55 protein-coding genes (1 of these 55 running past the window's edge) are annotated in these 57,671 nt (G+C 50.0%); 22 read left to right on the top strand and 33 right to left on the bottom strand.

All coding sequences use genetic code 11. From position 1 onward, the window contains the following. The 11 genes from holA to lipA all read left to right on the top strand — a co-directional run. On the top strand, positions 1-866 hold the 3' portion of the coding sequence (gene holA / locus P9J57_RS14780; protein ID WP_483279270.1) for a DNA polymerase III subunit delta. 166 nt of this gene lie to the left of the window's left edge; 866 of the gene's 1,032 nt are visible here — the last part of the coding sequence; its start codon lies beyond the left edge, outside the window; it ends in the stop codon at positions 864-866. Next, positions 859-1,500: a nicotinate-nucleotide adenylyltransferase gene (gene nadD, locus P9J57_RS14785; protein WP_014593165.1), complete on the top strand. Its 642-nt coding sequence runs from the start codon at positions 859-861 to the stop codon at positions 1,498-1,500. Before holA ends, nadD begins: the two co-directional genes overlap by 8 nt. An 89-nt stretch (positions 1,501-1,589) precedes the next feature. Then, positions 1,590-1,907 carry a ribosome silencing factor gene (gene rsfS, locus P9J57_RS14790; RefSeq protein WP_014606314.1) on the top strand — a complete coding sequence of 106 codons (318 nt, stop codon included), beginning with the start codon at positions 1,590-1,592 and terminating at the stop codon, positions 1,905-1,907. Positions 1,908-1,910: 3 nt separating this feature from the next. Further along, positions 1,911-2,381, top strand: coding sequence for a 23S rRNA (pseudouridine(1915)-N(3))-methyltransferase RlmH (rlmH, locus tag P9J57_RS14795; RefSeq protein WP_013025014.1), 471 nt, complete (start codon positions 1,911-1,913; stop codon positions 2,379-2,381). 34 nt (positions 2,382-2,415) lie between these two features. Then, positions 2,416-4,320, top strand: a complete 1,905-nt coding sequence (mrdA, locus tag P9J57_RS14800) for a peptidoglycan DD-transpeptidase MrdA (protein WP_013025013.1) — start codon at positions 2,416-2,418, stop codon at positions 4,318-4,320. An 8-nt stretch (positions 4,321-4,328) separates the two neighbouring features. Then, complete coding sequence (mrdB, locus tag P9J57_RS14805; RefSeq protein WP_024471157.1) at positions 4,329-5,441, top strand: peptidoglycan glycosyltransferase MrdB; 1,113 nt, start codon at positions 4,329-4,331, stop codon at positions 5,439-5,441. A 10-nt stretch (positions 5,442-5,451) separates the two neighbouring features. After that, positions 5,452-6,600: an endolytic peptidoglycan transglycosylase RlpA gene (gene rlpA / locus P9J57_RS14810; protein WP_105077363.1), complete on the top strand. Its 1,149-nt coding sequence runs from the start codon at positions 5,452-5,454 to the stop codon at positions 6,598-6,600. 132 nt (positions 6,601-6,732) lie between these two features. Continuing rightward, entirely contained in the window at positions 6,733-7,944 is a 1,212-nt protein-coding gene (gene dacA, locus P9J57_RS14815) for a D-alanyl-D-alanine carboxypeptidase DacA (RefSeq protein ID WP_019106261.1), read from the top strand. A gap of 100 nt (positions 7,945-8,044) precedes the next feature. After that, a complete protein-coding gene (gene ybeD, locus P9J57_RS14820; RefSeq protein ID WP_006118404.1) occupies positions 8,045-8,308 on the top strand; it encodes a DUF493 family protein YbeD in 264 nt (87 codons plus the stop codon). Positions 8,309-8,476: 168 nt separating this feature from the next. Next, a complete protein-coding gene (gene lipB, locus P9J57_RS14825) occupies positions 8,477-9,130 on the top strand; it encodes a lipoyl(octanoyl) transferase LipB (RefSeq protein WP_128392274.1) in 654 nt (217 codons plus the stop codon). Positions 9,131-9,304: 174 nt separating this feature from the next. Continuing rightward, positions 9,305-10,270, top strand: coding sequence for a lipoyl synthase (gene lipA, locus P9J57_RS14830; protein ID WP_013025007.1), 966 nt, complete (start codon positions 9,305-9,307; stop codon positions 10,268-10,270). A 110-nt stretch (positions 10,271-10,380) separates the two neighbouring features. Here the strand turns inward: lipA and tatE are convergent, their stop codons facing one another. From tatE to P9J57_RS14860, 6 genes are all read right to left on the bottom strand, one after another. Then, the gene (gene tatE, locus P9J57_RS14835; RefSeq protein WP_013025006.1) at positions 10,381-10,584 is read right to left on the bottom strand and encodes a twin-arginine translocase subunit TatE; all 204 of its coding nucleotides are present in this window, start codon (positions 10,582-10,584) and stop codon (positions 10,381-10,383) included. A gap of 150 nt (positions 10,585-10,734) precedes the next feature. Next, positions 10,735-11,532, bottom strand: a complete 798-nt coding sequence (locus P9J57_RS14840) for a deaminated glutathione amidase (RefSeq protein ID WP_105088492.1) — start codon at positions 11,530-11,532, stop codon at positions 10,735-10,737. 63 nt (positions 11,533-11,595) lie between these two features. Beyond that, on the bottom strand, positions 11,596-12,027 hold the full coding sequence (locus tag P9J57_RS14845; RefSeq protein ID WP_013025004.1) for a GNAT family N-acetyltransferase: 432 nt from the start codon (positions 12,025-12,027) through the stop codon (positions 11,596-11,598). Positions 12,028-12,369: 342 nt separating this feature from the next. Continuing rightward, on the bottom strand, positions 12,370-12,579 hold the full coding sequence (gene cspE / locus P9J57_RS14850; RefSeq protein ID WP_006118399.1) for a transcription antiterminator/RNA stability regulator CspE: 210 nt from the start codon (positions 12,577-12,579) through the stop codon (positions 12,370-12,372). A 150-nt stretch (positions 12,580-12,729) separates the two neighbouring features. Then, positions 12,730-13,302 carry a lipid IV(A) palmitoyltransferase PagP gene (pagP, locus tag P9J57_RS14855; RefSeq protein WP_483279271.1) on the bottom strand — a complete coding sequence of 191 codons (573 nt, stop codon included), beginning with the start codon at positions 13,300-13,302 and terminating at the stop codon, positions 12,730-12,732. Between the two features lie 771 nt (positions 13,303-14,073). Beyond that, positions 14,074-14,190 carry a small membrane protein YohP gene (locus tag P9J57_RS14860; RefSeq protein WP_441338923.1) on the bottom strand — a complete coding sequence of 39 codons (117 nt, stop codon included), beginning with the start codon at positions 14,188-14,190 and terminating at the stop codon, positions 14,074-14,076. A 223-nt stretch (positions 14,191-14,413) separates the two neighbouring features. On the opposite strand from P9J57_RS14860, the gene P9J57_RS14865 reads away from it, so the two are divergent. Next, complete coding sequence (locus P9J57_RS14865) at positions 14,414-14,659, top strand: hypothetical protein (protein ID WP_014606320.1); 246 nt, start codon at positions 14,414-14,416, stop codon at positions 14,657-14,659. A 50-nt stretch (positions 14,660-14,709) separates the two neighbouring features. Here the strand turns inward: P9J57_RS14865 and gntT are convergent, their stop codons facing one another. Continuing rightward, on the bottom strand, positions 14,710-16,026 hold the full coding sequence (gene gntT, locus P9J57_RS14870) for a gluconate transporter (RefSeq protein WP_014593160.1): 1,317 nt from the start codon (positions 16,024-16,026) through the stop codon (positions 14,710-14,712). Positions 16,027-16,315: 289 nt separating this feature from the next. Between gntT and P9J57_RS14875 the strand changes: the two genes are divergently transcribed. After that, complete coding sequence (locus P9J57_RS14875) at positions 16,316-17,464, top strand: iron-containing alcohol dehydrogenase (protein ID WP_022623701.1); 1,149 nt, start codon at positions 16,316-16,318, stop codon at positions 17,462-17,464. Between the two features lie 19 nt (positions 17,465-17,483). Here the strand turns inward: P9J57_RS14875 and P9J57_RS14880 are convergent, their stop codons facing one another. The 4 genes from P9J57_RS14880 to P9J57_RS14895 form a co-directional block, all read right to left on the bottom strand. Next, positions 17,484-18,335, bottom strand: a complete 852-nt coding sequence (locus P9J57_RS14880) for a Cof-type HAD-IIB family hydrolase (RefSeq protein WP_019105990.1) — start codon at positions 18,333-18,335, stop codon at positions 17,484-17,486. 103 nt (positions 18,336-18,438) lie between these two features. Beyond that, the gene (locus tag P9J57_RS14885) at positions 18,439-18,873 is read right to left on the bottom strand and encodes an RcnB family protein (protein ID WP_013024997.1); all 435 of its coding nucleotides are present in this window, start codon (positions 18,871-18,873) and stop codon (positions 18,439-18,441) included. 492 nt (positions 18,874-19,365) lie between these two features. Next, complete coding sequence (locus P9J57_RS14890) at positions 19,366-20,460, bottom strand: ABC transporter substrate-binding protein (RefSeq protein WP_483279272.1); 1,095 nt, start codon at positions 20,458-20,460, stop codon at positions 19,366-19,368. 160 nt (positions 20,461-20,620) lie between these two features. Next, on the bottom strand, positions 20,621-21,907 hold the full coding sequence (locus P9J57_RS14895; RefSeq protein ID WP_210453154.1) for an HAAAP family serine/threonine permease: 1,287 nt from the start codon (positions 21,905-21,907) through the stop codon (positions 20,621-20,623). A gap of 402 nt (positions 21,908-22,309) precedes the next feature. Here P9J57_RS14895 and P9J57_RS14900 point away from each other — a divergent pair, with 402 nt between their 5' ends. Then, positions 22,310-23,503 carry a zinc-dependent alcohol dehydrogenase gene (locus tag P9J57_RS14900; protein WP_014606326.1) on the top strand — a complete coding sequence of 398 codons (1,194 nt, stop codon included), beginning with the start codon at positions 22,310-22,312 and terminating at the stop codon, positions 23,501-23,503. 32 nt (positions 23,504-23,535) lie between these two features. On the opposite strand, the gene P9J57_RS14905 is transcribed toward P9J57_RS14900, so the two are convergent. Next, a complete protein-coding gene (locus P9J57_RS14905; RefSeq protein ID WP_072138629.1) occupies positions 23,536-24,801 on the bottom strand; it encodes an acid phosphatase in 1,266 nt (421 codons plus the stop codon). Positions 24,802-25,210: 409 nt separating this feature from the next. Between P9J57_RS14905 and P9J57_RS14910 the strand changes: the two genes are divergently transcribed. Next, complete coding sequence (locus P9J57_RS14910; protein WP_013024992.1) at positions 25,211-26,404, top strand: AI-2E family transporter; 1,194 nt, start codon at positions 25,211-25,213, stop codon at positions 26,402-26,404. A 47-nt stretch (positions 26,405-26,451) separates the two neighbouring features. On the opposite strand, the gene P9J57_RS14915 is transcribed toward P9J57_RS14910, so the two are convergent. The 3 genes from P9J57_RS14915 to P9J57_RS14925 form a co-directional block, all read right to left on the bottom strand. Beyond that, positions 26,452-26,769: a hypothetical protein gene (locus tag P9J57_RS14915; RefSeq protein WP_013024991.1), complete on the bottom strand. Its 318-nt coding sequence runs from the start codon at positions 26,767-26,769 to the stop codon at positions 26,452-26,454. A gap of 139 nt (positions 26,770-26,908) precedes the next feature. Then, a complete protein-coding gene (locus P9J57_RS14920) occupies positions 26,909-27,346 on the bottom strand; it encodes a DUF4186 domain-containing protein (RefSeq protein ID WP_288491056.1) in 438 nt (145 codons plus the stop codon). 18 nt (positions 27,347-27,364) lie between these two features. After that, the gene (locus P9J57_RS14925; protein WP_288490893.1) at positions 27,365-27,634 is read right to left on the bottom strand and encodes a cupin domain-containing protein; all 270 of its coding nucleotides are present in this window, start codon (positions 27,632-27,634) and stop codon (positions 27,365-27,367) included. A gap of 179 nt (positions 27,635-27,813) precedes the next feature. On the opposite strand from P9J57_RS14925, the gene P9J57_RS14930 reads away from it, so the two are divergent. Further along, positions 27,814-28,707, top strand: coding sequence for a lipid kinase (locus tag P9J57_RS14930; RefSeq protein ID WP_015700765.1), 894 nt, complete (start codon positions 27,814-27,816; stop codon positions 28,705-28,707). Here P9J57_RS14930 and P9J57_RS14935 read toward each other — a convergent pair. Further along, positions 28,704-29,429 (bottom strand): YoaK family protein, encoded by a 726-nt coding sequence (locus P9J57_RS14935; protein ID WP_014606331.1) that lies wholly within the window; start codon positions 29,427-29,429, stop codon positions 28,704-28,706. The genes P9J57_RS14930 and P9J57_RS14935 overlap by 4 nt on opposite strands. Before the next feature lie 593 nt (positions 29,430-30,022). On the opposite strand from P9J57_RS14935, the gene P9J57_RS14940 reads away from it, so the two are divergent. Further along, a complete protein-coding gene (locus P9J57_RS14940; protein WP_227008655.1) occupies positions 30,023-30,505 on the top strand; it encodes a hypothetical protein in 483 nt (160 codons plus the stop codon). A 56-nt stretch (positions 30,506-30,561) separates the two neighbouring features. On the opposite strand, the gene P9J57_RS14945 is transcribed toward P9J57_RS14940, so the two are convergent. Further along, positions 30,562-31,794 carry a glycoside hydrolase family 28 protein gene (locus tag P9J57_RS14945; protein WP_210448253.1) on the bottom strand — a complete coding sequence of 411 codons (1,233 nt, stop codon included), beginning with the start codon at positions 31,792-31,794 and terminating at the stop codon, positions 30,562-30,564. A gap of 275 nt (positions 31,795-32,069) precedes the next feature. Between P9J57_RS14945 and P9J57_RS14950 the strand changes: the two genes are divergently transcribed. Beyond that, positions 32,070-32,768 carry a class I SAM-dependent methyltransferase gene (locus P9J57_RS14950; RefSeq protein WP_072138627.1) on the top strand — a complete coding sequence of 233 codons (699 nt, stop codon included), beginning with the start codon at positions 32,070-32,072 and terminating at the stop codon, positions 32,766-32,768. Positions 32,769-32,914: 146 nt separating this feature from the next. On the opposite strand, the gene P9J57_RS14955 is transcribed toward P9J57_RS14950, so the two are convergent. From P9J57_RS14955 to P9J57_RS15010, 12 genes are all read right to left on the bottom strand, one after another. Beyond that, a complete protein-coding gene (locus P9J57_RS14955; protein ID WP_014606334.1) occupies positions 32,915-33,250 on the bottom strand; it encodes a DUF6694 family lipoprotein in 336 nt (111 codons plus the stop codon). A gap of 201 nt (positions 33,251-33,451) precedes the next feature. Beyond that, entirely contained in the window at positions 33,452-34,114 is a 663-nt protein-coding gene (locus P9J57_RS14960; protein WP_126843086.1) for an EAL domain-containing protein, read from the bottom strand. Between the two features lie 1,275 nt (positions 34,115-35,389). Continuing rightward, positions 35,390-36,379 (bottom strand): hypothetical protein, encoded by a 990-nt coding sequence (locus P9J57_RS14965; protein WP_014593145.1) that lies wholly within the window; start codon positions 36,377-36,379, stop codon positions 35,390-35,392. Further along, the gene (locus P9J57_RS14970; RefSeq protein ID WP_019105981.1) at positions 36,372-36,950 is read right to left on the bottom strand and encodes a fimbrial protein; all 579 of its coding nucleotides are present in this window, start codon (positions 36,948-36,950) and stop codon (positions 36,372-36,374) included. The genes P9J57_RS14965 and P9J57_RS14970 overlap by 8 nt, the downstream gene beginning before the upstream one ends. A gap of 9 nt (positions 36,951-36,959) precedes the next feature. Further along, positions 36,960-37,586, bottom strand: coding sequence for a hypothetical protein (locus tag P9J57_RS14975; protein WP_028714931.1), 627 nt, complete (start codon positions 37,584-37,586; stop codon positions 36,960-36,962). Further along, positions 37,586-38,146, bottom strand: a complete 561-nt coding sequence (locus P9J57_RS14980) for a fimbrial protein (protein ID WP_105088481.1) — start codon at positions 38,144-38,146, stop codon at positions 37,586-37,588. Before P9J57_RS14980 ends, P9J57_RS14975 begins: the two co-directional genes overlap by 1 nt. Continuing rightward, complete coding sequence (locus P9J57_RS14985) at positions 38,139-38,759, bottom strand: fimbrial protein (RefSeq protein ID WP_227008656.1); 621 nt, start codon at positions 38,757-38,759, stop codon at positions 38,139-38,141. Before P9J57_RS14985 ends, P9J57_RS14980 begins: the two co-directional genes overlap by 8 nt. Positions 38,760-38,764: 5 nt before the next feature. Continuing rightward, positions 38,765-39,505 (bottom strand): fimbria/pilus periplasmic chaperone, encoded by a 741-nt coding sequence (locus tag P9J57_RS14990; protein WP_210511905.1) that lies wholly within the window; start codon positions 39,503-39,505, stop codon positions 38,765-38,767. A 106-nt stretch (positions 39,506-39,611) separates the two neighbouring features. After that, positions 39,612-42,137 carry an outer membrane usher protein gene (locus P9J57_RS14995; RefSeq protein ID WP_483279273.1) on the bottom strand — a complete coding sequence of 842 codons (2,526 nt, stop codon included), beginning with the start codon at positions 42,135-42,137 and terminating at the stop codon, positions 39,612-39,614. Between the two features lie 11 nt (positions 42,138-42,148). Next, on the bottom strand, positions 42,149-42,694 hold the full coding sequence (locus P9J57_RS15000; RefSeq protein WP_155644226.1) for a fimbrial protein: 546 nt from the start codon (positions 42,692-42,694) through the stop codon (positions 42,149-42,151). Between the two features lie 91 nt (positions 42,695-42,785). Next, positions 42,786-43,328, bottom strand: coding sequence for a fimbrial protein (locus P9J57_RS15005; protein ID WP_014593138.1), 543 nt, complete (start codon positions 43,326-43,328; stop codon positions 42,786-42,788). 723 nt (positions 43,329-44,051) lie between these two features. Further along, complete coding sequence (locus P9J57_RS15010; protein WP_105078715.1) at positions 44,052-45,470, bottom strand: sugar porter family MFS transporter; 1,419 nt, start codon at positions 45,468-45,470, stop codon at positions 44,052-44,054. 657 nt (positions 45,471-46,127) lie between these two features. On the opposite strand from P9J57_RS15010, the gene P9J57_RS15015 reads away from it, so the two are divergent. Then, the gene (locus P9J57_RS15015; protein ID WP_015700783.1) at positions 46,128-46,253 is read left to right on the top strand and encodes a hypothetical protein; all 126 of its coding nucleotides are present in this window, start codon (positions 46,128-46,130) and stop codon (positions 46,251-46,253) included. 68 nt (positions 46,254-46,321) lie between these two features. On the opposite strand, the gene P9J57_RS15020 is transcribed toward P9J57_RS15015, so the two are convergent. Then, positions 46,322-47,014, bottom strand: a complete 693-nt coding sequence (locus P9J57_RS15020; RefSeq protein ID WP_483279274.1) for a hypothetical protein — start codon at positions 47,012-47,014, stop codon at positions 46,322-46,324. A gap of 449 nt (positions 47,015-47,463) precedes the next feature. Between P9J57_RS15020 and P9J57_RS15025 the strand changes: the two genes are divergently transcribed. The 3 genes from P9J57_RS15025 (at position 47,464) to P9J57_RS15035 (ending at position 53,495) form a co-directional block, all read left to right on the top strand. After that, entirely contained in the window at positions 47,464-47,634 is a 171-nt protein-coding gene (locus P9J57_RS15025) for a hypothetical protein (RefSeq protein ID WP_028714925.1), read from the top strand. A 992-nt stretch (positions 47,635-48,626) separates the two neighbouring features. Beyond that, on the top strand, positions 48,627-51,584 hold the full coding sequence (locus tag P9J57_RS15030; RefSeq protein ID WP_483279275.1) for an autotransporter outer membrane beta-barrel domain-containing protein: 2,958 nt from the start codon (positions 48,627-48,629) through the stop codon (positions 51,582-51,584). Between the two features lie 300 nt (positions 51,585-51,884). Continuing rightward, positions 51,885-53,495, top strand: a complete 1,611-nt coding sequence (locus tag P9J57_RS15035) for an FAD-NAD(P)-binding protein (RefSeq protein WP_483279276.1) — start codon at positions 51,885-51,887, stop codon at positions 53,493-53,495. A gap of 99 nt (positions 53,496-53,594) precedes the next feature. Here P9J57_RS15035 and P9J57_RS15040 read toward each other — a convergent pair whose 3' ends face one another. Genes P9J57_RS15040 through P9J57_RS15050 form a run of 3 tightly spaced genes read right to left on the bottom strand, consistent with a single transcriptional unit; the run spans position 53,595 to position 57,367 of the window. Then, positions 53,595-54,614, bottom strand: coding sequence for a hypothetical protein (locus P9J57_RS15040; protein ID WP_024471169.1), 1,020 nt, complete (start codon positions 54,612-54,614; stop codon positions 53,595-53,597). Positions 54,615-54,670: 56 nt separating this feature from the next. After that, positions 54,671-56,002 carry a glycoside hydrolase family 140 protein gene (locus P9J57_RS15045; protein WP_104933253.1) on the bottom strand — a complete coding sequence of 444 codons (1,332 nt, stop codon included), beginning with the start codon at positions 56,000-56,002 and terminating at the stop codon, positions 54,671-54,673. 15 nt (positions 56,003-56,017) lie between these two features. After that, positions 56,018-57,367 carry an MFS transporter gene (locus tag P9J57_RS15050; RefSeq protein ID WP_483279510.1) on the bottom strand — a complete coding sequence of 450 codons (1,350 nt, stop codon included), beginning with the start codon at positions 57,365-57,367 and terminating at the stop codon, positions 56,018-56,020. Positions 57,368-57,671: the final 304 nt, after the last annotated feature.

Genomic DNA, 57,671 nt, shown 5'->3' on the forward strand with positions numbered 1-57,671 from the left:
ATGCGCAGACCGACTGGGACAGCCTGTTTATGAGCTGCCAGTCGCTGAGCCTGTTTGCCCAGCGTCAAACGTTAACGTTGCAGTTCCCGGAAAATGGCCCTAACGCGGCGATTGCCGAGCAGTTGATCAAGCTGGCCCCGCTGCTTCACGCCGATATTTTGCTGATTTGCCGAATGGCGAAGCTCAGTAAAGCCCAGGAAAACAGTGCCTGGTTTAAAGCGCTTTCCGCTCATGCCGTGCTGGTCCCCTGCCAGACACCCGAACAGGCTCAGCTCCCCCGCTGGGTTGTCAGCCGAGCAAAAACCCTCAAGCTCGATATCGATGATGCGGCCGTCCAGCTGTTGTGTTACTGCTATGAAGGTAATCTGCTGGCTCTGGCCCAGGCGCTTGAACGGCTGTCACTGCAATGGCCCGATGGCAAACTGACCCTGCCGCGCGTTGAAGCCGCCGTCAGCGATGCCGCTCACTTCACGCCCTACCACTGGGTGGATGCGCTACTCGGCGGCAAAAGCCGCCGCGCCTTGCACATCCTGCAGCAGTTAGAAAGAGAAGAGAGCGAAGTGGCGATATTGCTCCGCACCCTGCAGCGCGATTTGATGACCCTGCTGCATCTGCAACGGCATCAGTCGCAACAGCCGCTGCGTACGCTAATGGATCAGCAGCGTATCTGGCAAAACCGTCGCAACCTGTTTACGGAAGCACTTCAGCGCCTTGACGCCTCCAGGCTACAGCAGGCCATTCATCTGTTGATGCAAACCGAACTTACTCTAAAGCAGGATTATGGTCAGTCGGTCTGGCCGCAGTTGCAGACGCTGTCGATGTTGATTGCCAATCGCGCTTTCCCTGCGAGCCTCGCCCATGTCTGATTTACACGCGCTGTTTGGCGGTACCTTCGATCCTGTGCATTTTGGTCATCTGCGCCCGGTGGAAACGCTGGCCGGGCAAATTGGCCTGTCGAGGATCACACTGCTGCCCAATAATGTGCCGCCGCACCGGCCCCAACCAGAGGCCAGTCCGCAGCAGCGGGTTGAAATGCTCGAGTGCGCTATTCGCGATTTGCCGCTTTTTGACATCGACACGCGGGAATTACAGCGTGATACGCCCTCGTGGACGGTCGATACCTTAGAAGCGCTGCGTGCCGAACGGGGTGAACAACCTCTGGGCTTTATTATTGGTCAGGATTCTCTGCTGTCGCTGGAAAAATGGCATCGCTGGCAGGAGCTGCTTAGCCTGTGCCATCTTTTGGTCTGCAAGCGACCGGGCTATCCGACGGAAATGGCGTCTCCAGCAATGCAACGCTGGCTGGACAGCCATGTAACACAAGACAGCCAGCAGCTTCACCAACGTCCTGCAGGGGCGATCTGGCTGGCGGAAACCCCGCTTTATGCAATATCGGCCACCGAGATCAGACAGCGCCGCCATCAGCACCTCGCCTGCGACGATTTATTGCCCGCCTCTGTGATAACCTACATCGACCGCGCCGGCTTATATCGCGACTGATATGGGCGTGATATACTGCGCCGCTAAATTTTTTGGCTGTCTTCCGGGTTTCAGCCAGCCCGCTATCACCAGTTTTGAAGGGGAACCTTTTGCAAGGTAAAGCACTCCAAGAGTTCGTTGTTGATAAGATTGATGATTTGAAAGGCCAGAACATCGTGACTCTCGACGTTCAGGGCAAATCGAGCATCACTGATTTCATGATCATTTGTACCGGTACCTCAACGCGCCACGTGACCTCTATCGCGGAACACGTCGAGCAGGAATCCCGTGCCGCTGGCCTGATGCCGCTGGGCGTGGAAGGTAAAGCCGCCGCTGACTGGGTCGTTGTGGATTTGGGCGAAGTGATCGTGCACGTCATGCAGGAAGAGAGCCGTCAGTTGTATGAACTGGAAAAGCTCTGGGGTTAAGCGGTGAAATTGCAGCTTGTTGCCGTCGGCACCAAAATGCCTGACTGGGTTCAGACCGGTTTTATGGAATACCTGCGTCGGTTTCCCAAAGACATGCCGTTTGAGTTAACGGAAGTCCCTGCGGGGAAACGGGGGAAAAATGCCGACATCAAACGCATTCTGGAAAAAGAAGGCGAAGCGATGCTGGCAGCGACAGGTAAAGGCAACCGCATTGTGACGCTGGATATCCCCGGACAACCCTGGGAAACCCCACAGCTGGCGCAGCAGCTGGAACGCTGGAAGCAGGATGGCCGTGACGTCAGCCTGTTGATTGGCGGGCCTGAAGGATTAGCGCCGGCCTGTAAAGCGGCGGCAGAACAAAGCTGGTCTCTCTCAACGTTAACGTTGCCTCATCCGCTGGTGCGCGTGCTGGTTGCAGAGAGCCTCTATCGTGCATGGAGCATTACGACAAATCATCCTTATCATCGTGAATAACCGATAAGCTCACTCCAGACATTACAAGTAGCGGATGAAATTACAAAGCAACGCCTTTCGCGATTACAGCGCCGAACAAAAAGTCTTTGTCCGCAGGGCTTTTATCGCTTTTGTCGGCATCTTACTGCTCTCCTCCGTGCTGGTGGTTAATCTCTATCACCTGCAGATTTTACGTTTCGACGACTACAGTACCCGGTCAAATGAAAACCGCATTAAGCTGGTGCCGGTCGCGCCCAGCCGCGGCATTATTTATGACCGTACCGGCACGCCGCTGGCCCTGAACCGTACGATTTATCAGGCAGAACTGGTGCCGGAAAAGGTCGACGATTTAAAACAAACGCTGCAAAACTTACGCCCGGTGCTCGAACTCACCGATGACGATATTGAGGCGTTTGAAAAAGAGCGTAAGCGCTCACGTCGCTTTACCTCTATCCCGGTAAAAACCGGCCTTAATGAGGTGCAGGTTGCACGCTTTGCCGTGAACCAGTACCGCTTTCCCGGCGTGGAAGTCAAAGGCTACCAGCGCCGCTACTATCCCTTTGGGCAAACCCTGACCCACGTTGTGGGCTACGTATCGAAAATCAACGATCGGGATGTGGCGCGTCTGGACAAAGAAGGTAAATGGCCAAACTATGCGGCTACGCACGATATCGGTAAACTCGGTATCGAAGCCTATTACGAAGACCTGCTTCACGGTAAAACCGGTTATGAAGAGGTTGAGGTAAACAACCGTGGCCGGGTTATTCGTCAGTTGCACGAGCAATCCCCGCAGGCCGGGCGCGATATCTATCTGACCATTGATCTGAAACTGCAGCAGTACATCGAAACGCTGTTAGCCGGCAGTCGTGCCGCAGTGGTGGTCAGCGATCCCCGCACCGGAGAAATTCTGGCCATGGTGTCCACGCCCAGTTACGATCCGAACCTGTTTGTTGACGGAATTTCCAGCAAAGACTATCGCGGATTACTGAGCGATGAAAACCGTCCACTGTATAACCGCGCTATTCAGGCCGCCTATCCGCCAGCCTCAACGGTCAAACCCTATGTCGCCGTTTCCGCGCTCAGCGCAGGCGTTATCAACCGAAATACCAGCCTGTTCGATCCCGGCTGGTGGCAACTGCCCGGCTCTGAAAAACGCTATCGCGACTGGAAAAAGTGGGGCCACGGTCGTCTGAACGTCACCAGGTCGCTGGAAGAGTCTGCGGACACCTTCTTTTATCAGGTCGCCTATGACATGGGCATCGATCGCCTGTCGGAGTGGATGACCAAATTCGGCTACGGTGAACGTACGGGCATTGATTTACCCCAGGAGAGCGCGGGTAACATGCCGACGCGTGACTGGAAAATGCGCCGCTTTAAAAAGCCCTGGTATCAGGGTGATACCATTCCTGTTGGTATCGGTCAGGGCTACTGGACGGCAACACCATTGCAGATGAACAAAGCGATGATGATCCTCATCAACGACGGGGTTATCAAAGTGCCGCATATGCTGCGCGCCACGCGCGAAGGCCGCACCCTGGTGCCTTATCGTCAACCGCCTTCCCAGCCGATAGGCGATATCCACTCGGGCTACTGGGAAATTGCCAAAGACGGGATGTATGGCGTGGCCAATCGCCCCAATGGTACGGCTCACAAGAGCTTTGCCGATGCGCCATACAAAATTGCCGCGAAATCGGGTACGGCTCAGGTCTTCGGTCTGAAAGAGAACGAAACCTATAACGCACACAAAATCGCAGAACGCCTGCGTGACCACAAGCTGATGACCGCGTTTGCCCCTTACGATAAACCGCGTGTCGCCGTGACCATGATTCTGGAAAACGGCGGAGCCGGACCCGCCGTAGGCACGGTAATGCGTCAGATACTGGATCACATCATGTTAGGTGACAATAATACTGTCCTGCCGGATGCGGCCCCCACACCGCCAGGCTACGAAGGTGAATAATCATGTCGATGAATGACAGCCCGCAGAAGCGGTCAATATGGATGCGCATGCATATTGATCCGCTATTTATGCTGATTATCCTCGCGCTACTGACCTTTAGCGCCATTGTTATCTGGAGCGCCAGCGGGCAGGATCCCGGCATGATGGAGCGTAAGCTCGGCCAGATCGCCATGGGGCTGATCATTATGCTGGTGCTGGCCCAGGTTCCGCCCCGGGTATACGAAGGCTGGGCGCCTTACCTGTATATTGTCAGTGTCATCCTGCTCGTCGCCGTGGATGCCTTTGGCCAAATCAGTAAAGGGGCGCAGCGTTGGCTGGACCTGGGTTTTATCCGCTTCCAGCCCTCTGAGATCGCTAAAATCGCCGTTCCTTTAATGGTCGCGCGCTTTATCAACCGCGACGTGTGCCCACCGACCCTGAAAAACACCGCCATCGCTCTGGTGCTGATTTTCCTTCCTACGCTGTTAGTGGCCGCGCAGCCTGACCTCGGAACCTCGATTCTGGTCGCGGCCTCGGGATTATTTGTGCTGTTCCTCTCTGGCATGAGCTGGAAGCTGATTGGTATCGCCGTCCTGTTAGTTGCGGCCTTTATCCCCATATTGTGGTTCTTCCTGATGCATGACTATCAGCGAGACCGCGTGATGATGCTGCTCGATCCCGAAAGCGATCCGCTTGGCGCGGGTTACCACATTATTCAGTCTAAAATCGCTATTGGCTCTGGCGGACTGCGCGGTAAAGGCTGGCTGCATGGTACGCAATCACAGCTGGAGTTCTTACCGGAGCGTCACACCGACTTCATTTTCGCCGTGCTGGCAGAAGAGCTGGGACTGGTGGGCGTACTGTTGCTGCTGGTGCTGTACCTGCTGTTGATTATGCGTGGACTCATCGTGGCTGCCCGTGCGCAAACCACCTTTGGCCGGGTGATGGCCGGGGGTTTAATGTTGATTTTATTCGTCTATGTTTTCGTTAACATTGGCATGGTTAGTGGTATCTTACCGGTGGTTGGCGTTCCGTTGCCGCTGGTCAGTTACGGCGGCTCGGCGCTTATTGTGCTTATGGCGGGATTTGGCATCGTAATGTCGATCCACACACACCGAAAAATGTTATCTAAAAGTGTTTAAGAGGTCGCAGATGCGTAAGGACTGGCTTGGCGTTGTATTGGCTTCAATGGTTTTAGCTGCATGTTCTACCCAGGAACCGCAACAACAAAGTGCGCCACCCCAGCCTGCCTATAACGGCCCGGTGGTAGAGATTCCTGGCGTTGAGCCTCGTTATGAGCCGGTCAATCCGTCGACCAATCAGGACTACAGCGTCAACGGTAAAAACTACCGTATCATCAAAAATCCGGCCAACTACAGTGAAGTGGGGCTGGCCGCCTGGTACGGTGAGGAAGCCCAGGGTAATCGTACTGCGACGGGCGAGACCTTTGATCCCGATGCCCTGACGGCTGCCCATCCAACGCTGCCCCTGCCCAGCTACGTTCGCGTGACAAACCTGGCAAACGGCCGCCAGATTGTGGTGCGGGTTAACGATCGCGGCCCGTATACGCCGGGACGCATTATCGATCTGTCCCGTGCGGCAGGTGACCGCCTGAATATCTCCAACAATTCCCGCGTGCGGGTTGATTACATCAGTGTCGCACCGGATGGCACGCTTTCCGGGCCCGGCACCATCGGCACCGTGGTCGCGAAACAGAGCTATGCCCTGCCTGCGCGTCCGGACCTGAACGGTCCGGTCATGAGCAGCCCACAAGGCATGAGCGGTGGCAGTCAACCCATCATGAACGGTAGCAGCCAGCCGCAGACCGCCCCGGCGGCTGAACCCGAGGCTCAGGATATTTCACCCGTCAGCAATGCGACACTGCAAAGCAATAATGCTATGGGCGCACCGGTGCAAAGTAGCGGCTTCCTGGGCGCGCCGCAGCCGTTACCCAGCGGCGTGCTGGAAAGCAGTGAGCCCGCTGCCAGCCCCCCTGTCGCAGCCGCGCCGGTTGCGGCCAGTGCCGCCGCATCACCCCGCCAGCCCGCCGCCAGCCAGAGTGCCTCATCCCTTTCAGGCTATGTCGTTCAGGTGAGTGCCATTAATGATGCAGCACGTGCCCGGCAGTTAGTTAACAGTTTACGCCAGCGCTTTGGCGTTCCTGGCGCTGTGGAAAACGCAGGCAATGTGTACCGCGTGCAGCTTGGTGGTTATAAAACCCGTGCAGAAGCCGTGGCCTTACAGCAACGGCTGAGCAGCGAAGGCCAGAGTGCGGCCTTCGTTACCACCGCAGGTCGTTAATCGAAAGAGGTTACCGTGACAGGTAACCTCTGCTAACAACTCATTCACTAAGCCGGATGTCTGAAAATCAGGCATTTGTTATGATGAGTGACTTTTTTAAACCTTAAACCCATGGATGCTGTCGTCCCACACATGAACACGCTGAAACCTTCTCGTTTGTTAAAACGCCTGACAGTGGGATCACTGATCGCCTTCTCCCTCAGCCATGCTGCCATCGCTGATGATGTTAATCTCAAGACCATGATTCCCGGCGTACCGGACATTGATGCCGAAGCTTATGTCCTCATCGACTACAATTCAGGCAAAGTGCTGGCAGAGAAAAACGCGGACGCACGCCGCGACCCGGCGAGCCTGACGAAGATGATGACCAGCTACGTCATCGGTCAGGCAGTTAAAGCAGGAAAAATCCACCAGGACGATATCGTTACCGTCGGGCAGGATGCGTGGGCGACCGGTAATCCGGTATTCAAAGGTTCATCCTTAATGTTCCTGAAGCCTGGCGACCGCGTTCCGGTTTCCCAGTTAACGCGCGGTATCGTTCTGCAGTCCGGTAATGATGCCTGTGTGGCGATGGCCGATTATGTCGCCGGGAGTCAGGATGCCTTTGTTGGCCTGATGAACAACTACGTGAAAGCGCTGGGTCTGCAAAACACGCATTTCCAGACCGTTCATGGCCTGGATGCGGAAGGTCAATACAGCTCAGCACGCGACATGGCACTGATTGGCCAGGCGCTGATCCGTGATGTTCCTGAAGAGTACGCGGTTTATAAAGAGAAAGAGTTCACCTTTAACAATATTCGTCAGATGAACCGCAATGGTCTGTTATGGGATACCAGCCTGACCGTTGACGGCATCAAAACCGGTCACACCGCGTCAGCAGGCTATAACCTGGTGGCCTCTGCGACAGAAGGACAGATGCGTTTGATCTCTGCCGTGATGGGCGGTCATACCTTCAAAGGCCGCGAAACGGAAAGTAAAAAGCTGCTGACCTGGGGTTTCCGCTTCTTTGAAACCGTCGCACCGCTGAAAGCCGGAAAAGAGTTTGCCTCTGAGCCCGTGTGGTTTGGTAACAGCGATCGCGTCCAACTGGGCGTCGAAAAGGATGCTTATCTGACCATTCCACGCGGCCGGATGAAAGATCTGAAAGCCAGCTATGTCCTCACCAATACCGAGCTGCATGCGCCACTGAAGAAAAACCAGGTGGTTGGCAGTATCAATTTCCAGCTCGATGGCAAAACTATCGATCAGCGTCCTCTGGTGGTGTTAAATGAAGTCTCTGAAGGCGGCTTCTTCAGTCGTATCGTTGACTATATCAAACTGATGTTCCACCACTGGTTCGGTTAATGGTGCCTGGCGGTTGAAAAACCGCCACTCTGCCCCCATTACAGGTTAATATGATGCTCCCGCTTCGGCGGGAGCCTGTTTTTTATGTACCGGAGTGATTATGAAAACCAAACTGAATGAACTGCTCGAATTCCCTACCCCATTTACCTACAAAGTAATGGGGCTGGCACAGCCGGAGCTGGTTGATTTGGTGCTTGAGGTCGTGCAACGCCATGCACCCGGCGATTACAGCCCAGAAGTGAAACCCAGCAGCAAAGGTAACTATCACTCGGTAAACGTCACGATCAATGCCACCCACATCGAGCAGGTTGAAACCCTGTACGAAGAGCTGGGCAAAATTGAAATCGTGCGGATGGTGCTGTAACGCTGTCAACACCGGTCAGCGGGTCAGGCTGCGCAGACAACGCGCTGACCCGTATTTTCTGCCCTACCGACCCAGCCGCTCTGTACTCATCCTCTCATCCAGAAGGCGTTTAACTTCATCGCCGCCAGCGTTATACTCAGCGTCTCCCCTCTTTAACGGATACTCGTTTTGTCTGCAGACACGCTTCTTATTCGCCAGTTTGGGTTATGTGACTGGCAATCGACCTCAGACGCCATGCACCACTATACCGATCAGCGCGATAGCGAAAGCCGGGATGAAGTCTGGCTGGTGGAACATTATCCGGTCTTTACACAGGGCCAGGCGGGAAAAGCCGAGCACCTGCTGATGCCCGGCGATATTCCTGTGGTACAAAGCGATCGTGGGGGGCAGGTGACCTATCACGGGCCAGGACAACAGATCATGTATGTTCTGATTGATGTGAAACGCCGTAAAACCGGCGTGCGTCAGCTGGTGACCGCCTTAGAAGAAACGGTCATTGCCGTACTGGACCACTTTGGCGTGGCGGCCCGGGCCCGACCCGATGCGCCAGGCGTCTATGTTGGGGATGAAAAAATTTGCTCGCTGGGGCTGCGCATTCGTAAGGGCTGCTCGTTTCACGGGCTGGCATTAAATGTGGCGATGGACCTGTCGCCATTTTTACGGATTAACCCGTGCGGCTATGCCGGAATGCACATGACGCAGCTGCAACACTTCCGGCCTGAAGTCACGTTAGGCGATGTTCAGCCGTTGCTGGCCGAAACCTTTGCCCGCCAGTTGGGTTATCAGCAGGTTGAATGGCATCAGGATGAAAACCCACGCTGAGTTAACGGTGAATGTGTATTTACAAATATGTAACTTATCGGTGGTGTCTTTGGCTGCTTCCTGGCCGTTGAGATGATATAATTTTTGCACTTTTTTCAAATAAAGTTGAAAGCCGCCTTCTCTGATTGAGTGAGACAGCTTTCAAATCGCAATCCGACCGGAACCTGCTGATTTATGAGTAAACCAATTCAGATGGAACGCGGCGTCAAATATCGTGACGCAGACAAAATGGCGCTGATCCCGGTGAAGACCGTGGCCGTCGACCGGCAAGAGATTCTACGCAAGCCGGAGTGGATGAAAATCAAACTGCCGGCGGACTCCAGTCGTATTCAGGGCATTAAAGCCGCAATGCGTAAAAACGGGCTCCACTCCGTTTGTGAAGAAGCCTCCTGCCCTAACCTTGCTGAATGTTTTAATCACGGCACGGCGACCTTTATGATCCTGGGCGCGATCTGTACCCGCCGTTGCCCGTTCTGCGACGTGGCCCACGGTCGTCCTAACGCACCCGATGCAAACGAACCGGGTAAACTCGCCCAGACCATCGCCGACATGGCACTGCGTTATGTGGTTATTACCTCGGTGGATCGCGACGATTTACGTGACGGCGGCGCTCAGCATTTTGCCGACTGTATTACGGCTATCCGCGAAAAAAGCCCCAGCATCAAAATTGAAACGCTGGTGCCTGACTTCCGTGGCCGCATGGATCGTGCGCTTGAAATTCTGACTGCCACACCGCCGGATGTGTTTAACCACAACCTCGAGAACGTGCCACGCGTGTATCGCCAGGTGCGGCCGGGTGCAAACTATGAATGGTCGCTGAAGCTGCTGGAACGCTTTAAAGAAGCCCATCCCGAGGTACCGACAAAATCCGGTTTAATGGTAGGCCTGGGAGAAACTAACGCTGAAATCGTCGAGGTCATGCGTGACCTGCGTCGTCATGGCGTGACAATGTTAACTCTGGGTCAGTATCTGCAGCCCAGCCGCCACCATTTGCCTGTTCAGCGCTATGTCAGCCCGGCGGAATTTGATGAAATGAAAGAAGAGGCACTGGCGATGGGCTTTACCCATGCTGCCTGCGGTCCTTTTGTCCGCTCGTCTTACCATGCCGACATGCAGGCAAAAGGCCTGGAAGTGAAATAACCGTTCGCCTGCTGGCTGCCTTAAAAAACAAAAAACCAGATTGCCCGCAATCTGGTTTTTTTATGGCTGTCAGAAATAAAAATTAACACTTTTCTAAAACTGACGCCGCGTTAATCTTTATGAGAAACGCGTTCCGCAGGGGTTTCTTCTGCCGTGGTGCGCGCTGCACTGGTGTCTTCGTCTTTCATGGCCTTTTTAAAGCCTTTGATTGCGGAGCCCAGATCGCCACCCAGAGAACGTAACTTGTTGGTGCCGAAAAGCAGTACGATAAGCGCACCGATAATCAGCAGCTTGGCAATACTGATACCTTCCATATATAACCTTTATAATCTGGCGAATAACGGTAACGCTTATTTAGGCGCAGTTTAGCGCTAACCTCAAGCGTAATCTGTAACAGATTAAGATCGCGCAGCGGCGCCGTCAGGTTTCAGGCCCAATCGGGTAGCGATGATCCCTGCCCCCGGTTAGCGCGTTCCATCCAGTTCGGGCCGGCTAAAACGGCGGTTATCCAGCACCGGCAGCATTGCGCGCGCTGTTGCGATTCTTTGTGGATCGAGCTCGGCAAAAATAAGTGCCCGGGACTCGGCCGCCCGGCTTATCGGTACGCCAAGGGGATCGACCACCATGCTATTGCCAATATTACGCATACCGCACTCGCCTACAGCCACCACATAACAGGTATTTTCCAGCGCGCGCGTGCGGGTAAGTAAATCCCAATGCATCTCTTTTAGCGGCCCTTTGACCCATGCGGAGGGTAAGACCAACACCTCGGCCCCCTCCAGCGCCAGACGCCGCGACAGCTCGGGAAAACGCACATCGTAGCAGGTCATCAGCCCGACTTTCATGCCCGCAACGTCCACCAGCGGCGGAATCTCTTGTCCGGCTTCAACCCGCTTTGATTCCTGCATCGCGAACGCATCGTACAGATGCAGCTTGCGGTATTCTGCCACGATCTTGCCATCGCGAATGACCACCAGCACGTTAAACACTTTGCGCTCACTGCCCGGCATATGCATTCCCAGCACGGTAGTCAGCCCATGGCCTTTGCTGGCGCTAAGCAGTTGCGACAGAAACGGCCCGTCAGGCGGTTGAGCGGCTTCCAGTATGAAATCGGGATTAGTGATATCAGTGGCCAGCACCGCTTCTGGCAGAACCAGCAGATCGGCCCCGGCACGGCTGGCCTGGTCCATCATGTCCTGGCAGGTTATGACGTTTTCCTGCCAGTCACGCTGAACCGCAAATTGCCCTAATGCGACTTTCATCGTGGGTTCTCCCTGAAAGCAGTACTGCCGTGATACAGGCCCTTTGGTAACCTTTCAATGCTCTTACAAAGGCTGAAGGGCTTTCACATGGTAGCGTGGTGATTCAACATAGCCTTCACGGCCATAAAACTGGTTAGCTTTAAGACGTGAAGCATGACAGTGAACTTCCATGCGGTCGCAGCCGTGCTGCGCTGCCAGGGCTTCTGCATGCTGGAGCAGTTTCTGGCCCACACCTTTGCTGCGCTCACCGTCCGCGATGCAAAAATAGCTGATACGGGCAAAATCCCCTGCCAGCGCCAACTGAGGGATAAAATGCAGGGAAAGGAATCCCAGTACATGATTACCCTGTTCTGCGATCAGCAGCTTTTCATTGGGATCCGTCATAAGCTGGGCCAGACGTTGTTCAATAAAATGCTCTGTACCGCCATAACCGAGTTCACTTAACAACGCGCTCAGTACGAAGCTGTCCTTCGCCTGAGCCGGACGAATATCCATCCTGGCACCTCTTTATCTGTTATGCGGAGAGTCAGTTATAACCTGAGACGCGCTAAAATGCTCCCCCTGCGAGTTGTTATGATTATGTTACAAGGATTATCTGTGACTCGCGCCGCAGTTTGCTGGCGGTTATCGTGCTGCAGTAGCCTGTCTGGCGCAGTGTGCCAGCGTGATATCGAAAAGCGCGGGAGGGCGTGATGTGCAGGAAATGATACGGGGACGAGGCAGCGGCAGCACTGCAATTACGCCTTAAAGCCGTTTCATCCTTCAGCCAGAAATGTGACGCATACCGGCATAAAAAAACCCGCCAGAAGGCGGGTTTTTAGAATTCTGACTGTTAACTTACAGACTGATAACGTTAGCAGCAGATGGGCCTTTTGCGCCGTCAGTGATTTCAAACTCTACACGCTGACCTTCAGCCAGAGTTTTGAAGCCATTGCTCTGGATCGCAGAGAAGTGTACGAATACATCTTTGCTGCCATCTTCAGGAGTAATGAAACCGAATCCTTTAGATTCATTAAACCACTTAACGTTACCTTTAATCTTAGACATCTATATTACCTTTACATGAAAAATGGACACTAAACTGTGTCGCCATCTAGTACAGCAATTGCTGAGGGTTTTGTCCAGCCTGATTTGATGAAAAAGTGATAAATATCGCTATTATTTACCCTTTGGTTACTTTTTCACTGGCTCCAGAGCTTAAAACTGCCAGCGCAGCCAGGCAAAATACACGTTACCGTTGTTGTAAGTGCCTGGAATATAAGTCATTTGAAAGTTCAGCGAACCATAACCTATTGACGCCAACGGTAATATGGCCGGAACGGGATAGTATCCCCAGTTATGCCGTGCCGTTACCCCTGCGGTATAGCCCAGACCATAGTGAAAATTTTGATCCTGCAAAGGTCGCCAGGTGGCCTCCCAGCCATAACCGCCAAACGGTTCCCACTTGTTGAAAGAATCTTTGAACGCCATCAGGTAAAGGCCGTGCCAGTTCCCTTTCTCATCGTAACGCGAAACGCCACCACCGGCGCCCCAGGGACGTTCGTTATATCTGTGAATATGCTCTTCATCATACGTCCAGCGGTTGTGCCAGGTGATGGCGGGCACATAAACATCAATTGCATCAGGCTGTTGCCAGGTTTGCTGGACGTTGCCGGTAAAGGTATCCCAGCCTGATTTAATCTCTTGGGAGAGCATAGCGGCCTGGAGGGAAAAAGAAAAAAACAGCGCCAGTAATGAAGCTGATAACGTTGTTAAAAGGTACCTGTTCACTTCGGTATTACCTGTCTCTTATTGATTGAACGCAGTGTTCCATGCTGAAAATCAGCAACGGGAAGACCCGCCTGACCCGAAATTTAAAAAAAAATGCTCAGGGTATTCAGCATGTAATTATCATTGACGTAATAAAGCACGAGCAATTTTAGCGCAAAAAAGATGAACCAAGCCCAAACAGCAAGAACTTTCAACATTTCCACTAAGTTCTGTAGTTTTCACAACCAAACTCAACACTTACGCAACATCACGTCGCGCCTTCATACAGGCGCCGAACGGGGCGAGCAGTGATAAACAGCGACTTTTACCATCACACCACCTCAGATAAACCACATAAAGAATGATTAAGGATCAGGGTAATGCCAGTAAAAATGCGCTCGCTTAACCAGGTAGCAGGTAGCAGGTAGCAGGTAGCAGGTAGCAGGTAGCAGGTAGCAGGTAGCAGGTAGCAGGTAGCAGGTAGCAGGTAGCAGGTAGCAGGTAGCAGGTAGCAGGTAGCAGGTAGCAGGTAGCAGGTAGCAGGTAGCAGGTAGCAGGTAGCAGGTAGCAGGTAGCAGGTAGCAGGTAGCAGGTAGCAGGTAGCAGGTAGCAGGTAGCAGGTAGCAGGTAGCAGGTAGCAGGTAGCAGGTAGCAGGTAGCAGGTAGCAGGTAGCAGGTAGCAGGTAGCAGGTAGCAGGTAGCAGGTAGCAGGATGAAAATCTTACCGGCTCGCGGTGTCAAGAGAAACGCTCACTGGTCGGGCTGCGGGCACCCGTCAAGATGCCCGTCGAATCAGAAAATCAGTTTGAATACCCCTGTCAGGGTCAACAGTCCCACGATAAAAATAATGGCGATAATCCACAGAATTATTTTCATTTCCTCTCCCTTACCATTAAAAAACATTCCCATAACAGTATAGGCAAAATTCAGCGATGTGCTTTTTGCTTATTGCCTTCTCAACTATGAAAGCAACATTCAGCTTTAATTGTGATTTTCTGTGAGAAGCATCGCATAGCGGCCTTTTTGTCATTCCTGTCGCTTCGTTTTAAGAATCATCTCTGGCTAAAATTTAGGCGGACAGGACAGCTCGACGGTTTTGACACTAAAAATGCAAAGCAGGGAGAGAGACCTTATGAGTAGCATTAATACCAGCATGGGCCGCTACAGCCTGAAGGCAAAAGACAGCGGTGAACAAATCAAAGGTTTTTTCGCCATTAATGATGAAGGCGGCACGCAACTTACCCGACAGGAATTTGCGGAGCATTACCTTGATGATGTGGTGAATAACGTGATTTATCCGGTTACCGGAGGTAACCGGGAGATCGCCCGCGCACTGCGAGAACAGATGGTAAAAGCGGGCTTTGAAGCGTCAGATTAACGGCAGGGGCCGCCATGTTTGCGCGGCCCTTTTGTCACGTGCAGGCGCCCTTACACCACGTAAGAAAGTAGCAAGCATCCCACTAAACCACACACTGATATAATCGTTTCCAGTGCTGACCAGGAGCGGATGGTTTCGCCTATCGTCAGGTTGAAATACTCTTTAAACAGCCAGAATCCTGGATCGTTAACGTGTGAAAAAATCACACTGCCCGACCCCACGGCTATCACCATTAATTCAGGACTGGCACCGCTGGTTACAATTAACGGCGCGACAATGCCTCCGGCGGTAATCGCCGCCACGGTTGCCGAGCCAAGCGCGATACGCAGCACAGCAGCAATAGACCAGGCCATAAACAACGGCGACAAATTGGTGGCATGCATCATATTGGCAATGTATTTATCCACGCCGCTGTCCACCAGAACCTGCTTGAAGGCCCCACCGCCGCCGATAATCAGCAGCATCATGGCAATAATTTTGATGGAATCGCTTAACGTGTCCATCACCTGTTCCATGCTGCGCCCGCGGTTCAGACCAAAGGTGAAGATCGCAATCAGCACGGCAATTAGCGTCGCCATAACAGGATCGCCAAAGAACTCGGCATAAGGCAACAGCGCGTGTCCCTTGGGCAGCACCATCTCCGCTACCGCACGCAGTGCCATCAGGATGACCGGAACAAGCGATGTCCAGACGCTGACGCCAAAGCCTGGCATTTCGGCTTCACTAAAGGTTTTGGGGTTGTAGAGCCCTTCAGGGATAGGCTTATCAATGCCTTTGAGGAAACGCGCGTAAACCGGACCCGCCAGGATAACGGTCGGAATGCCCAGTAAGGTACCAAAAAGCAGGGTTTTTCCCATATCGGCGTTAAACAGCGTCGCTATTGCCGTGGGGCCAGGATGAGGCGGTAAAAACCCATGGGTGACAGACAACGCCGCCGCCATAGGAACGCCAACAAACAGCAGCGGTACCCGTGCAGAAGCCGCAACGCTAAACACCAGCGGCAGCATCAGCACAAAGCCCACTTCGTAGAACAAGGCAAAACCAACGATAAAACCGGTCAGCACCAGCGCCCACTGGATGTGCCTTGTGCCAAATTTATCGATCAACGTGGTGGCGATACGTTGTGCACCGCCACAGTCGGCCAGTAATTTACCGAGCATGGCACCAAATCCCATGATCAGCGCCAGTCCGCCCAGCGTCCCGCCGACGCCGTTTTTAATCGAAAGAATGACTTTGTTGACCGGCATGCCCTGCATGATCCCCACCGCCAGGGCGACTAAAATCAGTGCGATAAAGCCGTTGAGTTTAAAGCGAATCATCAGCAGTAACAGTAATGCCACGCCAATCGCCACATAGAGTAATGGCATAATTTTTCTCCACCTGATGCGCTGAATCTTCTCAGTGCCGCTTTGTTATCGTCGTCCCGGAGGACGCGCAAAATTGGGGCGCTGCCATGGTCGTAACATTTTGACAGCCCCTGTTACCGATAACATGTTAAGGGTAACATCCGTGTTAAAGCATCACTCCACGTTGTTGAATTTGCGTTTTGCGAAGACGATCAACTTTTGCTCCCCTCGCTATAAGAAAGTTTCCCGGGGCCGATCGCCCGCTTTTCGTTACACTCAGATTTTAGCGAAGATATAAAAGGATGCGCTGGTGAGTGACAATCTGAGTGAGTTGTACAGCAATCAACAAACCCTTTTCGGCCAGGGAAGCCTTAACAAACTGATTCCCCTGTTGGCCGCCCAACCCCAGGCTACCCTGCTCTTTTGCGGCCGTTCGTTCTTACAGGGCGACGCCTATGCCCGAATTAAAACCACGCTGAACGATCACATTGTGGGTTATGAAATTGTGAGCAACGAGGCCTCGCCTGCCGATATTGATGGCTGGGTGGCGCGCTGGCGCGGCCATGTCGATCGGGTTATCGCCGTAGGAGGCGGCAGTGTTCTGGATGCCGCCAAGGCCTTCAGCGCCATGATTCAGCACCCGCTTCCCACCGCCCGCTACCTGGAAAAAGTCGGAGACACGGCAGTCAGCGCCGTTACCTTGCCGCTCATCGCGATTCCCACCACGGCGGGCACCGGCAGTGAGGTCACGCAGAACGCCGTCGTGACTGACCAGCGGGATATCCAGATAAAAGCATCGTTGCGCCATCCGGTGTTCGTGCCACAGGTCGCGATTCTCGATCCCGACTTGCTTAAGGGCGCCCCCGATAAGGTGCTGGCCACCTGTGGAATCGACGCGTTTACCCATTTATTTGAAGCCTATCTTTCCAGCAAGGGCAACCTCTTTACGCGCCAGTTAGCCCTTACCGGACTGCGTCAGTTTATTCAGGGATGGCCTCGGCAAAACCAGCAAGACGAAACCGGCGATCGCGCGCGTGAGGCGATGATGATGGCGTCCTGGTTGGGCGGTGTCAGCCTGAGCAGCGCGGGGCTGGGCGTAATACACGGCATCGCCGGAGAGCTGGGCGCGATTAAACCCTTCCATCATGGTGAAGTCTGCGGCAGGCTGCTGTTCACGTTTCTGGATCATCTTGCAGACAGCCAGCATGCGCGCCAGCGTCAGCTCATGGATGACATGCATGCGCAGCTTTTTGACGAGGAGACCGATTCACCCGCGCGCTATCTCAAAGCCTGGCTACAACGCTCAGCCATTATGACGTTCTGGCAGGAGGGGCCAACGTTAAGCCCGTCGGATATCGACTGGATCCTGGCCCGGGCCAACAGTAAAAACAGCCTCGTCAGCTACAGCAAAGATGAGATGCGCGACATGATTACGCGCGCCTGGCCGGTCAGCGCCTAAGCGTAGTGCGGGCGGTGTTTTAGCCCGCACATTCCCCCTGTTCCGCCCCGCTAAAGGGCGTTTCACCTGCAAGCATTTGCTCGATCACCTGTAGCACACCTTCATCATTATTCGCGGGTGCCAGGAAGCGCGCGGCGTCTTTAACCCGCTGCGGCGCATTGCTCATCGCGAAACTGAAACCCGACTGCTGCAGCATCTCGAGATCGTTACCGCCGTCGCCAAAGGCCAGTACCCGATCGTGAGAAATGCCCCAGCGCTGCGCCAGCAGGTTCAGGCCGTTAGCTTTATGCTGACCAGGAACGATTAAGTCAACCGAACCGTGCCCGCTCGACGTCGCCGCCGCCGAACCTTCGTGCAGGCGCTGGATATCCGCCATTAAAGGCTCGACATACTCATCCGACAGATTAAGGGCAAACTTAAGTATCCTGTCGTCGGCAACCTCATCAAGAGAACGAATGGGCCTGAGCCGGTGGCAATAATGCCGCATCTTGACCAGCCACTTCTCATCCATCCCTTCGAAGTAGTAGGCGCTCTCACGTCCGCAAAGCAGATAGCGCAGATCAGGATAGTGGCCATTTTCAAGCGTATCGAGTACCGCATCGATGTCATTGCGGCTAAAAGCACCGCAGAACAGTTCTTCATCACGATCGATAATTAACGCGCCGTTTTCTGCGACAAACGCAATCTCACTGGCGATCTCAGGGAAAAATGAGCGGAGTTGATGGTATTGATTGCCGCTGGCCACGACAAATTTGATATGTCGCTGAGTGAGCTGGTGGTAACAGGCGAGGAACCGCGCGCGGTTATACTGCTTTTTGTCATCCAGAAAGGTGCCATCCATATCAACAGCAACCATCTTAACCGTGGTCATCAGAACTCCTTAGCCAGTAAACGTTCAGGATTAACTGTCAGAATAGCCTGGTAACGGGCGTTCGGTGCATAAAAAAGGGATGGCATCGGCCATCCCTGTGTCGCTATTGAAACGCGTTATTCAGGATTAACGAGGTAATAATGCCGGTGGCGGCGGCAATCAATACATAGTTACCGTCGATGTCGGCCCAGTGCTGACCCGGCGGCGGTTCTCTCAGACCACGCTCACGCCAGTCATCAACCCGATAATCTTCACCGCAGTACTCTCGCGGTACAGGACCACCACGGCGAAACTCATGACCGCGCCAGGCAAAGCGATCGTGATGATAATCGCGCCGCACATCTGGCGGTGGCGGGCCAGGCCGGTGGCCGGGAGGTCCATCGCGATCCAGGCCTGGCGGGCCATCGCCGTCGGGACCGCGGCCAGGATGATGCCACGGACCGTCTGGGCCGCCTGGCCCCTGTGCCAGCCCAGGGCTGCTGTACATCGTGCTGTATGCTAAAAGGGCGATAATCAAACCTGATTTTATTTTTTTCATGGTACTGCCTCCAGTGGTAACGGCGACTCAGCGCCGTTGCCATTACTATTGTCGTAACTGGAAGAAATAAGAATGACCAAAACTCTTAAAAGTCAGCGCGCTAAACAGGCGCGGACGGCGTCTCTCTCTCGTCAGGCACGCTGCATCAGGCGTGAAACACAGATACCTTGCGGAAAATCGTTTGGGGACTCAAACCTGGCGAGGCATCAAAATAAAACCCCGATCCTGAGATCGGGAAGTTATCGTCAAAGCCAGTAAACTGGAAAATGCCCCTTAAGAGAAAAAGGGAGAAGCAAAGCAGACAACACCACATCACAAGTGTCGGGATGAAATAATAACCTCTGGTTAATGACAGTTGGATGAAAAACGGCTCGGATATATTTTACATGCCGGTTTGATCCAATAAGAAATACACCGCTGCACATCGCAAACCTGAAAACGGATGTTCAGTTTTATCCGTTCAGGCGCGCTTTACGCCTGAACGGATGACCATCAGGGGTAACTCAGCAGCACAGGCGCATCCGGTAATTTTGTAAACCTGCGGATGATTTGATGGTAATCCGCCACCGGATCGAGCTGACTGAACTGCTTTGGATACAAATCTTTTGCCAGAATCTCCATCCCGATAATGTTGTAAGGATGGTTGTAGAAGTGGTGATAGATCCCGTAGGTGCGCCCCTGTTTTACCGGCTCAATCTGCGCTAATCCTGTACGCTTCAACAACGTCGTAAAGGTTGCCGCCACCGCTTTCCTGTCCGATCCGTAACCGAACGGCAGTACATTACTGTTGGAACGTTTTGACCCCGTCATGATGTAAACGTCCGGCTTCATAGCAATGATTTTCTCAAGGGAAACAAAACCTGCGTTACCCGGCAGCAAAGTCGATCCGATATTTTTGCCGCCGACCGCTTCCACCAGTCCACCCCAGCCGCTGTGGCTATGCGTAAAGCAGCAGCTGTCGCTGTTACCGGCTATCGGTTCAATAAAGACGGTGGGTTTGGTTTTAACCTGGTCAATGCCCTTCTGCAGATTCTGCCAGTGCTGCTGGTAAAAATCGGTGTAGGCCTTCGCCTCGGCTTCACGGTTCAGCACTTTACCCAGCAGCGTAATACCCGGCACGGTGTTTTCTTTAGGATGCAGTTCATAGTCAACAAACACGACCGGGATGTTCAGGCTTTTGAGCGTGGTCAGCACTCCCGACTGCATCAGCGCAGGTTTGGCACGCAACTGCGCAATCATGATATCCGGTTTCTTTGCCAACACGCTTTCGAGGTTCACCTGCCCCTGATCGTTGAAGCCCATATCCACAATCTTCTCAGCCTGCGGCCAGGTTTTCTTCAGCAGCGCCCAGGTTTGCGTATCCTGTTTCTTTGGCAGGTTATTCCATGCCACAACCCGTTTAAAAGGGTTATCCCGGTCCAGCAGCGCCAGCGTCATGATGTCTCGCCCGTCCTGGAGAATGACGTGCTGAGGCTCTTTCTGCAGCGTAATCGTCTGTCCATCCACATCCGTTACGGTCAGAGGATAGGTGGTGGCCAAACAGACCGTTGAGGCCAGCAACGTGGCTGCAAAAATACCGAATTTCATGTTTATTAACCCTGTTGAGAAATAAGAATTATTCTCGTTAACTTTACCATGCTAATTCGTAACAAATATAAACCTTTGTTTAATGAATACGTCTGAACGCTGTCCCAGGTTGGCGCCGTCCCGGCATAACGATCGGACGGCGCCTTGATATCAATGAGAATTACGCCTTAAGCAGCGAATAAAAAATGGCCGAAATGGCGATCAGACCGGCGAGCATCACAAACAAATTACTGAGTTTGCCACTGTATTGACGCATAGCGGGCACCCGCTGGATAGCGTACATCGGCATCAAAAACAGAATTACGGCAATGATCGGGCCGCCCAGCGTTTCAATCATTTTGAGGATATTGGGATCGAGCGTTGCCACCAGCCAGGTTGTCAGCAGCATAAACACGGCCGTCAGACGATTCAGCCTGTCAGGGGCTATCGCTTTGCCCCGGCTATGGAGCGCTTTATTCACCATGCCGTTGAACCCTTCACGTGCGCCCAGATAGTGGCCAAGGAATGACTTGGTGATCGCCACCACGGCTATCAACGGCCCAATCCAGGCGATAAGCGGCGCATTAAAATGGTTGGCAAGGTAGGACAAGATCGAAATGTTTTGCGCTTTAGCGGACTGTAAGTCTTGCGGCGAGAGGCTGAGTACGCAGCTGAAGACAAAGAACATCACGGTAAGCACCATCAAAAGGTGCGCGCAGGCCAGAATCCGGGAGCATTTTCGCTCGGCCTGCTCGCCGTACTCCTGCCGCTTCGCCAGGGCGAACGAGGAGATGATTGGCGAATGATTAAACGAGAATACCATGACCGGCAGGGCAAGCCACAGCGTCATCCACAGATTGCGCCCACTGCCCGTATTGAGGGTTTCCAGTGCGGCCCCGTGCCAGTAAGGAATCAGACAACACGCCATCAGCATCAACACGGCGACAAACGGATAAACCAGGACGCTCATCGCTTTCACAATCATGCTTTTGCCAAAGCGCACCACCGTCATCATGCCGATAATCAATATCAACGACAGGAGCGCACGCGGCGGCGGCACCAGGCCCAGCTGATTCACCATCAGGCTTTCAACGGTATTAGTCATGGCTACGCTGTACATCAGCAAAATAGGGTAAATGGCAAAAAAATAGAGCAGCGTAATCAGTTTGCCCGCCCCTGCGCCAAAATGCTCTTCAACCACGTCGGTGATATCCCCTGCCGGATTGCTGCCAGAGAGGACAAAACGCGTTAAGGCCCGATGGGCAAAGAAGGTCAAGGGAAACGCCAGCACCGCCATAACGATCAAGGGTAACAGTCCCCCCATGCCCGCATTGATCGGCAGAAACAACACGCCCGCACCGATAGCGGTGCCATATAAACCCAGCATCCAGACGGTATCCGTTTTTCGCCAGCCAGTTTCATCATTAACGTGAGGGGTTTCCAGCGTGCGGGTTTGCGAGGTTTTCATCAGATCTTCCAGAATATGCATCAGCCTGCATCAAGGCTTGCAGCGGGTAAAGGGTTGGCGTTTTTCGCCATCAACGCATGTGTGCAACCTGCCAGATTCAGCCCGCCCCGTCAGGACGTAATCGATTGCGCCCCATTTTTTACACTATCTGACGGTAAAAATTCAAGTTAAGCGCCATATCGTGCACCTTTCCGGCAAAAACAGGGGAAAACGTGTGATGACGGCGTTACGGCCTGCCCCGTCCGCCATAGTTTGCGGATACCGCTCTGCTTACCCATTTTTTCCTCACTACACTTCAATCACCTTTAACGTTTTGGACAGGACAGTGCGCTCAACCGCGCTGTTAATGCAGCCGCCGCCCGATCGGCGGTTGCCGTCCAGTGATTTACAGGAGTCGACTCTATGAAAGCGTTAACCTATCACGGCCCTCATAAAGTCAGCGTTGATAACGTTGCCGATCCCGGACTGGAAGCCGCCGATGATATTATTCTGCGCGTAACGGCCACGGCGATCTGTGGCTCTGACCTGCACCTTTATCGAGGAAAAATTCCCGGTACCGATCATGGCGATATTTTCGGCCACGAGTTCATGGGTGAAGTGGTGGAAGCCGGCAGTGCGGTAACGGCCGTGGCAAAAGGCGACCGCGTGGTGATCCCGTTTGTTATCGCCTGCGGTGACTGCTTTTTTTGTCATCTGCATCAGTATGCCGCGTGTGAAAACACCAACAGCGGCAAAGGCGCGGCGCTAAACCGCAAAAGCATTACGCCGCCGGCGGCCCTGTTTGGCTACAGTAAACTCTATGGCGGAGTGCCCGGTGGTCAGGCAGAATACGTGCGCGTGCCTAAGGCCAACGCCGGCCCTTTTAAAGTGCCGAACACCCTTTCAGACGAAAAGGTTCTGTTCCTGTCCGACATTTTGCCTACGGCCTGGCAGGCGGTGAAAAATGCCGAGATTAAACAGGGATCGAGCGTCGCTATTTTTGGCGCAGGTCCTGTGGGCCTGCTCAGTGCCGCCTGTGCCCGACTGGAAGGTGCAGAGCAGATCTACATGATCGATCACAATGACTACCGGCTGAATTTTGCCAGAGAGCGCTACGGCGTGATCCCCATCAACTTTGATAACAACGACGATCCCGCCGCCTGGATTATTGAGCACAGCGCGGGACACCGCGGTGTGGACGCCGTGATTGACGCGGTGGGTTTTGAAGCCAAAGGCAGCATGACCGAAACAGTGCTAACCAACCTGAAGCTAGAAGGCAGCAGCGGCAAAGCGTTACGTCAATGTATCGCTGCGGTTCGCCGTGGCGGCATTGTCAGCGTGCCCGGCGTGTATGCGGGATTTATTCATGGTTTCCTGTTTGGCGATGCGTTTGACAAGGGCCTGACCTTTAAAATGGGCCAGACGCATGTGCATGCTTACCTGCCCGATCTGTTGAATCTGATTGAAAAAGGGCATTTAAAACCGGAAGAAATCGTGACGCATCATATGCCGCTGGAAGATGCCGCTCGCGGTTATGAGATTTTTGAAAAGCGTGAAGAAGCGTGCCGCAAGGTTATTCTGGTGCCTGGCATGATGCCAACCCAGGCCACGCTGTAAAAACATGGGCGGGAGATTCCCGCCCATGTTTTTTATCTGTGGGATTTGGCCTGTGCGTATGCGGCGTCCAGATCCAGCCGCTGCCAGAATGCCTGATCGGCGCCCGGTCCACCCAGCGGATAACCGGCAGATAAGGCACTTTTCACCATCAGTTCACGGCGCTGTTTTGCGGACAGCTGTGGTAAGGCCGTTTCCAGCAGCACCTCGGCCCCGTCCGGTACCCGCAGTTTGGCCGTGTTCCCGGCGACCTTGGGCAGGTTATAGCTCATCGTAAAGCGATAAAACGGCTTCATGCTGCCATTGCCGTAAGGATCGTCGCTACCGGCAGGTTTGGCGCACGCCGCCAGGGTTGTTCCACACTCTTTTTCCAGCGCGCTACGCAGTTGTTGACGGGCATCGTTGAATAACGTCCGATAAGCGGCATCGTTCAGATAATGGGCAACGTTGTATTGCGCCACCATGCGCGAGCCCATCACGTCGAGCGGATAGTGCACGCCCAGAACCAGCCGCGAATAGCCGTAGCGTGCGCCGCGTTGCAGTAAGGCTTCAAACCGCTCCGGCACCATCTCGGCTAGCAGCAGCGCATCGGTATAGCCCGTGTTGGTGTGCCCGCTGGGGAACGAGCCGCCATCGGCTGTGTAGGGATGATTGTCTTTGATCACCGTATCATCCGGCACCAGATGAATCGTATTCCCTTTGTGCAGGAAAGGACGTGGATAGTTAAAATGTTTTTTTGCTTCACCGGTACTGACTTCACTGGCTTTGATCAGGGCTGCCGCCTTATTGATTTCGCCTTTGTCATAGGCAGCCAGGAAGGCTTTACCTAAACGCGGCCCAAGGGCATCGGCGAGAAAATAGAGATAGCTGATCCCCTCTGCGTCCGCCAGCGCCTGATGTCGCTCGCCCTGAGTGGCATTGAGATTAATTGATGTCACCGTGGCACGATTGGCGTCCAGTACCGCTTTCGGCAGCGTGCTGAACCCTGATAACAGGGCAATACCTGCCTTTTGCAACGCATTCCCCTGGAAATCATAACCGCTGGCTTTCAGCCACTGGTAGTCAGCGAGTTTATCACTCTGCTTCGCCTGCTTGAGTTGGGCACGGCTGAGCGCAGGCGCGCCATGTTGTATGGCCGCCCGCTCTGCCGCCAGCGCCTGTAATTCAAGTGCGTTAAAAGCCGGGCTGGGCGATCCCTGCGAGGTGTTGTTTGCCAGCATGCTGGCCTCGGACAACGAAATTGCCTGTGCCTGCTGCGCCACCAGCAGTGCCGCCGCAATCAGCGTGAATTTCATTTTCATTATTATTCCTTTGATGTCTGATTATCTCTGACCTTGCCGGTTGTCACGCTAGCATTGCCCTATGACATTTTTATTTCAGCTGCTATGCCAGAGGTTTACCCCCAAAGCGCGTTGCGTGCTGAATAAACCACCGCGAACGGGCAGCAAAAACGGCCGAACCCGCTACGCTAATGTAGGATTGACCGATGTTATTCACAGATAACGAGGTGTTGCCCAATGGCGATGTCAAGACTACGCCCCGCCACCTCTTTACGACGTTGTGAGGGCGTTACCGCACGAATGCCGTCTGACATTGATTAAAAAACAGAATTGATCGTTGATTACCGTTGCCACATTCATACACTCTCGGGTTGCGAATGGCCGCATCGGCGTGCGTGCTTATTAAGGGATGTTTACATGAGGTTATCCAATGCGCTTTAAAGGACTTACTGTCGGGTTTTTCCTTCTGATTTTAGCAATGGCCACCATTGCCTTTTTTGAAGTATTAGCGCCCTACTTTTCGGCCATTTTGTGGGCAGCGGTGCTGGCCGTCATCTTCCACCCGCTCAAAAGGTATCTGCGCGGCAAACTGGGCGATCGTAACGGTCTTGCCTCACTGCTGACGCTGGTTTGCATCTGCCTGATCGTTTTCACCCCGTTAGCGATCATCGCCTCATCCATGGTGGTGGAGGTGAACACGGTTTATCACAAGCTGCAAACCAACTCCGCCCAGTTTCCGGTGGTCTTCGCCGATTTGTTACAGCACCTACCGGGCTGGGCTAAACATTATCTGGCTGAAAATAATCTGGACAATGCCACGCAGATTCAGCAGAAGCTGTCGGCATTTGCCCTTAAGGGCGGTCAGTATCTGGCGGGCAGCGCCTTTATCATCGGTAAAGGTACGTTCAGTTTTACCGTTGGCTTCGGCATCATGCTTTACCTGCTGTTCTTCCTGCTGAAAGATGGTTCCTATCTGGTGCATCTCATTCTGGAAGCACTTCCGCTGTCTACCTACGTTAAACATCATCTGTTTATGAAATTTGCTGCGGTGTCACGCGCAACGGTGAAAGGCACGGTCGTCGTTGGCGTCGTGCAGGGGATTCTGGGCGGGCTGGCTTTCTGGTTTACCGGCATCGATGGCAGCCTGCTATGGGGCGCATTGATGGGCTTCCTGTCACTGGTTCCTGCGGTCGGTTCCGCCATCATCTGGGTTCCGGCGACCATTTTCTTCTTCGCCACCGGTGCGCTGTGGAAAGGGTTGTTCCTCGTTGGCTTCTTTGTCGTGGTTGTCGGCCTGGTAGATAACATTCTGCGCCCGCTGCTGGTGGGCAAAGACACCAAAATGCCTGACTACCTGATTCTGATTACGACGCTGGGTGGGATGGAAATCTACGGCATTAACGGCTTCGTGATTGGCCCGGTGATCGCCGCGCTGTTCATTGCCTGCTGGAATCTGCTGTCCGGACGCGATAACCGTGAAAACATCGAAGAGATCGATGAAGAGTTTATTGAAGAAGGAAAAAAACAGTCTGATACAGCACAACAGGATGCGGCAGAAGCAGAGGCCGCAAAGGCCGAGGCCTTAGAGGCGAAAACGGTTCCGGCCGAGCCGGCTCGAAAATAAGCCATAAAAAAACCCACCATCGGTGGGTTTCTTCACACTAAAGCGGCTTAGTTAGTCGCTTTATTTTTCAGGTCTTCAGCACCCTGCTTGGTTTTATCCCAGCCTTTCTCGGTGCCTTCTTTGGTTTTGTGCCAGCCTTTCTGCGTGCTTTCAGAAATTTTACTGGAGGTCGAATTGCTCTTGCCTTCCGCGGCATGCTCAGACTTCAGCTTCAGCTCTTCGCCTTTATGCTCGGTCTGATGCAGTTTTTCTTTAGCGGTATCTGCGCCTTTGTGCGCTTCAGCGACAGTTTCATCCGTTGTGGTAGCAGCGAAAACTGGCGAGGCCAGTAAAACAGCAGACAGTGCAATAATTGCTTTCTTCATCGTAATTCCCTCTTGTGTGAAATTTGTCGTCTTGCGTGATTATCCTGGCACAGGAGACCAAAGAACGATTTAAGAATAGACCTGAAATGAAATATGGCGAACCTGACTGGTTAAAAGTCCATCAGCCGCATAATCTTTTCTACCACAAATCCAGCTGCTGGCTGCCCGGCGAAGGTGATTTGGCGGCGGCTCTGGCCTTACGTACGCGCGGCACAGGCGCGGGTTGCGCCATCGCCTGATGGATCCAGTGCATAATCACCGCGACCACATAAGCCTGATGTTTATCATCCAGCGCCTGATGCTGAGCAATCCCGTGCCATTTCGCCAGACAGCCACGACAACAGGTCGCGGTGGCGTGCTGCGCGATGAAAACCGGATGGCCGCGCATTGGCGTCTGTTTACCGTCATTAGGCGGTGCGCTGGCAGCCAGCCGCTGCTGGATAAACGTGGCCGCATGGGCTGCCACATCGGCCTCTCCCTTCGTCAGACAATAGTCATATTCCGCCCGCCCCAGATGGAAACGCTGACGAAAAGGCGATTGGGCTAAGCGCTGAAACAGCGCGTCAAAGGTGTTCATCACTGGCGCATCACCGGATTAACTTTTTCTGCCTGACAGATAGCGAACGCCTTTGTCGCCAAACGTCTCGCGGTGCGGCTGCCCTGCATGCAGGTGAAAAATATCGCCTTCGCGATAGGTGGTCGCCTGATTTTCTGTGTACAAGGTAATATCGCCACTCAGGATCAGAGCCATCGCCTCAAAGGGATGTTCATGATGATCCAGCTCGCTGTTTGCGCCCCGCTCCACAATAACCGGCTCTGCAAACCCTTTTTCTACCAGAAGGGTTCGAAATTGCTGTTCTGTCATTTGTGCTCCCGTGAGTCGTGCCATTTTCTGTCAGTGTAGACAATCCTGGCGCAGTTCGTCAGGGCCATCCCCCGTCCAGAGCTTACGTAAAGTAGCGCAAGCAAGGTTGTAAGAGATAATCCCGCATGTGTACTTTCTGGTTACTTCATCACTAACATTTCATTAAAAATGGACGAAGCATGCAGCAAAGGGTAAAGACGGCATTACTTTTAATCAACCAGCGCTCACGTAAAGGTCGCATTGATGCCGCGCGCGCCACGCAGCTGCTGCAGCAATCAGGTTTGATTCTGCTAGAACCCGCTTACGACGACAGCCGTCCTTACGCTGAGCTCATCACCGCGTATGCCAGCCAGGTGGATCTGGTGATTGTCGGCGGGGGCGACGGTACCCTCAATGCGGCGGCAGCGGGCCTTATGCAGACCGGCTTACCCTTAGGCATTTTGCCGCTGGGCACCGCCAACGATTTTGCCCGTACGCTCGGGATTCCGCCTCAGTTGGAGCAGGCTGTCAGCATCATTTGCCAGGGACACGTACGCTTTGTGGATTTGGGTGAGGTAAATGGTCATTTGTTCCTGAACGTATCCAGCATCGGTTTTTCGGCAGAGCTGGCGCGTAACCTTACGGCTCAGGCCAAAAAACGCTGGGGCGTGCTGGGTTATGCTTTTGCAGCACTGCGCATCTTGCGGCAAAGCCGCCCCTTTAGTGCGACGTTACATCATGAGGGACAGGCTATTGCGATCAAAACCGTTCAGGTTTCGGTCGGTAACGGACGTTTTTACGGCGGTGGCATGACCGTAGAGCAAAGCGCGGCCCCGGACGATGGGCTGCTGGACGTCTACAGCCTGGAGTTGAAAAGAAGCTGGCAGTTGCTGGCGCTCTTCCCCTCTTTGCGGCGCGGCACCCAGGGCCGCTGGCGTAACGTACGCACCTTCAGCACCACGGCACTCACGCTGCATACGCGCCGTCCGCACTACATTAACGCCGACGGCGAAATTATTGGGCAAACGCCCGCGCAGTTTTGCCTGATTAATGATGCGCTCAAGGTGCTGGCCCCTGAAAAGCGCCACCCTTAACGGGCAACATCAGCAGGCTGAGGTTTTAGCATAGCGACCAGCGCCATGCCCATCAGCCCCAGACCGATAAGCACCAGAAAATAGTAGTTCAGCAAATGCCAAAGCCAGATACCGGCCACGCCGCCCACCAGAAAAGCAAGAATCGTGTAGGTATGCAGTCGCAGGCGTTCCAGATAGAGTGGCGCATCTTTGGGTGATTCTTTTCGCCGGAGGACATCAAACAGCATGGCCAGTTCGATGCCAATGTCTGTGGAGGTACCGGACACGTGCGTCGTTCTGACGCGCGCATTCGAGATACGCGTGACCACCGCATTTTGCAGCCCCATTAAAAAGCTCAGGCTCAGGATCAGCACCACACCGGATGCAGCAATGGGATAGCGAGCCTCAATCACGCCCAGCGCCACCAGCGCAATGCCTTCTATAAAGATATTCACCGCGTAAATAGTACGAATTTTGCGTCTGCGTCCGGCATTAATAATTAATGTGGAAAAGAGCGCGCCCACAATAAACATGCAGACGATAAACAGGAAAAACAGACCGTTGTGAAACTTTGCCTTGGCCAGAAAATCGGACAGCGAAGAGACGTTACCGGTCATATTGGCGGAAAAGAATCCTACAATCTCAAACGCGGCGGTATTTAAGGCGCCCGCCACGGCGGCAAGGGTGCAGGCAAGACGGCTATCAGCGATATACGTCCGTTCTGTTTCTGTGCTGATAAGCATAAGGTCCACTCTGCAAGACAACCCACTCAGGTTGGCCGATTTTACGCCAGCCGCCTGTTATCGTGAAGAAACGCCGGAATAATTTTTTAGGCGGACATAACGATTGGGCCTGGTAATACGCGGTTAAGGCCAGCAGGTTAACGATGACCGCTGGCCTGTCTGGATGTCACAGCCGAATTTTCTTTAGTCCTTCAAGCGCTTGTTGCAGATACGCTCGCGGACAGGCCAGATTTAGCCGGATAAATCCTTTACCTTCGGGTCCAATTGGATAACCCATGAAGGGGCATGAGAAGTTGAAAAGCAGAGCGAAGATACCTGGTTGTTCGCCAGGGTTTACATCGCTCTGGAACAGTAAATTAAGCGCATGATGTCACTCTTTTATCATCCGGTTTTCCCGGCGGCGTGTTACAGAGGTTGTCTGTCCGGCATATTTTATCGCGCCTGCTCACCCTGGTGCGATAAAACACATCGCGTAACCGGTCAATGCCGCAGATGACAATCTGTTGCGCTTTTCATGTAACAGATCAAGATGGCGAAGCATTAAAACATGCAGGCTCTGCAATCTGATGATTTTTTATTTGATACAGGGCCTTATGAAACGCGCGACGACTGCTTTTTTTCTTTTTCTATCGACAGTTTTAATCTCAAACAGCGCCCTTGCGGAGCGCGCACCGCTGCTGGGTAATCTGCCTGCCAGCGGACAGCAGCTGTGCGGCAAAACCATAAAGCTTCAACTGGTGAAAACGTCCGATAACATCATGCTTTTAGGTTTGAAAAACCGGGAAAGTAGTGAGATGGATCTGTTTATGTCCAGCGTGGCGTTTACTGCAGACAATACCTATTCCCGCTTCGTGCCCGTGAAGTTTGATCAGTTATCGAAGCACTTCATTGAAACGCACAATCCAGCGCTGGAAGTGGTCTGGGGCGCGGCCATAGACGATAAGAACGTGCTGAGCTATAAACTGGCGTTAGGCAGTTATACCTATTCCTGCGGTGGCATTGAATCCTGGCCAAACGACACGGCAAACCAGCTGTATGGTGAATCAGAAAATGGCGCTGAAGCAGAGATAAAATAGCGCGATGAAGATCAAAACAGACTGCCAGAGTAAGTCGCGAGCAGCCCACCACGCGGTTAACGGCACGCTGTTTGAGGTGCCCGCGTAAAGCGCCCATGAACGATAGCAAAGCGTTCCTCTATCGTTGCCTGCTCACCGACAGTGACATTCTTTAAGGTCATCTCAAGCGGATAAACTTCGCTGTAACCATCCAGCGTAAGTTTCCCCTTGCCTGTTTTGACGTTATCGAAGGTGATATCGCGGTAATCCGGGATCATTGTGCCGCTCGCGTGCGTATCATAGTGCGTATCCATGACCACGGGATTGTCCACGTTCTGCATACAGACATTTTGATAGCGAATCGCCCGCACCTGCCCGCCCCGCGAGCGATCGCTTTTGATACGCAGGCCATTTGTCGTGCCGGTTAACGTCAGCCCGTCAACCAGTACATCACTAACGCCACGGTTGATTTCACTGCCAATTGACATACCGTGCCCAAAGCCAAACTGGTTATTCAGGATGGAGATATGGGAGGCGGGCGCATTGCCCGCTTTAATCGCCACATTGTCATCGCCGGTGCTGATTCGACTGTTGATTAGCGTGACATCGGAAGAACCCATTGGATCGACCCCATCGGTGTTTCGCGCGGTGGCGGGCGTGTCAATAGTGATGCCCCACAGCGTAATGCCCTGACTGTCATTGATGACTACATGAAAGTTTGGCGCGTTCTTCAGGGTGATCTGGTACAGCGTAATATCACTGGCATGATCAATCTGGATCAGTCGCGGGACGTTTTGCTTCGCCTCATCATTCCTGGCGCTGGCTGCCAGTTGCCACCAGGTTTGCGCCTCACCTGCCATGCTGGCAGCGCCCTGCCCGTCGATCACGCCTTGTCCGTAAATCCCGCTGCCGTGGCCGTGAGTAAGCGTAATAAACGCCCGACAACCATTGCCCTGGTTATCCAGCTTTCCGCAGCTCCCCCGGCCGTTATCATATAAGCGTGGATCCGGGATGGCGCTCAGCACCGCACCCTTATCAACCCCCAGGCTGACGCCGGAGGGCAAAGACAGGGGGCCGCTCGTCAACGTCTTTACAGTGGGCGATGGCACTAACAGTACCATCCTGCCAGGTGGGCAGTTGTTCAGCGCCTGTTGAATGTGCGGGCCGATATTGGATTGATTGCTTGCATAAATCCGCTGGCAAACGGGCGGCGAGACAGGCTGTGTCACCCTTCTTCGATCGCCAGCCTGAGCCGTAAAACTCATCAATACGCTCAAAACTGCGAACAGAATAGAGGCGCTGCGGCACATCGTCACATTCAGATTCGTCATAGTGAAAAGGCGATAAGGAAACAGAGCCTCACAATACGCAAGTCCTTCTTTGCAGGTAAAGCAGAATAACGGTAGCAGCGCCAGGAGTGGTCAAAATGTTAAATTCTGACTGCTTGCCGTTCTTCAGGTCATCATCTTTTTATTGCGCTGATGCCTGATACGCCCGGTTTGTTACCTGCTGATGCCCTGTGGTAAAAGCCGCTAAAAATCACATAATCTGTCATGACGCTCTTTGAATAAAAGGTGAGCCTGACGTGGAAAGCTATGACGCTATTTATCGTCGCCTTCAGAGGGAAGGCCATGAAGCCTGGACCGGCAGCGGTTATCAACGGGCGCATCAGCAACTTAACGCTACCATTAGCTGGCTGGGTGCTGCGCAGTTCATCCCACCTGGCGGAACGTTCCTTGAGTTGGGCTGCGGCAACGGTGCCATGGCCTCACATTGTTTTGCCGAAAAAGGCTTTCGGGTATTTGGCGTGGATATTTCAGCGGTCGCCGTGGACTGGGCCAGATCGCGATTCGCGGCGTCAGGCTTGAGCGGCTGTTTTGATCAGGGCGATGTCTGTGACCTGGCACATTATCCGGATGCAACGTTTGATGTCGTCTTTGACGGCAGTTGCTTTCACTGCCTGATCGGTCCCCAGCGCGCGGCGTGCCTCAAGGCTCTGCATCGGATTCTGGCTACCAATGGCACATTGATCATCAGCAGTATGTGTGGTGCGCCTAAACAGCGAACCGACCTTGACCGCTATGATGCCCGCAGCGGGGTTTTAATGGTTAACGGTCATCCCTGGCGCACCCTGAAGCCGCTGGATGCACTTATCGCCGAGATCGCGGACGCGGGATTTATGCTGGTTGGGCAGGCGGTAAATGTTAATCCTTGGTGGGATCACGCGACGCTGGTTTATCACAAAGCGCCTTCTCCGTCCGTAAAAGCCCAGGCGTGCTTTTAAGCGTAATGGCGCTGAAAACAGGCGTTTGTCGCTCTGTTACAGCCTTAACGCGGTGCATAAAAAAAGCCCATAAAATGGGCTTCATCAAACAGGCAACCATTACATGCAACATCCTGACCTGGCTGGGTCAGGATTCAGAAGTCATGTTACTGGTTAGCCGCGCGCTCTTGCTTGATCTTGTGCGCGTAATCAATGACTTCTTCACCGGTCTTGCCAGCCAGCGCGCCTTTGATCTTTTTATCGATCAGTGCGCGTCCGCCTTCGTCACCGCTGCCCGCCTGCATCAACTCTTTCATACTGACCTGGCTGAACGCAATGACTTGAATGGCATCGTTAAAGGCCGCGCGTTTATCTTCTGCAAGAGAATCACGGACTTTTTGCATAGAGGTTTGAAAGGCCTGTTCGGATGAACCATCAATCTTTGGCTCGCCACAACCTGTTAACGCGAAAGCTAATAAAATGACTGCCACTGCTTTTTTCATATCGTCTTTATCCTAAAAAAGTTCTTCGCAATGGTAAGTTTTTGTGATGTTTTTTTAAAGAACTATTTATTGTAAGGCATCAGCCTGTATGCCTTATCAACAGCACCGTTGAAAGCTCAGGACATACTCATGCCGTAAACGAAAATCGTCCTGCACAGTAAAAATGGTAAGACTTCACATGAAATAATTGGTGAAAATGTTTTACGATTCTCTAAATCGGGGCGGGACAGCCATATGCACTTTTTTTTCTGGCCATAAAAAACCCTGGCCAAAAGTAGCCTTAGTCAGCATCATTTGTTGTTTATCGCCTACGGTTTCTATCCCTTCAACCAACACATGCGGTGAGATAGAAAAAGCCCGTGATATGAGGGTATTGATTGTTTTGGGATACCTGATTTCCTGACGATCAATTTTAATGCCGTCAACATTTAATGACATTTTTCCTACCAGACTAATAAGTGATGAAGTAATATCATCCAGCCAAATTATCCACTCTGCCTGCCTGAGTAGATAAATCCCTTTTTCAAAAGCGTAAATATCATTACGCGAATAATTTAGCAACATTTTCGGATCCTGAATTTCCAGCACTAAACGATTTTCATGCTTAATTTTTAAAATTTCATTAACTTTATTGACGTCGCAGAAAATATTGACGGGTAGATTAAGCCAGTAAATACCAGAAAGGGTTAATGCATATTCAGCTTGCCATAGGAATAGTGAAAAAACCGTTTCTTTAGATAATGAAGAAAACCACTGCTCGGGATCTTTATTAATTACACTTGATAAAATTTCATGTGCAATAATCTTACCACTATGAAGTTCAACAAGTGGTTGTAGTCTGAACTCCTTAATTTCTCTAAGCATATTAATATCACTACCATTAATTTTATAAATTTTAATAGAGCATTCGCAGTAAATTCAATGACCCGAGACTTTCACCTTGTAACCTCTAACTTTAACTGCCTCTATTTATTCATTTCGTACTGGGATTTACAAATGAATCGCTCGTCCTTAGGTCAACGTCCATGGGCTTCCTCGCAGAGGTAGCGATATTGTGCGTTCTGTTGAAATTGAGTGATTTTCATCTGCCATTATAAACATCAGTATTATCATGGTTTTCACAAAAACCATCCCAACCGTTAAAAATAAGATAATAGGGCCGGATTCAGTGTGTTATTAAAAATCAACAACATGGCAATTAATATTAATGCGCATTCGTTGACCTTAATCATTTGGTGAAGCCCCATTAAAATCATTACAGCATTGGATTAAAAGTCACTAAACAACAATTAAAAATTAACACATCAAAAATATAAAATATCATTCTGGTTTAGTAACACCAGGACTTTACCTCTCAGAAATTTAAAAATGGATTGCGAAAAAAATTCATTATTACATGGGTGGCGCTCAAATTTATGAGCGTTTTTTAGAGAAATATATATACCTGAAATGCTGTCAAAATATAAAATATTTTCATACTCTCCCTGTCAAAGGCATCCTCGCAAGTTGTCAGGGTTATCATTTTCTTATAAACCACATCAGATGTCCCAGGGCATTTAATACGCTTAATGTAACCAATATATTTGAAGGCCTTAATTCTGTAAATAGAATAGTTAGAGCCTCGCCCAAGCAATTGAATTTCAGCACATAATAAAAAAGCCGATCAGAGCCATATAAAAATTCACATCTAAAATTTCAGCGCTAACAAAAATGACAACCATCAAACTTGAAAGTAATATAAAATTTATGAAATAAAACTTACTAATTAACACTCAATCCACCAAATTCGAGTTTTTTTAAATTATATTTTCATCTCAATGATATTCTACAAAACCTATACTAATGAAACCAAAATTGGTATGTGCGCTATAATACTGAAATTATAATTGATATCGTTTAATTCTTAAGGAATTCATCTAAAAAAATAGCTGAAATGTCCTCTCTACTCTTTTTTTAAAAGAGTCAGTGTGCACGTGTCATCTGTTAAGTGTTTGTAAAAAAGCAAAAAAAATGATTAGTATATTAGAGATGTTCGCCGATACAAAAAAATGATGATATTTTTGATTACCTTCATTTATCACAATAGCGCTACAATAAATCCATAAACTGGTCTCGTTAATACTCAAAAAAATTAATAAATCAGTCCTCCGTCAAAACCAAAACCGAACTGGCAGTAAACGCACCGAGAGGGACGTTTTTGACTTTAACATCAGGGTCTCTAAAAATATAGAACTTTACATTTTTCTCATGAATACCGTATTCGTATACTACGCTTTTACCTTGTTTATCATCGTTAGCCTGAACAAAGTGATCATCATAATATGGGACTATATGCACGCCATTGGATGTTGTTGCAATGGTGTACTGAGAACCAACAATAGCCGTATGAAGAATAGCCATCTTCATCGATATGCCCGCGTCTCGTGTGCAGGTTATCGGAATGTTAATCTCCTTATAAATCGCTTGAGGAGACTTTGGGCTTTCGGTTAAATCTGTCCGTTTTATATCACCAAAATGTACATGAATATCATTTCCACGATTAATATAACAGGTCGCAGGTTCAACGGGTAACGGGCTGCCATCCATGCATGAGTAAGGCTCATTAGGATCGACATAGTAACCTGAATCAGTTCCACTGGTATTCTGAAGTGCCACACAAAAAGAGGCGGCAGGCTGTTTCTCTAATGCGCTGGATGCGCCACCAAAATTGGGCTTTGATTTAGATATTGTTTTAGTGGTGTTAAGCTCGTTTACCTTACGCGTGGGCATCTGAAAATTTGCCGTGGAAATTTTACATTTAACTGCCGTAGTGCTTTGGCAAAAAAAAAGCACCGCGCTGTAATTTCCACTATATTGCGGATAAACTTTATAGCCATCTAATTCAGTGACGTGGTTAGAGCCTGTTGGCATAGTCCATCCTTCGCCAATCAAAAAACCTGATTCAAGGCCTTCGCTTGTAGGATGACAGTCACCAAATCCCATTATGCCATCCGTCATATTGATCGAACCTTTAGGGCAGCTTTTGGGTAAAGGAATGCCTTTAACACTGGCTTGAGAAGTCGTAAACAATGCGCCTGACAAATACAGTAATATTGTCAGCACAATTTTTGCATTAAAATACTTAATCATATACCACCGTCATATTGGCCGTTCCAGAAAATTTGTCGCCTTCAAGGGTTTTATTTTCCAGCTTAACTAAAAGAACTTCTAATTTAGGCGGAGAAGCCATGTTGATTGCCTTACTCTGACGGAGAGGCATTGGTATACCGTCCATGAGAATTTGCATACCCAATCCATCAACTGTTGTCGTAATCGTCTTATTATCATTAAACCCATTTGCACTCACCCCATCTAGATTAAAGAAAACATTATAACCTACCGAGCTGTCTGAACATACGAAATCATAATTAAGCTCTTTAACGTAACGCATAGAGGAGATTTTATTAGGATCGACTGAATCGAAAACCGCATTCAAGGAATCATTATTATTGAGTATACACCATGGCCCCACTTCGAGTTTGGTTCTTAATACAATGACAGAGGAAAAACCACACGAACCAGAGATATCGCCATCACCGTCTTCATTATATTTACAACCATCACTGACGCTATCTTCATACGTCGAGGTAGCAAAAGAAGTTGAGTTAAACTGTAAAAATATAATAAGAAAAAATATTTTAATGAGTGACTTTTTTTTCATCTTTAACCGCTAATTAGGTTCTACAATGACACTAACAATTGTAAACAAAGTTGCATCGTCCGTAAGGTCTTCACCTGATGAATCTAACTGAATTAGCTGAAATGCCATCCCTGTTTTCTGATTGACCCGGAGCCAGTGTCCACGCTGTGCCGTTACAGGATTACCATTGACCAGCAACTGTAACCCCAATGATTTTATTGATTTCAAATTTGGGTATGAACGAAGCTGCATTACACTCTTATTCTGCCCAGATACCGTACCAAATGTCGGTACAATGTGAACTAACAAATGGCTTTCAAGTGCAAGCTCACCTGTACACATAAATTCTACGTTAAAAGTTTTTCGATATTTTTTATCTAATACATATCTTCCGTTATAAGAACGAAATATAACTTCGCCAAAATTGTAATTATAAATGGCCGTGTCATCCTCAACAATACCTGCCAACCCATCGCCAGCGCCTGGACTTAAACCTTCGACATCAAATGAGCAAGCACCTGGATCTTCAACAATATTACCGTCAAAGTAAACATTTGCACGAAAAGATTCATTGGCGATGCTGTGAAAACTAATGAAAAAACCACAGATCATCATGATGGTTAGAATTATAAATAAATTTCCAAATGTTTTTTTCATTAGTCATAACTCAATGTGAAATTCGCCGTGGCTGTGAAATCACCTGCGACAATATCCTTTTCTTTTATTGCGTTAGGTTCACCCTGAATATAAGCCCCATTCTTAAACAAGACTTGATTATCATTAATTTCACCTAAATATTTAGCATGATTATTTATTTTAACAGGGACTCCATTAACACTTAATCCAATAGCTATACCTTTCGCCTCACCATTAACTTTTATAAAACCAGGAAGATTGTCATTCTCTTCACCCGTAAACGTAATGCGTAAATTGCTTCCCGGCTCACAGTTCTTAGCGATTATAGTAAATTCTTTTGTTAAATTCTGTTTGTTCGCATAAATATCATTAACGTTGATGTCAGAAAAATCGACGATGTAATTTCCATCACCGGTTAAGACATCGCAGGTGGAGATAACGAGAAGCCCTTCAACGTTGATATTATCAATCTCGTCAAACTTGACCATCTCGGCTCTGGCCAGCGTGGATGAAAAAAAAACCATACTGCACTGGATTATCCCCAAAAACACGACGACAGTAAGCGCATTTTTTTTATTCATAGTTTACTCTGAAATTAGTCACTGCCCAGAATTCACCGTACTGTACAGAAGCAGAAGTTCTTACCGCAGAAACAAAGTAATTAAATTCCTCATTTTTCCGGGAGATAAAATATTTTCTACCGGCCTGGTTTAACCCAACAGTTTGTCTGTCTTTATCACTGATTCTTAACGCAATGCCACTCACACCATTTACATTTAGTAATGACGGAAAATCATGGTCTGCCACCCCTGAGAATGACAGGGTCACTAAAGGTTCAATATAGGAAAACAGTTCATTACTGCCCGGCATAATGGATTGTTCTTTATAAGAACGATAACAGTCTGTTAGCCTGAGGCTAAACGATACAGGTGCGGTTTCATTCCCCGGTTGGCTAAGTTCAGTTTTACTGAGTGTTCCCAGATCGATTTGCTGTAAAGCTGAACCAAGCTCTAAATGACAAGCACCCTCGCTCAGTAATCCTACCACCATAATCTGGCCATGTTCTCCGTCCGCCTGCCAATTATCGTGCATTGACTGTGAGGCATTGACCACAACTGAAATACCGGTCAAACAAACAGCATAGTAAAGCCGTATCGTTTTACTGGTGAAGTGTTTCAGGAGAACGTTATGCAAAATATTTACCCTACTTGTTTATCAGTAACCTTACATGTATTACCCGAGCAGCTAAAAATTAATTTAGGACGCCCCCCCCAGTCATTGATATACGTCAGTACCGGTTTTGTCCCTAGTTTCGCAGCGCTAGCTTCAGCAAGCTCGCTGCTTTTTGGCGCAACCATCACTGACTTAAATTCATTATTGCTGGCCTGAGTGGTCGACCCCATACCAACCACGGTGACATAATAACCGGTTGGGTTATTAATACGATAACGGTCACCTTCACGTGTTAATGTAATCGCTTCCTGGGGGACATCTCCACTAGCTAACTTAAGGCTTGCCGGGCGATAAAACATTTTTATACGTGTCTGTAATGCGATTTGCAGGGTGTTAGGTTTTTTACTTTTGGGCGGAATTTCGCGCACGTTAAAATAATACAACGACTCCCTATCCTGGGCATTAGCGCTTTCCCCCATCGCCTGTACTTTTATCTGACCTTTCGATTTAGGTTCAATACGTTGCAAAGGCGGTAATGCAATAAATTCGTTTTCAAGTTTCTTACCTGATTCATCTTCAACCCATGCCTGAGCAAGATAAGGTGCTTCTTTATTGTGATTGGTAACTGTTACTGTCTCTGACTTTTGATCACCATTAATTATCAGACGAGTGCGATCAAGTCCCACTGCCGCATTCGCCACAGGAATAGCCGTTGTTGCCATCAGAGTTATCAAACTCAAGAAAGACGTTTTGCATATTTTAGACATTTCAACCTCAATTAATTCCTTAAGCTAATAAAAATAGTGGTAACACCAAGACAAAAGTATAAAAACTCTATTAAGGTTTAACGATACTAGTTACCACTGCTTTTAATTACTTCTCAATACATGGGAGTAATAAATTCCCGGTATGTTCAACAAGTCTTTCTGGCAAGGTAAAGGTACACTTCTCCCTGCCGTTCCAACTGACATCCATTTTCCCACCGGTTTTCATTCCAGATAGCCAGACTTTTCCATCATCGGCGATAATACCCGTCTGGATTTTGTCTTCATTTCTGACCATGGCACCAAAAGGCGGTACTGATCCATCCTTAAGTTTTACGACCGCCATTCCTTTTTGCCCGGCTAAAATTCCAAACTTTCGGTAGCCAATTGCGCCTTTGGTTAACGTATCTTCGACTACAGAACGCGTCGCTTCAACATCATCTGGAATTTCATCAAGGTCAATATTGATGTTGCTGCGATAATAACTGGTTACATCAGTAACAACAGCTTTACCAAAATAGTTTGTTTTCACATTTTCACCACCACCGGATATGGCAACCCCCGCTATTCCAGCGGTATCGACCATCAGACGGGTTCCGTCTGCTCCAGATGAGCGGTGCAGCGCTGCACCCTGTGCTGTTGCCGTCATTCCCCCTTCAAGCGACAGACCCAAGGAACGATATCCGTTATTTTCTAATCCGGCTGAAGCCGTAATCTCTGCCAGGCTACCGGTATAATCGTAATAACCACTAATTGAATGTTCGCCATCCGTTGATGTACCAACATCAATATCGTAACTGCCTCTCTCACCGAGATTGTCACGCCACCCTATGCTTTGGCTTTGTGTCCCACGAGAGGTTTGACCACTGTAAGACAATGTCCCTTCGCCAAACGGCAGTGACAAGCTCAGATAAACACCATCGTCTTGCGTTTTATCGTATTGCGTCCTGTATCCGGTAAGGCTCACACTGACATTTTTAAACCGACCAATATCGAAGCTGCTAGAGAGTGAAAGATTCCACGTATCACTTGCCGACCGCTCCCAGTATGTCTGGTGGTTATAACTCAGGTATATCCCTGCATTGAGCTTTCTCAGCTGTTTTGCCAGCGTGATGGTATATAGCTCTTTACCGTTACCGGGATTACTGTAACTCGCCGTTTTAGCACTTAAAAACTGTGACATCGTCATATAATTGCGATCAGAAAAGCGATAACCCGCAAAGGTAATTTGGCTATCGTAATCATCAAAACGTTTGGAATAACTTAAACGATAAGAATTACCTTTACGGGTAACGCTTTCATTTAATTTCGCCTTTGCAGTGGTGACGTCCAGCGAGATTGCCCCGAAAGCCAGCAAATCTCGTCCCATACCGATAGCCATACTCAGGTAGTCGCTGGCAAAAAGCCCACCGCCATAAACAGACCAACCGTTTGAGATTCCCCAAGAAACTTCACCGGTGGCAAAATTGATATTTTGCGTATTGTGCTCGTAATCTGACGGCTTACCTAATGCCAGCTTATAGCGCAGGCTGCCAGGGCGTGTCAGATAGGGTATCGTTGCCGTATCAACCTGAAACGTACGTTTAGTGCCGTCCTGCTCCTGGATGGTGACATCCAGTTTTCCCATCACCGCGTTGTTCAGATCCTGAATGCGGAAAGGCCCAGACGCTACCGTGGTTTCATAAATTACGCTTCCCTGCTGGCTCACAGTTACCTTGGCATTAGTCTTTGCCACGCCGACCACTTCAGGTGCATAACCACGTAAGTTTGGAGCCAGTTGCGCATCATCAGACGTTAGGCTGGCACCAGTAAAACGAAACGAGTCAAACAGCGTCGATGGCAAATAAGCCTCACCCAGCATCAGTTCGGATTTAAGCGATTTTATTGCGCGAAAAATATAGAACCTATCCCACTTAATGTTTTTTTTTGTGCTGCCGTTTGCTCCAGACTCACGATCGTAATCACCTTGCCAGGTTGCGCGCATGCGCCATGGACCCATATTAAGCCCCGCAACCCCATTACCACTTAACGTCTGCGAATCTGCATTGGTTCTTGACTGGGAATGCCTGGCATTTAGGTAGTAATCAAGAATAAAACCCGGTATGCCGTCATCCCAGCGAGAAGGCGGATCCCAATTTTCAGACGTGTACTCCATCAAAGCCTGAGGGATATTTATTTGTAATACACCAGAACCGAGATCGGGTCTGACTGTCATTCCTGGAAAAGAATTCACATCAAGACATTGACCGTTATTCCACCAACCCGATTTTTTAAATTCATATTCTTTAAAACCAAGTCGGCTAACCAGCTCGGGAGATAAACATGCTAAAGAGTCATCCGGATTGTCTTTAGGAGAAATATATTTAATTTTTTCATCTGGATATTCAGACTTATTTACAACCACATTAAAAACATAGTTTCCCGGCATCAAATAACCCACGCGTGAAAAACGATCAATATCAACTTCACCGCGCTCCTTCACATCCAGGACGTCTATGTTAAATTCAATATCATCATCAGCTGCGATTACATAACCGGGCAAAAAAAATGCGGATAAGACGGCCAGTGCGATCGGACAAATTGATAATTTTAACGAGCGATTTTTATAATTCTGTTTTTTCATAATATTAAGCATCAAGAAAAAGCTCAGTAATAGTCAACTTTAAAACGCACTACGGCACGAAATTTCCCAGAATGCATATGATGCATATCACTGACAATTCTCATTTGGTAATTGAGAGTTTGCCTACCTTTCGCTAACTGTCCTGCTGGCATGGGCTGACCGGGAACAGCAATATTGCCCACCTTGTCCTGGATTTCAATTCCAATGCCGGTCGCACCATTTACTCCGAATAATTTCCCGTCAGGTATTCCGTCGAAGGTAACGACAAAATGAGTTTTGTCCCCGCCTGGCGTGTTAGTATTAGAAAGTGAACAGTTAATAAGATGAATAGAAAAATTCCTGGTAAAACCAGCACCATCATGAATAATTTCTCCTGTCGTTAATGCTGGAATATCGATAAGTTGATCTCTGTCATTAACTTCAATTGCACAAGGTGCATCCAGGATGCTGCCTTGCATACCGACAACGCCATGCCCGTGATCCAGTGAATAACAAAACCCATATTCAGATGCACAAAATGTCAGTATGAAAGGCAGCATCCAGAAAAAAGTCTGCGGCTTTATTTTCATTAAGAGAAATCCTTTCAAGGAACGGCATGAGCAGATAACTCTGCTCATGCATGCGAAGGTTAATGTAAATCATCAACCCTTGCTTATTCCCTTATTTATAAGCCAGAGTAAAGTTCGCAACAGAGGTGAAATCACCCGGGACGATAGTTACTGGAGAATTTTCATCCTGCGCAACGTCACCCTGGAGGTAAGCAGAGAATGCAAGTGAGTTAGTACCATCCTGGATGCTTTGAGCCGGTGATTCTTCGCCCAGTTTGATGATCTGACCTGCACCGTTAGTGATAGCAATAGATGCTCCACTCGCGGTACCGGTAATGCCCAGCAGGTCCTTGTTGCCAGCAGAAGCTGCACCGGTAAAGGTCGCAGTTACGCTCTCAGAAGTTGCGGTATCGCACTGTTCCAGTTTTACTGTGAAAGCTTTAGGTGTAGATTTGCCGCCGTTTTTTAGCGCAGCATTGGTCACTTCACCTAAATCAACAGTCTGGTTTGCAGACTCAGCAGTGATTGAGCAAGGTGCATCAACAATTGAACCTTTGAAGTTGATTTCGCCATGGCCCTGGTCAGCTGCAGTAGCGCCAAATGCAACCATCATTGCACACAGTCCGAATGATTTAACCGCTTTATTCAATTTCATTACAACAATCCCTTAAACTTAGTTTTTATAATGCGTGATACGCATTCGTCACTCACACGCTTATTAAGAAGCGTGGTTACAGAAGAATTACGGCATGCTTCTGAACGGGAGAAATAATAACCCTTAACCCAATGTAATTGTCACCAAACTCAAGGGAACACTTAACAACGAGATATTAATTTTTTGTTTCCATCTCTCAAAAAACACAAAAAGAATAATGAACCAATAAAAATTCACAAAACAGACTAAAATATCGTTTAACCACAAAAAGTAGATTGAATATCACAAAAAAAGATTTAATTAATAGTTAGTTAACCTAAAACAATCTTGTAACATTAGTTAACATCAAGAAAGCAAGCTCATTAACAATAGCAACATTACACGTGATTTAATGACGAGATTAAGTTCGAACAATGACACGAGACGTACGTCATCGCTGTTTTGAAGGGAGAAAATATCTTCCATCATTCTGGATATCATTATTTAATATTTGCGATAAGCTCAGAATTCCGTGTATCGAATCATATCCTATATAAAAGATGGAAGGTTAAGCGTAAACGAAATGACTTATCACTTAAAGATGCGTGTTTAACAACTGTATGGAGAATATATAAATGCTCATGCCGTGTAACGCTTTGACAGGTAACAGTCTAAAACTCAGCGGCCATTACCTGTCCTGAATTAATTAAGGAAATGCATAGTTGGATACTGTCATGAAAGTAATTATCGCCCCAAATCCCGCAACTTCTCACCCGCCATCAAATTCCTCTCAATCCGTTCCAGCGTCACATTCTTGGTTTCCGGCACCAGGTACACAGTAATGACAATAAACACCAGGTTAAACCCGGTATACAGCCAGAAGGTTCCGGCTGCGCCGATGCTGCCCAAGAGTGAAAGGAAGGTCGCACCGATAATCATGTTCGCCACCCAGTTCGTCGTGGTGGAACAGGTAATACCAAAGTCACGGCATTTTAGCGGCTGGATTTCAGAACACAGGATCCAGACGACGGGTGCTGCACTCATTGCGTATCCACCAATGCATAACATGGTCATGCCGACTGAAACCCAGGACAGGCCGTCACTGATATTTCCCTGCCCTGCTTTCATCAGGCAGTAACCTAATACCAGAGTGGCAAAGGCCATCACCGAGAAGCCAATTTTCAGGATGGGTTTTCTGCCCGCTTTGTCTACGGTAAAAACGGCAATAAAGGTGGCAAACATAAAGGTCAGGCCAACGATAACGGTGGCGATCATCTGCTCCTGAGTGCTTTTAAAGCCCGCCATTTTAAAAATCTGCGGCGCGTAATACATGATGATATTCATCCCGGTAAACTGCTGCATGCCCTGCAATAACATGCCCATAAAGACCGCACGCCTGACATTTTTATTGCTTTTGAAAAGCGAAAAACCGCCCTGCTTCATGCGCAGACTTTCCCGAATCTCATTGAGTTCCTGGCGGGCTTTTTCCGACGTATCGCGCAGCATGCGCAGCACTTCCTCCGCCTCAATATGCATCCCCTTAGCCGCCAGCCAGCGTGGGCTGTTCGGTAGGAAAATGACCATAATAAAAAGTACAACGGCGGGAATGGCCAGAACCCCCAGCATGGCCCGCCAGTTACCGCTGTAGCTAAAAGCAGTATCCGATATAAAGGCCATTACGATGCCCAGGGTAATCATCAGCTGATACAGGCTTATCATTTTGCCACGCACGTTTTCAGTGGCCATTTCAGATAAATAAAGCGGCGCGGTATAGGATGCCACGCCAACGGCCAGGCCCAGCAGCAGACGAAAGATCAACAGCATTTCAACGCTGGTTGCGCCCGCGGAACCGAGCGATCCGATAGCAAACAGCACGGCGCCCGCCATCAGGCTGTATTTTCGGCCAAGCCGATGCGATACCCAGCCATTACATAGCGCCCCTAGCGCGGCACCCAGCATCATGATGCTGACCACCCACTCCTGCTCATGGCTGCTCAGGCTAAAATGATGAGTCAGAAAAGGTAGCGCACCGGAAATCACGCCAATATCCAGTCCAAACAGCAGCCCGGCTAACGCGGCTGAAACTGAGATGAACAGGTTCATACGACGAACTTTTTGCTTATGTTCGCTTTGAATAGTGAAAGTATTTACATGAGACATCATTAAGCTCCGCTCATACAACATGTCGTGTCCATGCAGCATATAAAGTAGCGATAGCGGGCGATGAGGGCAAATGAGGTCAGGATATGGACGATTTTACTGATCCCACTCTAAGTGTGATGCAGATCTCACTGAATGAGGGAGGGCGCATTTATCGTTTTATGACCTGATATTTCAACACGCTTTTTTTGGCGATAATGTGTAAAAAGCCCGATGGTGACCGCTGACCCGTGGAACCATCCAAACCCGGCGGGTAATTAACCTAAGCCATCATCGCGCCAGTCTTGCATGAAGAGTCGCCAGAAGACCTGACCGTCACGGTGCCGCGCTGACGATATGATGCATCGTATAAGAATAAATAGCCGCTATGTACCCGTATTCTTGTTAACCACGCTCACCGCACACGCGATGAAATATCGTAATTTACTTTTCTGGTTATCGATGCTTCTTGCTGCTCATTTAGGCAATACAATACTGCACAGCAAAGCGCATCAATTTATTACCTGAGGGTGACAACGACGAAATACCGTTTTTTTAACACGTTCTTGTTCGACCCAATGCGCGCCCTTTCCTTTTACATCATTTTTTAACAGTCACTTTCCCTGTCTGCCGTGTTTGGAGCGTTCATCCTCAAGGAAAAGTGACGACAGGAAACAGGCAATGACCAGCATCATTTTATTATTACTGTTCTTTATTAATTTGATTCTTATCCTGGGTTTGATGGCTATCCAGGAAATACTTGATGATCGTTATTCGCCCCATTACGAGAACGGTGACTACGATTAATAACGGCCACATTTCCGCACCGCCTGGCGATGCGCAAGAATCCCTGTTCATCATGGGATCCTTCCGGATTAAACTGTTATCGTTTCTGGATAAGCCCAGTTATAAAACGCAAATACCAGCCTGATGTCGCCCGAAATAGCCCCATATCTTCGGTGCATATTGTCGGTAAAATACGATTTGAGCGTGTCGGGCAGGCTTGTTGAACGATAACGTAGCAACGTGGTGTGCCAGTATTCCGGTGGCGTTGTTTTTCCACCATGTCTTTGCAGAAGCAAATCCCGCCACTCTTCCAGTGACAGCAGCGCATTCCAGCATGCTGCTCTTTGCGCTACGGCGTGGCCTTCAGGAATACCTGCCAGTAGCAGTTGATCGGGAAGCGCCACCAGCCGTAATGCGTCAACCCTGAGTGACGAGTCGGTCACGTTCTGGCGAAAGGCATCCCTCAGGCCCGCTAAAGCCGGGAGCTGCTGCGGGCTTTGATAGCGCGCTGGCGTGACGGGCAGGAAGGTAACGTGAAAATGTTCGGCCCGCATGACGTCTGCCAGCGGATCCCCCTGAGTTAAGCCACGAAGATCGGCAAGGAGTGACTGAATTTGCGGATTCAGGACGGGCTGAATGCCACTGGTCAGGGCGTGAAGCCCGGCAGGATAGAAAAACTTGTCTGCTTGCTGATGTACACTCGCTGTTTCTTGCCGCCAGCATTGCTGGGTTTCCCTGTTACGCTGCGCGTAGAGAGCGTCAAAATAAGCGGCCGCCGTCATCTTCTCTCCTGAGATATCGTTAAACATCATGTCGGTAGCATAGCCAGATGAACACATGAATGCAGCACTTTCACGAAACAAGAAATGAAAGTCCATTTCATACTTCGCGTAATGCGGCTGTTTATCAGCCCATTCAGGTACGTGGGTTTCATCAATTGTTGCGTCGTTGGTATCGCCCTGGTTCTTTTCTCGGGTTGCACATCGGGATGATCGCTCTTTACAGATCTGTCTGTCATCGTGGCTTCGGATTACAAGGCTGGATATGTTCTCTGCCGTCTTAGCCAAAGGTCAGCACAACAGTTTCCCGGCATTACATTGCACAGTCTGGATTCACTACCGTCAACCTGATGATATGGCTTACTTTTTCCCACCAACATTGACTTAGCAGAAATACCGACCAGGCTTATCAGGCGAGCTGTTTTATAGTGTATTCATCACGAGGGAAAGACATGAAAAGCATTTTGAGCGGTTTAATGATTGTTTCCAGCCTTTTAATGATGTCGGGTTGCCAGCAGGACAGCGGTGCTGTGGGCAATGATGGTCGTCCACATGCGCCAAGCGGGCAATCTGTTCCAGGCGGCCCGTTAGGTAAAGGCCCTGTAGGCCAGCCACAGGCTTAAATAAAAATCCGGCTCTGAGCCGGTTTTTTCACTTTGTGTTTGCGTAAATCTGATTTAACTTTCCACCAGACTCGCAAAATGACTGTACAGCGCCGGCAAATGACGGCCGCTAAGCACGGTTATTATCCTCTGGATGCCGCCGTTATTTATCCCCCTGGCAGCAAAAGTCCCGCACGGTGGTGTTTCATTACCGTTCTTAATTTGATTATTATATTAACATTTCACCCTCAACCATAAGGGAGCAGATTTAAGATTTTTCCTGTCCAGACTGAAAAATATTTCATCGACCACCACAAATGACGCGTCTGTCATCCCAGATATTCGTGATCCATCTCTCATTAATGAAGTCTTCCCTCACGTTCTTATCAAACATTACCCCGACGAAAATATTATTATTGCATTTACTGAGAATCTAAATAATTAAGCAGCCGATTAAAACCTGCCAAACGCCACGCACCTAATTTCTTCATTTTCATCGACATCAACAGAAGATACCTGTTGTCTCTTCTCTATCGCCTTGTATTCAAACGTGAGCTTCTCTTACAAATAAACAGGACGTATCGATCAATTAATTATATACAATAGCCTCGACCTATCAGGAACACTGTACCGATCGATATTAACTATTTTTAAATGGTCAGCATCTCTGCAAAATAACCTTCACGCACCGCTCAGGATTAAGGAATATTTCTATACATTTAATTAACCTAATTTCGAGCAGATTAAAACATTCAGTCAGCCACACCACCAGGGTATAAAAATGACGTCACATTAATTTAATAATAATTATCATTAAGAATAAAGCGTTAATCCTTAATGTTAATTCATAAGTTAACGGATGCGTTATTTAAAATATTCACATTAAAAATAATTATTTTAACAGAATGCTTAAAAAGAATGTTCCTGCCTGATGAAAAGCGATCTTCTGAACATTTAACAACCCCATTACGCTAAGAAAAACATCGATGAAATAAATGGATGAATAAATAACAATGAGCAGAACAACGCGTAAGTTTGTTATCGCTACGGTGATGAGTACGTTTGGATTAATGAATGCCCCTGCAGAGGCGGTCTGTAGCCAAGAAGGGAACAAATACACCTGTAGTGGCGCCGATCATGACACACAAAACCTGACAGGCGATGTTCTCGACGTCGTGCTGGACGGGACGTCTTACATTAATACCGATAGCGGATATGGCTTATCCGTCACGGGTTCATCCCTGACCATTACGCAGCAGGAAGGCGGCATTATCGTAGCCGATGGTTCAGGGATAAATATTGAAAATACCGGTACGGGCGACACCACGCTTAACATTTCCGGCACTGTGGTGGCGAAAAGAGCCGATGGTATTGAAATCATTACGTCCTACGAGGCAGGCGCAGTCACCCTTATTCAGGAAGCAGGCACAATATCAGGGGAACAGAATGGCATCCAAACGCAGTATATGGGAACGGCCGATACGTTTATCGCGGTATCCGGCGAGGTGAAGGGAGAATCGAATAACGGTATTAATGCCCTGAATGGCAGCACGGCAAAAAACCTCTCCATCATGCAGTCTGGCGGAAAAATAACCGGCAGATTTAACGGTATTCAGGCATCTAACCAAGGTACCGGAAACACGTCCATCATCACAACCAGTGATGTCTCAGGTGAATACGCGGGCGTTTTTGTCGATAATCATGCTTCGGCACAAGACATCCTGGTTATGCAGTCAGATGGCAGCATCACCGGGGGCCATTACGGTATCTATGCCTACAACCACGGAATCGGTGATACCACCATCCTGACAGCAGGTAACGTCACAGGCACTAACGGTTCAGGCATTTACGTCGACAATGCTGAGAGCGCAAACAATCTGTCCATTGTGCAATCTGGCGGCAAAATAACCGGCGGTGAGCATGGTATCTACGCGAACAATCACAGTCGCGGCGATACTTCCGTTACCACCCGCGGTGAAATCGTGGGTGAAAATGGCTCCGGTGTCAGCGTCTCGACCATGGACGGCGGCGATATCGCCTTCACTCAGATTCAGGGAAAAATTTCAGGTACTCAGTCAGGCATAGATATCTTAAACCGCGAAACGGGCGCCACGACTGTGAATATATCGGGTGAGGTTATTGGCGGCAGCGTCGCCGGTATCAATACAGATTTTAGAGGTAATGACGGAAAAACTACCATCAACCTGAACCAGGGTGCGGATATTTCAGCCGCCTCAGGTATTGCAATCAGGTCTACTCATTCTGATGCAACGGTAAACCTGAATAACGGCGCCAAAGTTTCCGGACAGATTCTGTTGGGAAACGGGAATAACATCCTGAATCTCAATCAGGGTTCAGATGTAAGCGGCCTGACAGTGATAAATGGAAACGATGACGATGATCCTGAGGACAGTATCACTACCCTCAATATCAATCAGTCACTGACGGGTTCTTCTTTTTCTGAGGGGGCAGCAGGCGATGTCGCCATTCTGAACTGGAATATCATTAATGTTGGCAACGCAGCGCAGACCCGCAATGCGACGTTAACCCTTTCCGGCGATCTCAATGCAGATCAGATCACTATCGCATCAGGGGGAAGGGTTAACGTTTCTTCTGCGGTCCGGGATGTCACTCTTGCGGGTAAGGTAAATAATGCAGGCTTCCTCGATCTGGGCATTGAGCGAAACAGTGACAACAGGTTAACCATTGAGGGTGATTATTCAGGGGATAACGGCAACCTGGTCCTGAATAGCGTTCTCGAAGGTGACAATGGCACTGCTGACCGACTGATCGTCAATGGCGATACGGCCGGCCATACCTGGGTCAGTATCAATAATCTGGGCGGACAGGGAGCACTGACCGATAAGGGCATTGAAATTGTCACGGTTAAAGGTGATTCCGCCGGTACCTTTGCAAAATCAGGCCGAATCGTCGCCGGGGCCTATGATTACGATGTAGTTAAAAAAGACAGCAACTGGTTTCTTGCCAGCGAAAAAGCGTACCGTCCCGAATTTGGCAGCTATCTGGCAAATGCCCGTGCGGCCAACACGCTGTTCCATACCCGCCTCCACGACCGCCTGGGTGAAACACAATACACCGACAGGTTAACGGGCGAACAAAAAGTCACGAGCCTGTGGATGCGCCATATCGGTGGGCATAACCGCTTCAGAGATGCTTCCGGCAAACTCCATACCCAAAGTAATCGTTACGTGATGCAGCTCGGCGGCGATATCGCACAGTGGAGCCGCAATGGACTGGATCGCTGGCACCTTGGCCTGATGACCGGCTACGCCAATAACCAGAGCCGCACGCATTCTAAAGCGAATGGCTATACCTCACGTGGAGACATTAACGGTTACAGCGTAGGCCTGTACGGCACCTGGTACGCTAACCAGAAAGAGAAAACCGGGGCCTATGTCGATGCATGGATGCTGTACAACTGGTTCGATAATCAGGTTACCGGGCAAAATCTGGCGACGGAAAAATATCATGCTGATGGGATCACCGCTGCCCTTGAAACGGGCTACACCTTTCAGACAGGAGAGAGCCGCGATGGCCGCACGCGTTACTGGCTACAGCCAAAGATACAGCTTACCTGGATGGACGTGCAGGCTGACGATCACATCGAAAATAACGGCACACATGTTGTCAACAACACCAACGGAAATCTGCAGACCCGTTTGGGCATGAAGTTTTATCAGCAGGGAAATCACATCAGTGATGAGGGCAAAGATCGCACTTTCCAGCCGTTTATTGAGGCCAACTGGATCCATAACACCCATAACGACAGTGTCATGATGAATGGTATCAGCAATGCGATCACAGGCGCGCGCGATGTGGGTGAACTGAAACTTGGCGTCGAAGGTCAGATCAACGCTCGCCTGCAACTGTGGGGCAACGTTGCTCAACAACTCGGCGATAATGGCTTTAGCGATACACAGGGCACGCTGGGGATAAAATACCAGTTCTGAATGTTCGCATAATATTCCACGTCAGCCCATTACCTCAGATGTCCGGTTTTTACGTTTGGGTACCATGACAGAAACCGGCCTGAATGAACCTGTTCAGGCCGACCGCACAATCAGGACAATCTGCATTTGTCGTGATGGCGTTCCACTCAGCTCCCCTTCCGCGCAGTTCTGCAATACTCGAGTAAACTTGATCATACTGGCTGAAAGGAAAAACCTGTATTGAGGCTTTGCCTGTCCTGCGGCGAGATCAAAACACGCCTTACAACCGTCCTCCATAACAATAATAAGGTGCGAACAGTGATGAAAAAGATCGCGATCGTCGGCGCTGGGCCAACCGGTATCTACACGTTTTATGCGCTTCTGGGTCATCATGTACCGATGTCCGTTTCCGTTTACGAACAGGGTGATGAGGCCGGTGTTGGCATGCCCTATAACGATGAAGAGAATTCCCGGATGATGCTGGCAAACATTGCCAGTATTGAAATCCCGCCTGTATTTATGACCTATATTGACTGGCTACGCGCCCAGAGCGACAGTCATCTCAGGCGATATCACGTCGATCCTGCCTCTCTGCATATCCGTCAGTTTCTGCCGCGTATCCTGCTTGGCGAGTATTTCCGCGATCGGTTTTTAGCGCTGGTGTCCCGCGCAACGGCACAGGGTTTCGAGGTAAAAATACATGAGCGCTGTCAGGTCACCGATCTTGAGGCCACCGATGCTGGCGTAAAACTCTGGACGCAGGGCGATACTGCCCCAGCAATATTTGATCAGGTCGTTATCGCCACAGGCCATGTCTGGCCAGACGACAGCGCCGCCACCCGCACCTACTTCCCCAGCCCCTGGTCCGGTCTGATGGAAGCGAAAATAGCGGCATGTCACGTGGGTATTATGGGCACCTCCCTGAGTGGCATTGATACCGCAATGGCCGTGGCGATCCAGCATGGTGACTTTCAGGAAAGCGACGACGACGCGATCGCCTTCACACTGGACAAAGGCCACGAAGCCCTGAAGATCGTATTAATGTCACGATCGGGCATTCTGCCAGAAGCCGATTTCTACTGCCCGATTCCCTATGAGCCACTGAGCGTCGTTACCCAAAATGCCATCGATAACGCGATTGAGGCAGGCGCTGACGGATTACTCGATCGCGTATTTGCACTGATGGTTGAGGAGTTGGAGGAGGCTGCGCCTGCGTGGAGCACAACGATTGATCTGAAAGCACTCAATGCCGACAGCCTTGCAGAAGCCTGGTTTGCCAACCGACATAAACAGGATCCTTTCCACTGGGCCAGCGCTAACTTGAATGAAGTCGAACGCAACAAACGCGACAGGCGCACCGTGCCCTGGCGCTATACCCTTTTGCGGCTGCACGAGGTGGTTGAGAAAATCGTTCCCTTCCTTAACGAAAGCGACAGTAAACGCTTTTCAGGTGGCCTCGCTAAAGTGTTTATTGATAACTACGCGGCGATTCCTTCTCAATCCATCCGTCGACTGCTGGCCTTACGAGAGGCCGGAATCATCAGCATCCTTGCCCTTGGCGAAGAGTATGAACTGCGAAGGCAACAGCAGAAAACGCTGATCACGACTGAGGGGCAAAAGCGAACGTTTGACGTGTTTATTGATGCGCGAGGGCAAAAGGCTCTTAAGACCCGCGATCTGCCCTTTGCAACACTGAAACAGCAGATCCAGCGCTGCGGCGATGAGATTCCGGATGTGGGTGACGATTATACTTTGCTGTCTCCTGAATCTGCCCGTGGACGCATTGCCCTGGCCGCCCTGCCCTATTTAATGCATGACCAGCCGTTTGTGCAGGGACTCACGGTGTGTGCCGAGATCGGTGCCGCCATCGCCAGTACGCTTGTGGAATCACCTTCACGTCCCCGAAAGCGCCTGGCGTATTTTGAACCCTAGGGCAACGCGATGCCGCTGTCTTGTTAACGCTGAAACGACTGGGCGACAGCGCATCTCGTCGTCCGGCTCTGGCATCAGCTACCTGATTCCGGCACGTGATTAAGGCAGAATATGCTCTGTGATGGCGTCAGAACTCAGTTGCACCAACCCTTTGACGCCATAGTGATAACCAGTTTTATCATGTTTAATGCGAATACCGCTGATATGCGTGTCTGCATTCGCTGCGAGTATCGCCTGCGCCAGTGGCAGCACCTCGTCGCCATAGTCTTCAAACAGCTCACCGGTGACAATCACGTGTCTGATATTGTGAATCGGTGCGGTGCAGCAGATAGCAAAACAGAGCGCTCTGGCGGTGGCCAGTACTGTTGCGGGCTGGTTATCCGGATCGACAGCAAACGCCTGCTCAATACCGCCCTCATAAGGTAGATGCACTATCTCCGGATAAAATCCGTTCTCACCCAGTACTGGCTCGCCGTGAATACATTGCCCATAGCCCAGGCTGCCAAACCCGGGCATAAACGCCACCCACGATGAGTAAGGTAAACGCTGAGCCAGCTGAAAAGTGGTACAGAACGCAATATTAAAAATCTGTGTGCTGATACACATCGCGTCTTCAATCCGTTTTTTAAGCGCCACGTTCGTCTCACTGAACAACGGGCAATAACGTACGACGCCGGTGAAATGCTCGATGCCGCCCTGCAACGCCACGCTTATTACGTTGACCTGCTGCTGACGGACATTGCCTGACAGGCATAACGCCGCAACGCTGGTGGCGATAAAGGCAACCAGGCGTTGTGGCGTTAGCAGGGCAGGCAACGAGATCCTGTGGTGCGCCAGCGCGGGCACTTGCGTATTGAAGTCGTTTAGCATCGCCTGGAGCTGGCCTTTGCGAAGCGTAATATTGACGCTGAAAAACTGGCCCGGCGTTGCCGCCAGCAACTGTTGAGGTCGGCCAAATGCACTGTCCTTTACGTCCCGCTCCTCAATAACCCGCTCTTCCAGCAGCTGCGACGTCAATTTTGTCACGTAGGCCTTCGTCACACCCAGGCGGCGCGTCATCTCTGCCCGTGACTCGCATTCGCTGTGCAGAATATTCAATATCTGCTTCTTGTAATCCATTCACGACCCTCTGCCCGCTCTGCGCTTCTGAGCGGACAGTAACACAGTTCGCCTTATCAGGAATTTGCTCTCAACACGAGTATCCAGTCATTTCCGCTGGCGGGTGGGTCGATGTTAAGGAAAAAGGTCTCCGACATATCATTGCTCAGCCAGTTCATGATGCCATAGCGGGGATCAAACCATCCTGTTTCGAATCCCGTTGCGGCAAAGGCGCTGATATCCAGGGTGATATTTTGCTGTTGCGGAATATATACCGCTATCCAGCGCTGCTGGTGATCGCGCATCACACCACAGTGGCGTTGATCGCTGGGATTAGGATTGATAAGCAAAGACCGATCGGGAACCCGTAGATGCCAGTCAGGCAGGGATTCAATAAACCGTCGCAGGATGCCAATGGCAAAGGCGCCGGGATAGTCAAGCGCATCAAACCAGTATGGAATGGTATCGCCCTGATAAGTACTCGCTGCGCTTTCAGGTATCGCCATCGCGTCATCTTCCGGTCGGCGCATCTGCCAGAGACTGTAGCAACCATAGGTAATGCCCGCGCCCCCCGCAAAGACTGACCAGTAGCTGCTGCGGCGCACCTCACGATCGGTAAAGCGGCTGGCCTCCTGTGCACGACGGAACTGATGCTGACACATGATCGGATGGGCTTCATAGCAGGGTTCAGCATCGAGAACCGGCTTGCTCTGACGCTGGTAATCCATTTCAATGACGCGCCACGACGGATAAGCCTCACCCATGTGTCCCGATTGCCAGACGATAAAATCATGCCAGGGCCGATCGCCCAGCATGTCCAGCGTGCTTCGCCCGCCCTGCGAGTGCACGGTCAACAGCGCATCGCCACTGCCGCCCTGTCGCAACCCTTGGGCCATATTTTCCATCAGCTGGCGTTGTTCCGGGGTTTGCACTGCACGATCACCGCCGATCATCCATATGATGCCCGTGCCTTGCAGCTTGTCACTGAGATACCGACAGAATGCCTGAACGTTTTCTGCGTTAAATAAGGGCGTTTTGGCCGCTCCCCAACTGTTGTTCACACTCCAGTGTGACCCCCACATCGGCACCAGGGCGATATAGAGATCTCGCGAATTGGCGATGTCGGTGACTCGCCTCAGATGATCAAAATAGGCTTCATTGGGGATTAGAGACGTTAAATCCCTAAAGGGCAGATGTCCGCCTTCGTAAGTCGGCGTCTGTAAACCGTCAAGCTCACACAGGGCAACGGCCTGAATCACATTAAAGCCTTTTTTTGCCCGATTTGTTAAATACGCTTCTGCCTCTGTCAGCGTCAGTTTGTGAAACAGCTCCCAGGCAGTACAGGCCGTATAGAAAAAGGGGCGATCCTCCTGATAAAAACTTCTGTCACGAACCGTTAATTTTTTCATCTACCACTCCTGATATCAGAACGCTTTTTCATTGATAAATGACTGGCAGGTTTTTTCATCCAGTTTGTAACGTGAAAATATTCCGGCGGTGATAAACATGCAGGATGCGGGGAGCCAGACATAAAGGAGGTTAAACGCAGAAAGTTGATTTTCTGAAGCCGTGGTCATGAAATCGGGGTTATATCCGTACCATGCTAAGACATAACCAATAATTGCCCCACCGATCGCCATTCCGGCTTTTGTGGCAAACAACATGCCGCCGCCAATCATGCCGTTTATTCGGACGCCATATTTATAAAAGCCGTAGTCAGCCACATCCGCGACGGTTGCCCAAATAATTACGGCGATAAGTTCAACAACCAGTGTCGCCGTGACAAACAGCCCCGCATGTACCCAGACGGCTTCGGCAGAGGTAAAACCAATGATTAACGTAATAAGTCCGCCCGCGATCTGACTCCAGATCAGTAATGGAATCCGTTTTACCCGTCCGGTTTTAAGGACATATCCGGTAATCAAGGGGGCAATAATTCCGGCAATTGAACCCGCGGTAAGCAAAATACTCAGAAATGAAACAGGCAAGTTAAGCACATATTTTACAAAATACGCCGCCGCACCAAACTTAAGCGTATTCATAATCATCACCACCAGCTGTGCAGCAAAAATGATTAAAGCCTGATCGTTTTTCAACATCAGCCGTATCTGGTTGCCGACGCTGAGCGTCTGTACATCCCCCGCTGAAACGCGTTCCTGAGTATTGTAATAGCAAATTAAAACCAATAGCGTTGAGAGCAGGCCAATACCGCACATCACAACCCGATAACCCATCACCTCATTATCAAAAAGCGCAATCAACATGGGGACCAGTAAAGAACAAATTAAGTAAGAGACCTTGGCTAACGGAAAGCGAATCGTGTTTATCTGTATCCTCTCGTCACTGTCTGCTGAAATGGCTCCCAGCAGAGAGACATAGGGCACCGCCACCAGGCTGAACGCCATAACCAGCATGATATAGGTGGTGTAGGCATAAATGATCCGGCCGGTTTCACCCAACTCGGGTGAAAGGAAAACGGCTGCGCAGCTAAGCCCATAAGGCACAGCGAACCATAATAGCCAAGGGCGGTAACGGCCATGTCGAGAACGCGTGCGATCGGCCACCACGCCAATTAATGGATCGCTTATCGCATCAATTAAGCGCGTAATCAGAAATAAGGTTCCCATTACTGCAGGGCTGAGCTTGAATACATCGGTGTAATATATCGACAAAAACATCATGGTCATGCCCATGAAGATATTTGCTGAGGTATCCCCAAGCCCGTAACAAAATTTTTCGCGAAAAATTACTTTTAATGGTTTATGTAATTCCATTCCAGCATCCTCCCGCATTAATAAAGGACGCCAACCATATAAAAACAGGGAACAGAAACAAACTGCATTAAGTTTCTTTTGTGAACTTAGTTCAATAAAAAACAAATCACACCTTCAAAAATACATCAATATTTAAGTTAATTAATTAACGCATCTCGATAAAACATCTCTTCATACCTCTAACCACCAACAACCAAAAACACTATTAAAGATAATAGTAACTGCCAAAAACCACGCCTTATTTGCGGCATACACTCCATTTAAAAAAACAAAAATAGACAAAAACAGGCATCACGAACAATGT

The sequence above is a fragment of the Pantoea sp. nfd-35 genome (assembly GCF_056892255.1).

What these genes read in the sequence shown, in the direction of transcription:
- nadD (WP_014593165.1), top strand. Translation starts at nt 859, where the DNA reads ATGTCTGATTTACACGCGCTGTTTGGCGGTACCTTCGATCCTGTGCAT.
- mrdA (WP_013025013.1), top strand. Translation starts at nt 2,416, where the DNA reads ATGAAATTACAAAGCAACGCCTTTCGCGATTACAGCGCCGAACAAAAA.
- mrdB (WP_024471157.1), top strand. Translation starts at nt 4,329, where the DNA reads ATGAATGACAGCCCGCAGAAGCGGTCAATATGGATGCGCATGCATATT.
- rlpA (WP_105077363.1), top strand. Translation starts at nt 5,452, where the DNA reads ATGCGTAAGGACTGGCTTGGCGTTGTATTGGCTTCAATGGTTTTAGCT.
- dacA (WP_019106261.1), top strand. Translation starts at nt 6,733, where the DNA reads ATGAACACGCTGAAACCTTCTCGTTTGTTAAAACGCCTGACAGTGGGA.
- ybeD (WP_006118404.1), top strand. Translation starts at nt 8,045, where the DNA reads ATGAAAACCAAACTGAATGAACTGCTCGAATTCCCTACCCCATTTACC.
- lipA (WP_013025007.1), top strand. Translation starts at nt 9,305, where the DNA reads ATGAGTAAACCAATTCAGATGGAACGCGGCGTCAAATATCGTGACGCA.
- tatE (WP_013025006.1), bottom strand. Translation starts at nt 10,584, where the DNA reads ATGGAAGGTATCAGTATTGCCAAGCTGCTGATTATCGGTGCGCTTATC.
- P9J57_RS14840 (WP_105088492.1), bottom strand. Translation starts at nt 11,532, where the DNA reads ATGAAAGTCGCATTAGGGCAATTTGCGGTTCAGCGTGACTGGCAGGAA.
- P9J57_RS14845 (WP_013025004.1), bottom strand. Translation starts at nt 12,027, where the DNA reads ATGGATATTCGTCCGGCTCAGGCGAAGGACAGCTTCGTACTGAGCGCG.
- cspE (WP_006118399.1), bottom strand. Translation starts at nt 12,579, where the DNA reads ATGTCTAAGATTAAAGGTAACGTTAAGTGGTTTAATGAATCTAAAGGA.
- P9J57_RS14860 (WP_441338923.1), bottom strand. Translation starts at nt 14,190, where the DNA reads ATGGGAATGTTTTTTAATGGTAAGGGAGAGGAAATGAAAATAATTCTG.
- P9J57_RS14865 (WP_014606320.1), top strand. Translation starts at nt 14,414, where the DNA reads ATGAGTAGCATTAATACCAGCATGGGCCGCTACAGCCTGAAGGCAAAA.
- gntT (WP_014593160.1), bottom strand. Translation starts at nt 16,026, where the DNA reads ATGCCATTACTCTATGTGGCGATTGGCGTGGCATTACTGTTACTGCTG.
- P9J57_RS14880 (WP_019105990.1), bottom strand. Translation starts at nt 18,335, where the DNA reads ATGACCACGGTTAAGATGGTTGCTGTTGATATGGATGGCACCTTTCTG.
- P9J57_RS14885 (WP_013024997.1), bottom strand. Translation starts at nt 18,873, where the DNA reads ATGAAAAAAATAAAATCAGGTTTGATTATCGCCCTTTTAGCATACAGC.
- P9J57_RS14890 (WP_483279272.1), bottom strand. Translation starts at nt 20,460, where the DNA reads ATGAAATTCGGTATTTTTGCAGCCACGTTGCTGGCCTCAACGGTCTGT.
- P9J57_RS14895 (WP_210453154.1), bottom strand. Translation starts at nt 21,907, where the DNA reads ATGAAAACCTCGCAAACCCGCACGCTGGAAACCCCTCACGTTAATGAT.
- P9J57_RS14900 (WP_014606326.1), top strand. Translation starts at nt 22,310, where the DNA reads ATGAAAGCGTTAACCTATCACGGCCCTCATAAAGTCAGCGTTGATAAC.
- P9J57_RS14905 (WP_072138629.1), bottom strand. Translation starts at nt 24,801, where the DNA reads ATGAAAATGAAATTCACGCTGATTGCGGCGGCACTGCTGGTGGCGCAG.
- P9J57_RS14910 (WP_013024992.1), top strand. Translation starts at nt 25,211, where the DNA reads ATGCGCTTTAAAGGACTTACTGTCGGGTTTTTCCTTCTGATTTTAGCA.
- P9J57_RS14915 (WP_013024991.1), bottom strand. Translation starts at nt 26,769, where the DNA reads ATGAAGAAAGCAATTATTGCACTGTCTGCTGTTTTACTGGCCTCGCCA.
- P9J57_RS14920 (WP_288491056.1), bottom strand. Translation starts at nt 27,346, where the DNA reads ATGAACACCTTTGACGCGCTGTTTCAGCGCTTAGCCCAATCGCCTTTT.
- P9J57_RS14925 (WP_288490893.1), bottom strand. Translation starts at nt 27,634, where the DNA reads ATGACAGAACAGCAATTTCGAACCCTTCTGGTAGAAAAAGGGTTTGCA.
- P9J57_RS14930 (WP_015700765.1), top strand. Translation starts at nt 27,814, where the DNA reads ATGCAGCAAAGGGTAAAGACGGCATTACTTTTAATCAACCAGCGCTCA.
- P9J57_RS14935 (WP_014606331.1), bottom strand. Translation starts at nt 29,429, where the DNA reads ATGCTTATCAGCACAGAAACAGAACGGACGTATATCGCTGATAGCCGT.
- P9J57_RS14940 (WP_227008655.1), top strand. Translation starts at nt 30,023, where the DNA reads ATGAAACGCGCGACGACTGCTTTTTTTCTTTTTCTATCGACAGTTTTA.
- P9J57_RS14945 (WP_210448253.1), bottom strand. Translation starts at nt 31,794, where the DNA reads ATGTGCCGCAGCGCCTCTATTCTGTTCGCAGTTTTGAGCGTATTGATG.
- P9J57_RS14955 (WP_014606334.1), bottom strand. Translation starts at nt 33,250, where the DNA reads ATGAAAAAAGCAGTGGCAGTCATTTTATTAGCTTTCGCGTTAACAGGT.
- P9J57_RS14960 (WP_126843086.1), bottom strand. Translation starts at nt 34,114, where the DNA reads ATGCTTAGAGAAATTAAGGAGTTCAGACTACAACCACTTGTTGAACTT.
- P9J57_RS14965 (WP_014593145.1), bottom strand. Translation starts at nt 36,379, where the DNA reads ATGATTAAGTATTTTAATGCAAAAATTGTGCTGACAATATTACTGTAT.
- P9J57_RS14970 (WP_019105981.1), bottom strand. Translation starts at nt 36,950, where the DNA reads ATGAAAAAAAAGTCACTCATTAAAATATTTTTTCTTATTATATTTTTA.
- P9J57_RS14975 (WP_028714931.1), bottom strand. Translation starts at nt 37,586, where the DNA reads ATGAAAAAAACATTTGGAAATTTATTTATAATTCTAACCATCATGATG.
- P9J57_RS14980 (WP_105088481.1), bottom strand. Translation starts at nt 38,146, where the DNA reads ATGAATAAAAAAAATGCGCTTACTGTCGTCGTGTTTTTGGGGATAATC.
- P9J57_RS14990 (WP_210511905.1), bottom strand. Translation starts at nt 39,505, where the DNA reads ATGTCTAAAATATGCAAAACGTCTTTCTTGAGTTTGATAACTCTGATG.
- P9J57_RS14995 (WP_483279273.1), bottom strand. Translation starts at nt 42,137, where the DNA reads ATGCTTAATATTATGAAAAAACAGAATTATAAAAATCGCTCGTTAAAA.
- P9J57_RS15000 (WP_155644226.1), bottom strand. Translation starts at nt 42,694, where the DNA reads ATGAAAATAAAGCCGCAGACTTTTTTCTGGATGCTGCCTTTCATACTG.
- P9J57_RS15005 (WP_014593138.1), bottom strand. Translation starts at nt 43,328, where the DNA reads ATGAAATTGAATAAAGCGGTTAAATCATTCGGACTGTGTGCAATGATG.
- P9J57_RS15010 (WP_105078715.1), bottom strand. Translation starts at nt 45,470, where the DNA reads ATGATGTCTCATGTAAATACTTTCACTATTCAAAGCGAACATAAGCAA.
- P9J57_RS15015 (WP_015700783.1), top strand. Translation starts at nt 46,128, where the DNA reads ATGACCAGCATCATTTTATTATTACTGTTCTTTATTAATTTGATTCTT.
- P9J57_RS15020 (WP_483279274.1), bottom strand. Translation starts at nt 47,014, where the DNA reads ATGACGGCGGCCGCTTATTTTGACGCTCTCTACGCGCAGCGTAACAGG.
- P9J57_RS15025 (WP_028714925.1), top strand. Translation starts at nt 47,464, where the DNA reads ATGAAAAGCATTTTGAGCGGTTTAATGATTGTTTCCAGCCTTTTAATG.
- P9J57_RS15030 (WP_483279275.1), top strand. Translation starts at nt 48,627, where the DNA reads ATGAGCAGAACAACGCGTAAGTTTGTTATCGCTACGGTGATGAGTACG.
- P9J57_RS15035 (WP_483279276.1), top strand. Translation starts at nt 51,885, where the DNA reads ATGAAAAAGATCGCGATCGTCGGCGCTGGGCCAACCGGTATCTACACG.
- P9J57_RS15040 (WP_024471169.1), bottom strand. Translation starts at nt 54,614, where the DNA reads ATGGATTACAAGAAGCAGATATTGAATATTCTGCACAGCGAATGCGAG.
- P9J57_RS15045 (WP_104933253.1), bottom strand. Translation starts at nt 56,002, where the DNA reads ATGAAAAAATTAACGGTTCGTGACAGAAGTTTTTATCAGGAGGATCGC.
- P9J57_RS15050 (WP_483279510.1), bottom strand. Translation starts at nt 57,367, where the DNA reads ATGGAATTACATAAACCATTAAAAGTAATTTTTCGCGAAAAATTTTGT.